Raw genomic sequence first — 57,671 nt, forward strand, 5'->3', positions numbered from 1 at the left:
CCCTTGACCAACGGACCTTGAGCTTTTCAACTCTTTCTATTATACCTACTTTTCCTACTTTGTCAAGATCTTTTTTCCTCTTTACCGAAATTCTGAAAAGATTAGGGAAAGAGCCAGTTAAACTGACTCCTTCTATTTATCTTTCCAATTTGTCGCACGTTCCTCTCCCCACCAGTAAGGAATCAACTCGGCAACCTTAATTGTTTTTCTTGTTTCGTAGTCCATCATGAACTCTGCTTCTTTGTTTTCAGCATTCAATTCTAAGAGAAATTCTCTGCAAGCGCCACAGGGCATACCTGATCCTTCGCCGTAGGGAGGTTTATCTCGAAAGGCGAGGATTTTCTTAACTTTGGTTTGTCCTGAAAATTGATACATATTGAAGAGAGCCGCTCGTTCTGCACAGAGATGAAAAACGCCACAAGTGCCCTCCATACAAAATCCTGTGAAGATCTGACCATCTTCTGCTTCTACTGCAGCAACAACATGGTTAGCATAAACAAAGTCAGAAACTTCATGAGGATTGTATAAGGCTCGTGCTTCTTCATACATTTTTTCCCATGTATCCATCGGAAGTCCTTTTTATTTAGAAATCTCTTTCAGTATGTTTTCAATATGCTGGATTGACTTTTCACGTCCGAGTAAGAAAATGGTGTCTGGTAATTCTGGTCCATGCATTTCACCTGAAACGGCAATACGAATCGGCATGAAGAGGTTTTTCCCTTTGATACCTGTTTCTTTTTGAACTGCTTTGATTTGTGGGAAGATGTTTTCTGTCACAAATTCCTCATCTGTCATGGCTTCTAGTTTCGCTTTGAAGGCTTCTAGAACAACAGGAACGGTTTCTCCTGCCATGACCTCGCGCTCAGCATCTGTCAGCTCTGGGAAGTCTGAGAAGAAAAGGTCTGTCAATGGAACGATTTCATCCACTGACTTCATTTGTGGTTTGTAGAGTTCCACCAATTTTTCGGCCTTGTCAGTCAAGCGTCCTGCTTCTTCTAGGAATGGTTTTGCCATTTCAAAGATGGTTGCTAAGTCAGCTCTCTTGATGTAATCATTGCTCATCCAGTCCAGTTTCTTCTGGTCGAAGGCTGCTGGAGACTTGCTAAGGCGGTTTTCATCAAAGAGTTTAATCAATTCCTCACGAGAGAAGATTTCGTCTTCCCCACCAGGGTTCCAGCCAAGAAGGGTAATAAAGTTAAAGACTGCTTCTGGAAGATAGCCTTTTTTACGGTAGTCTTCGATAAACTGAAGGGTGTTAGTGTCCCGTTTAGACAATTTTTTACCCGTTTCAGAGTTGATGATCAAAGTCATGTGACCGAACTCTGGCGCTTCCCAACCAAGAGCCTCATAAACCATGAGCTGTTTTGGGGTGTTGGCAATATGGTCATCACCGCGGATAACATGAGAAATCTGCATATCGTGGTCATCAATAACAACAGCAAAGTTGTAAGTTGGGTAGCCATCTTTCTTTTGAATCACCCAGTCACCACCGATGTTGCCACCTTCAAACTCGATATCACCTTTGACCATATCATGCCATTTGTAGATACCAGACTCATTAACAGCCAAACGGACAGTTGGGATAATACCAGCTGCTTCACGTTCTGCGATGTAGGCAGCTTTTTCTTCTTCGCTCATACCAAGATATTCATTGATGTAACGTGGTGTTTCGCCAGCTGCTTCTTGGCGTTCACGCTCAGCCGCCAACTCTTCTTCTGTGACGTAAGATTTGTAGGCTTTTCCTTCAGCTAGCAATTGGTCGATGTATTTTTGATAGAGTTCCAAACGCTCAGACTGGCGGTAGTTTGCATGAGTTTCTGGGCTCTCATCCCAATCCATACCCAACCAGCGAAGATTTTCAAGCTGTGAACGTTCTCCATCCTCAACATGGCGTTTACGGTCAGTATCTTCGATACGAATGATAAAAGTTCCACCATGATGGCGTGCGTAAAGGTAGTTAAACAATGCTGTACGGGCATTTCCGATGTGTAGTAGTCCTGTTGGACTTGGTGCGTAGCGTACGCGGATATCTTTTGACATAGTTTCTCCTATAAAGTCTCTAGGCGTCTGCCTTTTTGCTTTCTATATTATATCACAAGTCTCGCCTGAGTCCAATGTCTACGAATAAAGAGAGTAAAAAGAGTGGGCAAGCCACTCTTTTCTTCTATTATAGACGTGCGTTAAGCTCTTTGCTCAATTCTTCAAATCCTGGTTTTCCAAGAAGGGCAAACATGTTGCGTTTGTAGGCTTCAACACCTGGTTGGTCAAATGGGTTGATGGCATTCAAGTAACCTGAAAGGGCAATTGCCAATTCGAAGAAGTAGATAGTGTAACCAAGAGTGAAAGCGTCTTGCTCTGGAAGAGTCACGTACATGTTTGGCACATCACCGTCAGTGTGGGCAAGAAGAACACCGTCAGTTGCTTTTTTGTTTACAAAGTCAACGTCTTTTCCTTGAAGGTAACCAAGTCCGTCAAGGTCTTCTTCCAAAGTAGGAATGATCACGTTCTTACGTGGTTTGTCCACACGGACAACTGTTTCAAACATGATACGAGTTCCTTCTTGGATAAATTGACCCAATGAGTGCAAGTCAGTTGAGAAGTTTGCTGAAGTTGGGTAGATACCTTTTTGGTCTTTCCCTTCTGTTCAAGCACCCCTTGTGGATGCATTTGCTGGAAATTCCCTTGCACTGACTGGCTAGTTTGATTGACTTGCCAATCAACCACTGCGTCATCTATTTTTTCTAATTTAGACCCAGAAGCCTGGACTTTTTGTCCAGGCTCTGAATCAATTTTTTAGACTTTTATTTTTCTAAATTGCTTGATTTGAAATTTTATTATGGTTAAGCAGTTTCAAAAATCTGAATGGTAGAATCTTTATCAATTACTACTGCTTGGTCTGCTGCGACATGGAGTGTACCAGGAAGACTCCCCTCTTTTGAACCATCAAAAGAAATCGTGATATGGCCCAGTCCAGTTAAATTTTTTTCTACTACATTTCCCACAGAACTAATTGAATATTCCTGATTATCTACCACCAGCTTGCCGCCTTCTAGTATTGAACCTAGCAGATTTTTGTTATCAATCTTAAAACAATACTCTGCTAAATCTTCCGGCGCTTCTTCTCCAAATAAAATGAGCATATTGGCATCTTGAATCATATTCTGAGCTTCAGGTCCCACTTGAATTACTTTAGCTTCAAAAATTTTCTTCATCTAATTCCTATTTATCCTTTCTCTAATTTGTCTTAAACTTATGCTTATAGATAAGTTTAACATAATAGTTGCTTTGTTTACGTGCATCTATCAAAGGTCTATTGATAAAGACCAATACTAGCTATCCAAGCTACTAGCACCCGCGGAACACCATTGAGAAAGCGTGAATAAAGCACAGAAGGGACACCAACCTCAACTGTTTCAGACTTGGCTTCAGATAGACCGAGTGCTACAGGAATGAAATCACAACCGTTTTGAGTGTTGATAGCAAATATAGCTGGCAGAGCCATTTGGGGCGGAATATTCCCTTTTCCGATTTCGACTCCAATTAAGGTTCCGATAATCTGACTGATAACAGCTCCGGGGCCTAACAAAGGAGATAGGAATGGCAAGGAACAGATAAAGCCAATCAAAATGAGTCCCCAGATGTTCCCCGCTAGGGGAACCATTAATTTTGCCAGCCAATTTCCAACACCTGAACCTTGAATAACCCCAATCAGCAAGGAAACAAAGGCCATGAAAGGAATGATTGTGTTGAGCATTGTTTGGATGGCTTCACGAGCTGCCTGGTTGAAAGTCGCAACGACCTTCCCAGCGCCCATCCCAATTCGTGCTACAATACTTGTTTCAGCTTTTTGCTCTGTAATTTTTTTACTAGTATCGTAAGTTGGCTTTTCAGTTACCACAGTTGTCGCTTTTTCGTCTTCATTAGCAGCAGAAATTTGATTAAGGCCAACTGCTGACACATAGATTTCCTCGGTTATATATTGAGCTAGAGGCCCACTTTTCCCTGTAGCAACAATATTTATTGTAGGGATTCCCTTTTTAGGATAAATACCACAGCGAAGAGTACCGCCACAATCCACGATTGCTAAAGCAATTTCCTCATCTGGGATAGAAGTTTTAAACCCATTAACAGCTTCCATACCGGTCAAATCAGCAATTTTATCTACAATATCTGGCTTTTCTCCGCCGCCAGTAATATAGATGAATTTATGCTTAGCTTCACTAGGTGTAATGACCAAAGGTCCTCCGAAACCGCCATTTCCTTTAACAACTTTTATACTCTTATATGACATAATTTCACTCTTTCTATAAATCAAATGTTTTACTCAAGGTAACACCTTGCTGTTTTGCTACATAAGCAGTTGTAAAATCGGTTACCCAACCACCTACAAAGTTCATGACAAGCCCAACAAGCATGTAACGAATGGCTAAGTCCATTTGACTTAAACCTAAAGTTTGAATTCCTGTCGCAATTCCCATCCATACAAATAATTCCCCAGGATTGATATGTGGAAATACACCATTTGAAGTATGGCAAAACTGCATCTGAGCTGCTACAAAACTAGGTTTATAATATTCTGGTAAGAAACGTCCCATACTGATTGCCATCGGATTTCCCAGCATAAAAGCTGAAATGAAAGGTAAAATCATATACCGGCTAACAGGATTTTTGGCAGAAATCTTAGCCAAGGAATTGACCTTCTCTTCTCCCAAGAAAGCGATAAGGGTATTCATTGCAATCAATAGCATCAAGACAAGAGGTACAATATTTGTCATCCAGCTAATAAAGGTTTCTCCACCTAATTGGAAGAGTTTCATAAAACTCTCTGCAAATTCTGTAATGTGATTCATAAGGAACTCCTTTTCTTATTTTTTTTAAATAACTGTTTAATAGATAATTGTAAGTAATTCGTATAAAAGCCGAATCCCAGAAAAGAATCAGAAGAACTTGTCTCTTTCTCAATACCTGCCTCATGCCAAAGATAGACTTTTCTAGCATCTTCTATGACTGATTGCATCAACTTATTTTCTTTTCTCACAAGAGGATTATACTTGTCAAAATAATGGATGTCTTCTCCGACATAATCATCCATATTTTGAAAACGCGCTAAGATTGTTACTCCTTGCATTTTGCTAGCTTTAAGAACCCGACCGTTTTCATCAACCGCGAACATGACAATCGTACCGGATTTTATTCTTCCGGACTTCCTGCCAATCGCTACGCGCCCCAGTTTTCGGAGCATCGTATAGGTCTTATTGAAGTCTTTGAGTTGCTGCCAGCCGAGGAACATTTGAAATATATAAGCTGCCATGACAAACACAGCGAAAATTATTAGCGAATTCATTAAAATACTCCTTTGCTCTTAGAAAATGATAGAAACTCTGTCTCTGTTTCTACAGCCCTCAATGCTTCTTTTAGAGAAGGCTCTCCTGCAATTCGAAAAATACCGTCATACAATTCCAGCAATTCACTTTCCATTTTTCTTTCAATTTCTGAGGGTATGGCGACTAGAAAGATAAATTCAATCCATTCATCTCCTTTTTGATAAGGCTCTTCTAGTTTTCCGAACATTAAAATAGTCTTTGCATAACCCTGGTTAATTGTATGGGGGAAGGCAATTCCTCCACCAAAAATGGTTGATTGCTTTTTCTCCCTATCAATTATCCGATTTCTAAAACCTTCATCAATCATCTGAAGTTTCTCTAACTCTGCAACCATATTTAGCAAGTATTGCTGATAGGTTTTTTGGGGGCTCAACCGAAGAAAACGTAAGCTGACTGTTTCTAGATTTTTTTGATGAAAAGCATTGGCCCTCTGCCATTCTTCCTGCAGCCATTGATCATCAAAAAGATGATTAACTTGAATGACTGGAGATTTAGAATCTTTATATTTTAGAGGAACTGTCGTAAAAATCGCGAAATAGTCCTGATTCAAATCCACATTAAAATCCTCTTCAGAATACTGAGTAATGTCTACATCATTTCCAAGGACTCGTCTGAGTTGCTGAATAATCATCGTAGCAGTTCCTCTTCCTGTTGTGCAAACTACAGCTATCTGCTTGCGAGAACCCTTTACAGCAGAATTTTGCTTTCTTAAAATCATTTCAAAATACAAAGCCAGATATCCGATTTCAGATAATTCCAATTCAGAACCAAAAATTGCAGATAGTTCTTCTCCAGCTATTTTTGCCATTTCAAAAGCAAAAGGATATTGAGTTTGAACCTCGCCATGAAATATATCATTAGCTTGCACATGGAAAATCAGTCGATTGATTAAGGGGCCTAGATGAGATTTGATTTCTTCAAATAATTCTTCATCATCAAAGTGAACCAACATTGTTTCTTTGACTTTCTTGACAATCCCTTGAAAAATCTTTGCAAGCTGTTCAGATTGATAAGATGTCTTGCTTAAAGTGTCAATAAAACGGACATTAAACGGAAAACACAAAAAGTCTATCTCAAACTGACTGAGGGAAATCTTATAAGTCATTTCAATATGATAGATTAATTTCTCAGCTAAAGGTGTCTCTGTTAAATCATTCCTATAGTAAGGAATAGGACAATTCAACACTCTAGATGTATGAATACGCTCCACCATAATTGAAATGGTCTTTCGAAGGAGTTCCTGTGTTTCTTTAGGGATTTTATAGTCCTGGACTAGCGTCTCCAGAAAAGAAGATGTTGCCTCAGTGAGTGTCCTTCCTTCAAAGTAAGGAGCCACTTGGTGAATATAGAGCAAGCGCAAATTCAGCTCGCTCCCCAAGACCTCCAGCCCACGGTTGGGCTTTCCTGAAATAGTGATAGAGTAACTCTCTGCCAAAGATTTTACTTGTTTTAAATCCTTATTAAGGGTACTTCTACTAACACCTACTTCCTCAGCCAAGTCGTCAATAAGAAGAGGGGAGGTTGACTCAATTAAACGTTTTAGCAAATAGGCAATTCTTTTACTGGAAGAATTGAAGTCACTCTCCTGTTTTAAACTACCAGATAAAATCCTTTCCAACTCTGTATAGTCATACACTTCTAACATTAACTGATCATCTTGTGCGATAATCTGGATATTAGGAGCCAAAACATCATTTAATTGTTGGATACTCTTTTGCAAGGTTTGCAAGCTAATATCCAGTTCTGAGCGCATATCTACCAAGGAATAAGTTGGCTGTGAGACCATTTTTTCTAAAATGTTATACCATCGATTTACTAAGGTCAACTCTCTTCCTCACCTTCATTTTTTTAACCGCGAGTTTTCCCTCCAGCAATATTTGTAGTGACTCCAGTTATATAGCTAGAACGATCTGAAATATAGAATGCTACAAGATCAGCTACTTCCCGTAGTTTACCACTTCGTCCCAAAGGAGTTGTTGAAGTTGAAGCATAACCAGCTCGAATATCTTCTACCGTCTTTCCACGGGTATAAGCAAGAGCTTCCTCATAAGAAAGAGTTCGAAGCCCCGTAGCTTCCATAATTCCTGGAGCAATTCCAACCACACGTACACCATGCTTACCCAGCTCTTTCGCCCATGAACGAGTGTAACTATAGACTGCTGCTTTTGTTGCAGCATAGGCACTTTGTCCTTCAGAACCTTCCAAACCTGCTTCTGAAGCCATGTTCACAATTACACCTTTTCTATTTTTCACTAAAATACGTCCTACTGCCTGACTAACCAAATACAAACCTTTTTGATTAATCATTGTTACTTTTTCAAACGTTTCATCGTCTAACTCGTAAGGACCTTTAGGATTTTCTGCATCAATTAATAATCTGGGAACATTAATCCCTGCATTATTGACTACCGCATCAATATTGCCAAATCTTTCAACTATTTTGGCAACACCCTCTTCTACTTCAGAGCGAGAAGTTACATCAACTTTTACAAATAATAGATTCGGGTGACGCAAATCGTTGTCGCTAAGATCAAAATTCGCTACATTGACTCCTAATTCCAGCAATTCTTCAACGATTGCCTTACCGATCCCAGATGACGCGCCAGTCACAAGAACTGTTTTGCCTTTTATGTTTAACCAATCATTCATTTTGATACCTCTCAAATTTTATTTACAAGGCAATTATACAGCGCTTTCATAAAAGAATTAAGACACTCTTTTTTACACTTTTAAAAAAAATAATAAACTAATTAAGAGGCTTGTACTAAAAATCCACAAGAAATGAACTTGTGGATCTTTTTATATTCTAAATGAACTCAAAGCATATGAGAATCAAAGGCGTGCATTCAACTCAGCACCCAGCTCTTCAAAGCCTGGTTTCCCAAGAAGAGCAAACATGTTTTTCTTATAAGCTTCAACTCCAGGCTGGTCAAATGGATTGATACCATTCAGGTAGCCAGAAAGAGCAATAGCCAACTCAAAGAAGTAAATAGTGTAGCCCAAAGTGAACTCATCTTGCTCAGGCAGTGTCACAAACATATTTGGAACTCCACCATCAGTGTGTGCTAACAGCACTCCATCTGTAGCTTTTTTATTGACAAAGTCAACATCTTTTCCTTGCAAGTAGCCAAGACCGTCCAAGTCTTCTGCCAATTCAGGAATCAGCACATTTTTGCGAGGTTTATCTACACGGATAACTGTTTCAAAGAGGATACGGGTACCTTCCTGGATAAATTGTCCCAGAGAGTGCAAGTCTGTTGAGAAGTTAGCTGAAGTTGGATAAATCCCTTTTTGGTCTTTCCCTTCTGACTCACCAGCCAGTTGCTTCCACCACTCAGAGAAGTATTGCAGAGATGGTTCATAGTTAGCTAGAACTTCTGTCAGATAACCTTTACGGTACAAGATATTGCGTACAACTGCATATTGATATGCTTCATTTTCAGCCAACTTATCAGAAGCATAAGCCTTGCGAGCAGCATTTGCTCCTTCCATTAACTTGCTGATATCAGCTCCTGCAGCTGCGATTGGCAAGAGCCCCACTGCTGTCAATACTGTAAAACGACCACCTACACTATCAGGCACTACAAAAGTATCCCAGCCATTAGCATCTGCTTCAACCTTAACTGCACCTTTAGCGCGGTCTGTAGTTGCGTAGATACGTTGGTTAGCTTCTTCTTGACCGTACTTCTTAACCAAGAGTTCTTTGAAGACACGGAAAGCAATAGCCGGTTCAGTTGTTGTACCTGATTTAGAAATCACGTTTACTGAGAAATCTTTGTCTGATACATAGTCTACCAAATCAGCCAAATAGCTTGAAGAGATAGAGTTTCCAGCATAGAGGATCTGAGGTGCCTTGCGTTCTTCCTTTCTTTGCAAGTTTACAAATGAATTATTCAAGAAATCAATAGCTGCACGAGCTCCTAAATAGGAACCACCAATACCGATTACGATCAATACCTCACTATCAGATTGGATTTTAGCAGCAGCCTTTTGAATACGAGCAAATTCATCTTTGTCATATTCTTCAGGTAAGTTCAACCAGCCAGTCATTTCTGCCCCAGGACCTGTACCATTTCGCAGAGCAGAATCTGCTGCAGTCACTTGAGGCTGCATATAATCTAGTTCATGTGGTGCAACAAATTTATCTAATACTTTTGAATAATCAAATTTAATATGTGACATAATATTCCTCCAAAATTTCTTCTCTTCTATCATAACCCTTACCTTAGATTTTTTCAAGTTTTTATACTGAATTTTTCCAAATTTTATCATAATTTAAACATTTGCGTAAAAAATGTTACAATATTAAAATTTGAACGAAATAAGACAAAAAAACGACTAGGTTTCCAGTCGTTATAATTCATTCAATAAATACTCAAATAATTCTAAGTTGCCATCTTCTTCATTGACCAAAAATTCTGGATGCCACTGGAGACCAATAATACGGTGCTCATCAATAGATTCGATTGCTTCAACAGTTTGATCACGTGGATCCACAGCCGTCACGCGGAAATTGGGTGCCAAGTCTTTAATACTCTGACGATGTACTGAGTTAACCTGACTTTCTTTACCAAATAATTTAGACACTACACTGCCATCCACTGTCTCAATAGAATGTGAAGTCCCAAAAGGTAGACCTTGCCAATGACCTTCAATATCCTGATTGAGTGTCCCACCAAAAGCAACGTTGACAAGCTGAACGCCACGGCAAATGGCTAAGATTGGTTTGTTCTGACGCAAGGCTTCTTGTAGAAGAGCTAGCTCAAACTCGTCGCGAGCTAGGTTATAGTCGTCGCTATCAATTGTTTTTTCCTCACCATAAAACTGAGGATGAACATTTTGTCCCCCAGTCAAGATGAGCTTATCAATCATTTCCACATAATCGCGAACAACGGACTCATCACCAACAGGAATCACTAAAGGGAGACCGCCGACCTGACGAATGCTCTCTGCAAATTTACAGGATACAGATGAGTGGATGTTTTTCCCTTCTGCATCTACAGGACATAGATTCGCAGCAACTCCTACAACCGTTCTAGCCATGATGTGTCTCCTTTCGATTTTCTTGCGACAGTCTTATCTTATCACTCCAACCCTTTCCTGTCTAATATGTTTTTTTAAAGACCGTGATAAGTATTTTTTATGGATAAGAAAAAGCTGCCCAACGAGGACAACTTCTTTTTTATTCGAAGACAAATTGATTGTGATACAGTTCTGAGTAGAAGCCACCAAGCTTGAGCAACTCGTGATGATTTCCACGTTCAATGACCTCCCCATCTTTGAGGACAATAATCTGATCGGCATTGAGGATGGTCTTGAGACGATGGGCAATGACAAAACTGGTTCGACCTGCTACAACTGCCTCCATGGCATGTTGAATCTTGCTTTCTGTTACGGTATCCACATTGGAAGTCGCTTCATCTAAGATTAGGACTTGGGGATCTGTCATCAAGGTCCGGGCGATGGAAATCAATTGTTTCTGACCAGTTGAGAAGATGTTTTGCTCATCATCAATAAGGGTATCATACTTGTCAGGCAAGCTTTCAATGTAGTCATGAATATGAGTTGCCTTGGCAGCTGCTTCGACCATTTCCTGACTGGCATCTGGCACACCAAAGCGGATATTGTCCCGGATCGTTCCACTAAACAAGACCGAATCCTGCAAGACAATACCGACCTTACTCCGCAGGCTGTCCAAGTCGTAGTCACGAATGTCTTTGCCATCAAAGCAAATGCTGCCTGCATCCACATCGTAGAAACGATTGATGAGGTTCATGATGGTCGTTTTCCCTGAGCCAGTCGGACCGACAACTGCTATCATCTGCCCCTTAGGAGCTGAAATGCTAACATCTTTTAAAATCGGCTTGTCTGGCACATAAGAGAAATCAATGTGACTGATTTCAACGCCTTCTCGCAATTCCGTAAAGGCAGGGGCATTTTGCGGACGAATCTCTTCTTCTGCATCGAACATTTCTTGGATACGATCCGCCCCAGTAAAGGCCAACTGGAGGCTCCCCCAACTCGCAGCCACCTGGATAATCGGCTGGTAGTACTGCTGAGAAAATTGGGTAAACATGACAATCAAACCTAGGGCTGTTGTTGTTTCGATACTTGGATCGTTCAGCAGGACCGCAGAACCAGCAAAAATGACGATGGCCGTATTGACCAAGCTCATCCCATTCATAACTGGAAAGAGGATACCTGAGAACATTCTCCCTTTAAAAGTTGCCTTGCGCACGCGCTCATTTTGCTCCACAAAGCCTGCTACGATATCATCTTGAATTCCTTGTACGATAACAGCTTTCTGTCCAGAAATACTCTCGTCCATGTAGGCGTTTAGTTTCCCAACCTCTTTTTGCTGGAGATTAGTGTACTTGCGGGCCATTTTCACGATGAAGACCAACATGAGAAAGGCCACTGGAGTACTGGCTACTGTTATCAGGGCTAGCGTCACATTTCTTGAAAACATGACAAAAATCAAACCGATGTAAAGAGCAATATTGCTCATGACCTGAACTAGGCTTTCATTGAAGGCTTGAAGGATGTTATCCAAGTCACTCGTAAAGCGAGAGAGGATGTCACCATCCTGATGGCGGTCAAAGAAAGAAACCGTTAAACGAGAAAGTTTGCCAAAGAGGCCCTTACGCATCTCATTTGTTGACTCAGCAATCACACGGGTCATCAAGGTCATGTAAATCAAACTGGATACCACTAAGGCGAGGACAACCAGAGCTAGATTCAGCATCAGAGCTGATAAACTCTGCCAGGCTAGTTCGGAAGTTCCATTTTGATAAGCCAGAACTAGGTTAGCGAGTTCCGTCACTGCTTGACCTGAAAAAACTGGAAAGAGGGCTTGGGCAATCGTCGCAACTGCAACCATCAGAACCACAATGACAAAGGAGAACTTGTAAACTTTAAAATAATTCCAGAAAAATCGAACAGTTTTCATTTTATTCCTCCTTTCCCTTTTGTGTTTCGTAGATTTCGCGGTAGACGGCATTGTTAGCTACCAAGTCTGCATGCCTTCCTTCTCCAATCAAGCGTCCTTGGTCCAAGACCAAAATCTTGTCCGCATGGACGACTGAACTGATCTTTTGAGCGATGATAATGGTTGTTGTCCCTTTCAGGTCTTTGTTTAAAGCTTCCTGCACGAGTCTCTCTGACTTGGCATCCAAGGCCGAAGTCGAATCGTCAAAAATCAGGATACGGGGATTGCTGACAATCCCACGGGCAATGGACATCCGTTGTTTTTGTCCACCAGAAAAATTGGTGCCTCGTTCTTCGACCTGACTCTCAAATTTGTTTTCCATGCGTCCGATAAATTCGCTGGCTTGGGCAATCCGTGCTGCACGTTCCATTTCTGACACGCTGGCATTGCCTTTCCCTTGACGAAGATTATCTGCAATGGTCCCGCTAAAGAGAATAGCACGTTGCAAGACGATGGAAACTGTTTTACGCAAGGTTCCCTCGCTGACGTCTCGAATATCCTTGCCACCAATCTTGATAGATCCCTCCTGTGGATCAAAAAGTCGTGGAATTAACTGAGCTAGAGTGGACTTCCCTGCTCCAGTCGCCCCAACCACACCGACCATCTGACCAGGCGCAATTTCAAAGGTTACATTCTTCAGCATAGGCTCATCATCATTGGGATAGGTGAAGGTTACATTTTCAAAAGAGAGACTTCCTTCTAACTCTTCATCTGGGAGATCTTTAAAGGTCATCGCTGGCTCGGTATCTAGAATTTCGCGGATACGACGCAAGGAAATCATGGCACGACTGACAGAATTCCCTAAAAATCCAACCATGATGATGGTAAAGATAATCTGGCTGAGATAGTTGATAAAGGAAGCAATCGAGCCCACTACAGACGGATCTGACTGAGCCATTCCAGCCACCAACCAGATAGAGAGGAAGACCGCTCCATAGCCGACTAGCATCATAACGGGTTCTATAACTGAGAAGGCATAACCGATATAAAGATTTTGGCCGAGAAGTTCATCAGAAACATCGGTAAATTTGTCAAATTGTGCTTTTTCTTGTACAAAGGATTTGACCACGCGCACACCACGTAAATTTTCTTTGGCGATAGCATTAATCCGTTCAAGAAGGGTTTGAAACTTAGCAAATCGTGGCCCCATCATCCCCATCATGATAGCAGTTAGTGCAAAGATCAAGAGCACCATGAGAACAATCACCCACCAAAGTGATGGAAGAGTGTGAACCGCCAAAATAAAGGAACCGATAAAGAGAAGAGGGAGACGGAAAAGAATTTGAAAAGCCATCATCACCACGTTCTGAATTTGGTTGATATCATTGGTCATACGGACGACAAGGTTACCCGCATTGAATTGCTCGATATTAGCATAAGAAAAAGTCTGGATCTTGCGAAAAGCGTCTTCACGAAGGTCCGAAGACACTCCTTGGGCAATATAGGCTGCAAGTGTCACATTGACCCCTCCTGCCACCAGACCGACTAGGGCTACTCCTATCAGCCATGCACCAATACTATAAATAGCCTCATGTTGACCAGCCAACAATGCCTCTAACACCTCTTGCAAATAGCGCGGTTGCAAGAGCGAGCTCGCAACCATCAAGCCTGTCATCATCAGAGATGCCAAGGCCTGCCATTTATAGGTTTTTATTTTTTTAATGAGCATAATTCCTCCTAATAAAATAGATAAAGGGAGCGACATCCTGCGTCAGCTCCTTCTCATTCGTTCATATTGATGTTATTCTAGCAAAAAAGAGAACTCTTGTCAAAAAAGTCTACTTATTATAAAATAATACGCTTTCACCCACAGCAGATGCATGAAAAGGCTTTTTATGGTAAAATGAAAGGAAGAACTCTTACAAGGAGGAAAAGATGAAGAAACAAACCATCGCTGTCTTGGGTCCTGGTTCTTGGGGGACCGCCCTTTCGCAGGTCCTAAACGACAATGGACACGAGGTTCGAATTTGGGGAAATATTTCTGACCAGATCGATGAAATCAATAACCAACATACAAACAAACGCTATTTCAAAGATATCCTACTCGACGAAAAGATCAAAGCCTATCATGACTTGGAAGAAACACTAAAGAATGTGGATGCTGTTTTATTTGTGGTCCCAACAAAAGTAACGAGACTGGTTGCCCAACAAGTGGCAAAGGTACTTGATCACAAAGTTGTCATCATGCATGCCTCCAAAGGCTTGGAACCAGATAGCCACAAACGTCTATCAACCATTCTTGAAGAGGAAATCCCAGCTGACCTTCGTAGTGATATCGTCGTTGTTTCAGGACCTAGCCACGCTGAGGAAACTATTGTACGGGATATTACCTTGATCACTGCAGCCTCTAAAGACCTTGAAACTGCCCAGTACGTCCAAAATCTCTTTAGCAATCACTACTTCCGCCTCTATACCAATACGGATGTTATCGGGGTTGAAACCGCTGGTGCTCTCAAAAACATCATCGCAGTTGGCGCTGGGGCACTACATGGACTAGGGTTTGGTGACAATGCCAAGGCGGCCATCATCGCACGTGGCTTGGCTGAAATCACCCGTCTAGGTGTCGCTCTTGGAGCTAACCCTCTGACTTATAGCGGTCTTTCTGGAGTTGGGGATTTGATTGTAACGGGAACATCTGTCCACTCTCGTAACTGGAGGGCCGGTAATGCTCTCGGCCGCGGAGAATCCCTCGCAGACATCGAAGCAAACATGGGCATGGTCATCGAAGGCATCTCAACGACTCGAGCAGCTTACGAACTGGCTCAGGAATTGGGTGTCTACATGCCAATCACACAAGCTATTTACCGAGTCATCTACGAAGGTGTCAATATCAAAGAAGCAATCACTGACATCATGAGCAATGAATTTAAAGCAGAAAACGAATGGTCTTAGACCCTTATAGAAAGGAACATTATGAAACAAAAAGTCAGAAAAGCAGTCATCCCAGCCGCTGGATTGGGAACTCGCTTCCTCCCAGCAACTAAGGCCTTGGCCAAGGAAATGTTGCCAATCGTAGACAAGCCAACTATCCAGTTTATCGTTGAAGAGGCCCTCAAATCTGGCATCGAAGACATTTTGGTTGTTACGGGTAAGTCAAAACGTTCCATTGAGGACCACTTCGACTCAAACTTCGAATTGGAATACAACCTCAAAGAAAAAGGGAAAACAGATCTTTTGAAGCTAGTTGATGAAACAACTGGTATGCGTCTGCATTTTATCCGCCAAACGCATCCACGTGGTCTCGGAGATGCCGTTTTGCAAGCCAAGGCTTTCGTTGGAAATGAACCCTTTATCGTTATGCTTGGTGATGACTTGATGGATATCACCAACGAAAAAGCTGTTCCACTCACCAAACAACTCATGGATGACTACGAGCGTACCCACGCGTCTACTATCGCTGTTATGCCAGTCCCTCATGACGAAGTATCTGCTTACGGGGTTATTGCTCCGCAAGGCGAAGGAAAAGACGGCCTTTACAGCGTTGAAACCTTCGTTGAAAAACCAGCGCCAGAGGATGCTCCTAGCGACCTTGCTATTATCGGGCGCTACCTCCTCACGCCTGAAATTTTCCAAATCCTCGAAAACCAAGCTCCAGGTGCAGGAAATGAAATTCAGCTGACAGATGCAATCGATACCCTCAATAAAACACAACGTGTATTTGCTCGTGAGTTCAAAGGGGCTCGTTACGATGTCGGAGACAAGTTCGGCTTTATGAAAACCTCCATCGACTACGCTCTCAAACACCCACAAGTCAAAGACGACTTGAAAGACTACCTCATCCAACTCGGGAAAGAGTTAGCTGAGGGGGAATAGAAGAACAGTTCATATAAAAAAGAACTAGGATAGTTAATTATCCCAGTTCTTTTTATTTTGTATTGCTATCATCCCGAACATATAAACCAACAAAAGGAAATCATATTTCTCAGTTAACCCACTTACAAGCTCCATCGAATTGATCTCGAATTTTATGAAAGCGCTACGATATTATTTGTTTTTTTCTAAAAATAGGAGTACAATGAGTTAGTATAATAAAATAAAAAGCACCGAATCGGTGCGCACTTTTTCAAGTTGTGTACGGACAAAGCCTTATTTTAACTTTGCTGTGTTGTTTCGAATAGTTCCAACAACTTCATTGTACTATACTTGTCAAAGATTATCAAGTGAAATGTAAATTATTTTACAGATACGACAAAAAGCTAGTTTATCCTCATTTGAAACAATACAGTTCTAAAACTAAAATATAACTTATAATCGATTTTAGCACATTTTTACCGATATTTCATCATTATTCTATTGAAATCTTTAGTTAGAATGATTTAATTTAATAAAGTTATATTTTACGGAGAATATTTTGAGGAAATTCAAATTCACTAAAGATAATTTAGCTATTCTAACTGAGTTAGTAAAGTTTATAAATGGGTGCATTGACCTAATCAAAGCTCTCATTTCTTAATTTTTAAATTATATCTTAATACAAATACAACGGAGGTTTTTATACATGGAAAACAAAAATTACTCTATCGCACTTGATATCGGAACTAATAGCGTCGGATGGAGCGTTATCACTGACGATTATAAAGTCCCATCGAAAAAGATGAAAGTTCTGGGCAATACTGATAAACGATTTATCAAGAAAAATCTCATCGGGGCTCTATTGTTTGATGAGGGAACTACTGCTGAGGCTAGACGCCTTAAACGAACTGCACGTCGTCGCTATACTCGCCGGAAAAATCGTCTTCGCTATCTTCAAGAAATCTTTGCCGAGGAAATGAACAAGGTCGATAGTAGTTTCTTTCATCGATTGGATGACTCCTTTTTAATTCCTGAGGATAAAAGAGGGAGTAAATACCCTATTTTTGCTACCTTGGCAGAAGAAAAAGAATACCATAAGCAATTTCCAACTATCTATCATTTGAGAAAGCAACTGGCTGATTCGAAAGAAAAAGCTGACTTGCGCTTGATCTATCTAGCATCAGCTCATATGATTAAATACCGTGGGCATTTTTTATATGAAGAAGCTTTCGATATAAAAAATAATGATATTCAAAAAATCTTTAACGAGTTTATAAGCATTTACGGCAACACCTTTGAAGAAAGTTCACTTAGTGGGCAAAACGCACAAGTAGAAGCAATTTTTACCGATAAAATTAGTAAATCTGCAAAGAGAGAACGCGTTCTAAAACTCTTTCCTGACGAAAAGTCCACTGGTTTGTTTTCAGAATTTCTCAAGTTGATTGTAGGAAATCAAGCTGATTTTAAAAAACATTTTGACTTAGGAGAAAAAGCTCCGCTACAATTTTCTAAAGATACCTATGATGAGGATTTGGAAAACTTGCTCGGACAAATTGGAGATGACTTTGCAGACCTTTTCCTAGTTGCTAAAAAACTCTATGATGCTATTCTTCTATCAGACATTTTGACTGTCACAGATCCTTCAACCAAGGCTCCATTATCAGCATCTATGATTGAGCGCTATGAAAATCACCAAAAAGACTTGGTAGCTTTAAAACAATTCATCAAAAACAATCTTCCAGAAAAATATGATGAAGTTTTTTCTGACCAATCTAAAGATGGGTATGCTGGATATATCGATGGTAAGACCACACAAGAAGCATTTTACAAATATATCAAAAATCTTCTCTCTAAATTCGAAGGAACAGATTATTTCCTTGAGAAAATTGAACGTGAAGATTTCTTGAGAAAACAACGCACTTTTGATAATGGTTCTATTCCTCATCAAATTCATCTTCAAGAAATGAATGCCATTCTCCGTCGGCAAGGAGAACATTATCCATTTCTGAAGGACAATAAAGAAAAGATAGAGAAAATCTTAACCTTCCGTATTCCTTATTACGTTGGACCATTGGCTCGTGGCAATCGTGATTTTGCTTGGCTTACTCGAAATTCTGACCAAGCAATCCGACCTTGGAATTTTGAGGAAATTGTTGATAAGTCAAGCTCTGCAGAAGAATTCATCAATAAGATGACTAACTATGATTTGTATTTACCAGAGGAAAAAGTTTTGCCTAAGCACAGTCTCTTGTATGAAACATTTGCTGTCTATAATGAATTAACAAAAGTAAAATTTATTGCGGAAGGATTGAGAAACTATCAATTCCTTGATAGTGGGCAGAAGAAGCAAATTGTCAATCAATTATTCAAAGAGAAAAGAAAAGTAACTGAAAAAGACATCATTCATTATCTACACAATGTTGATGGTTACGATGGAATCGAACTAAAAGGAATTGAAAAACAATTTAACGCTAGTCTTTCTACTTACCATGATTTGCTCAAGATTATCAAGGATAAGGAGTTTATGGATGATTCCAAAAATGAAGAGATTCTTGAAAACATCGTCCACACGCTAACTATCTTTGAAGACCGCGAGATGATTAAGCAGCGTCTTGCACAATATGACTCTCTCTTTGATGAAAAAGTCATCAAGGCACTAACTCGTCGACATTATACTGGTTGGGGAAAACTCTCTGCCAAGCTGATTAACGGTATCTGTGATAAACAAACTGGCAAAACGATTCTTGATTATCTGATTGATGACGGTCAAATCAATCGCAACTTTATGCAGTTAATCAACGATGACGGACTTTCTTTCAAAGAAATTATCCAAAAAGCACAAGTGGTTGGTGAGATTGATGGTGTGAAGCAAGTTGTCCGAGAACTCCCAGGAAGCCCTGCCATTAAAAAGGGAATTTTACAAAGTATCAAGATTGTTGATGAACTTGTCAAGGTTATGGGCCATGCTCCTGAGTCCATTGTGATTGAGATGGCACGAGAAAATCAGACAACTGCCCGGGGGAAAAAGAATTCTCAACAAAGATATAAGCGCATTGAAGATGCACTGAAAAATTTAGCACCTGGGCTTGATTCGAATATATTAAAAGAGCATCCTACAGATAATATTCAACTTCAAAATGACCGTCTCTTCCTCTACTATCTCCAAAATGGGAGGGATATGTATACTGGGAAACCTCTTGACATCAACCAACTGAGCAGCTATGACATTGACCACATCATCCCACAGGCCTTTATCAAGGATGATTCTCTTGATAACCGTGTCTTGACTAGTTCAAAGGATAATCGTGGGAAATCCGATAATGTTCCACGTTTAGAAGTCGTTCAAAAAAGAAAAGCCTTTTGGCAACAATTGTTGGATTCCAAATTGATTTCAGAACGTAAATTTAATAATTTAACCAAAGCTGAACGTGGCGGGCTAGATGAGCGAGATAAAGTTGGCTTCATCAAACGCCAACTAGTTGAAACACGTCAAATCACAAAACACGTTGCTCAGATCTTAGATGCTCGCTATAATACAGAAGTGAATGAGAAGGATAAGAAGAACCGTACCGTCAAAATCATCACTTTGAAATCCAACCTGGTTTCCAACTTCCGTAAAGAATTTAGGTTATACAAGATACGGGAAATCAACGACTACCACCATGCACATGATGCCTACTTAAATGCCGTAGTGGCTAAGGCTATCCTCAAGAAATATCCTAAACTAGAGCCTGAATTCGTCTATGGTGACTATCAAAAGTACGATCTTAAGAGATACATCTCAAGATCCAAAGATCCTAAAGAAGTCGAAAAAGCAACTGAAAAGTATTTCTTCTACTCAAACTTGTTGAACTTCTTTAAAGAAGAGGTGCATTACGCAGACGGAACCATCGTAAAAAGAGAAAATATCGAATACTCCAAAGACACTGGAGAAATCGCTTGGAATAAGGAAAAAGATTTCGCAACAATCAAAAAAGTACTTTCACTTCCGCAGGTAAATATTGTGAAGAAGAGAGAAGAGCAAACAGGTGGCTTCTCTAAAGAGTCCATTCTTCCTAAAGGAAATTCTGACAAGCTAATCCCTCGAAAAACAAAGGATATTCTTTGGGATACTACTAAATACGGGGGATTTGATAGCCCTGTTATCGCCTATTCGATCTTGCTCATTGCCGATATCGAAAAAGGAAAAGCGAAAAAACTGAAGACTATCAAAACTCTAGTTGGTATCACGATTATGGAAAAGGCCGCTTTTGAGGAGAATCCAATAACTTTCCTTGAAAATAAAGGCTATCATAATGTCCGTAAAGAAAACATCCTCTGCCTACCTAAGTATAGTTTATTTGAACTGGAAAATGGTCGCAGACGACTACTTGCAAGTGCGAAAGAACTTCAAAAAGGCAATGAAATAGTGCTTCCAGTATATTTAACAACCTTGCTCTACCATTCTAAAAATGTCCATAAACTAGACGAATCAGGACATTTGGAATACATTCAGAAACACCGAAATGAATTTAAGGATTTGTTAAATCTTGTATCTGAGTTCTCTCAAAAATATGTCCTCGCAGATGCAAATCTAGAGAAAATCAAGAACTTATATGCAGACAATGAGCAAGCAGATATAGAAATTCTAGCAAATTCGTTTATCAATTTGTTGACCTTTACTGCTTTGGGTGCTCCTGCTGCCTTTAAATTTTTTGGCAAAGATGTTGATCGAAAACGATACACAACTGTATCTGAAATCCTCAACGCCACCCTCATTCACCAATCCATCACTGGTCTCTACGAGACTCGGATTGATTTAAGCAAACTAGGAGAAGACTAATGGGATGGAGAACCGTTGTTGTCAATACGCACTCTAAACTCTCCTACAAAAACAATCACTTGATTTTTAAAGATGCCTCTCGGACAGAGTTGATTCACCTGTCCGAGGTGGACATCCTTCTTTTGGAGACGACGGATATCGTTCTCTCCACTATGCTGATAAAACGCTTGGTGGATGAAAATATTCTGGTTATCTTTTGTGATGATAAACGTTTACCAACGGCATACTTAATGCCCTACTACGGTCGACACGATTCCAGTCTGCAACTCTCTCGGCAAATTACTTGGAGCGAGGAGGCTAAAGCACAAGTTTGGACCACTATTATTGCACAAAAAATTCTCAATCAGGCTTTTTATCTAGGGAGTTGTGGTTTTCTGGAAAAGAGTCAGTCCGTCATCGATCTCTATCATGGGTTGGATTTGTTTGATCCTAGTAATCGTGAGGGGCACGCAGCTCGAATTTATTTTAACACCTTGTTTGGAAATGATTTTAGCCGTGAACAAGATAATGATGTCAATGCTGCCTTAGACTACGGTTACACCTTAATTTTGAGTATGTTTGCGCGTGAGATTGTGTTGTCTGGTTGTATGACCCAGTTTGGCTTGAAACATGCCAACCAGTTTAATCAATTCAACCTCGCTAGCGATATTATGGAGCCTTTCCGTCCGATTATTGACAGAATCGTCTATGAAAATCGAAACAGTTCTTTTGTCAAAATCAAACGAGAACTGTTCACTATTTTCTCAGATACCTTCCACTACAATGGCAAAGATATGTACCTATCCAATATCGTCAGCGACTATACTAAAAAAGTCATCCAAACCCTTAATCAACCGGAGAAAGGAGTTCCTGAGTTTAGGATATGAGTTATCGATATATGCGTATGATTTTAATGTTTGATATGCCCGTTGATACCGTAGAGGAACGCAAGGCCTATCGGAAATTTCGCAAGTTCCTCATAGATGAGGGATTTATCATGCACCAATTCTCCATCTATAGCAAGCTCTTACTCAACAACTCTGCTAATAACGCCATGATTGAACGACTCAAGACTCATAACCCTAAAAAAGGAAACATTACTCTCTTAACCGTTACCGAAAAGCAGTTTTCTCGTATGATCTACTTAAATGGCGAGCGAAATACCAGCGTAGCAAACTCCGACGCACGTTTAGTTTTTCTAGGAGAGGAGCCTGGAGATGAAGATTAATTTCCCATTATTGGATGAACCATTGGCTATTGAAAATGCAACCTTTTTAGTCCTGGAAGACCAGTTTACCTTTTCGACTATCGTCAAGCAGTTCTACCAGTACACTGATGATGGAGAATTAAAGTTATTTGATAGAAATCTAAAACCTCTGAAAGAGGCTGAGTTACTAGTGATAACGGATGTCTTAGGATACAATCTCAACTCACCTGCTATGCTCAAGTTGATACATGCAGATCTTGAAAATCAGCTCAATGACAAGCCCGAAGTCAAATCTATGATTGAAAAGCTGGTAGCTACGATAACAGAATTGCTGGCATTTGAGTGTTTAGAAAACGAATTAGACCTAGAGTACGACGAAATCACCATTCTAGAGTTGATTGATGCGCTAGGGGTCAAAGTTGAAACTCTGAGTGATACACCTTTCGAAAAGATGCTAGAAATTGTTCAAGTTTTTAAATATCTTTCCAAAAAGAAACTCCTTGTCTTCATCAATGCGATCGCCTATCTATCAAAGGATGAGTTGGTAAATCTGATAGAGTATATCCAACTCAATCAACTAAAGGTTTTATTTGTCGAACCTCGAAAAGTCTATGATTTTCCGCAGTATGTGCTGGATCAAGACTATTTCTTGAACCCTGAAAATATGGTATAATAAGAGTAACAATTGGAACCTGACGAGCTGAAGTCCGGCTGGGACGAATGGCGCGATTACGAAATTTCGTGAGAAAAATTTTTCTACGAGGTTTTAGAGCTGTGTTGTTTCGAATGGTTCCAAAACTTGGCATATAACCTCCTTCTACTCAATCCGGTTTTAGAGCTGTGTTGTTTCGAATGGTTCCAAAACTAGAAAGCGTCAGTAAAGGTTATGTGACCTGTTTTAGAGCTGTGTTGTTTCGAATGGTTCCAAAACTTAGGCTCATTACCATCTGTTACTCCTTTTGTTTTAGAGCTGTGTTGTTTCGAATGGTTCCAAAACCCTAAAAGTTGAAAATATTATTAGTTTCGGGTTTTAGAGCTGTGTTGTTTCGAATGGTTCCAAAACCCGAGAAGTTCCGGAACTTCATTGATAACTGTTTTAGAGCTGTGTTGTTTCGAATGGTTCCAAAACTTCATTATTTAAGGTTTCTTCAAGTGCAATCGTTTTAGAGCTGTGTTGTTTCGAATGGTTCCAAAACCGCTAACTTGTTCCTTAAGCTGTATCATACGTTTTAGAGCTGTGTTGTTTCGAATGGTTCCAAAACCAACCGTTACAGAGGAAGGAGAGTAAACATGTTTTAGAGCTGTGTTGTTTCGAATGGTTCCAAAACGGCGGAATTGTACTTCCTTCGCGCTGTGCTGTTTTAGAGCTGTGTTGTTTCGAATGGTTCCAAAACAGCTGAAACGTTTGAAAGAGCAAGAAGCCTGTTTTAGAGCTGTGTTGTTTCGAATGGTTCCAAAACGGTGAATTGGGGCAGTGATTGGAATGCTCCGTTTTAGAGCTGTGTTGTTTCGAATGGTTCCAAAACTGAGAAGCTAATCAGCAAGAGTAAATTGAAGTTTTAGAGCTGTGTTGTTTCGAATGGTTCCAAAACTGTCAGAGGTCTTCCGGGGCTTGGATGGGTGTTTTAGAGCTGTGTTGTTTCGAATGGTTCCAAAACCTACGTTGATTTGGTCTTCATGCACGTACCGTTTTAGAGCTGTGTTGTTTCGAATGGTTCCAAAACATCCACAGAAGCGTTCAAGCGTTTTGCGAAGTTTTAGAGCTGTGTTGTTTCGAATGGTTCCAAAACTACAGAATTAACCACAATCACTCACACGGTGTTTTAGAGCTGTGTTGTTTCGAATGGTTCCAAAACAATGAAAGCAAGAAAGACCCGTCAAATTTTGTTTTAGAGCTGTGTTGTTTCGAATGGTTCCAAAACACATCATCACTGGCATTCTCACAAGTGATAGTTTTAGAGCTGTGTTGTTTCGAATGGTTCCAAAACTACACAACGTGGTATGTCTGCATCGAATATGTTTTAGAGCTGTGTTGTTTCGAATGGTTCCAAAACACGTGTCCACAGATTATTTACTTGGTCGCAGTTTTAGAGCTGTGTTGTTTCGAATGGTTCCAAAACTGTACTTATTTCATCAATGATATGGGGGTAGTTTTAGAGCTGTGTTGCTTCGAATGGTTCCAAAACCCATTATCCCAATGTGTCAGCTCGTTGACAGTTTTAGAGCTGTGTTGTTTCGAATGGTTCCAAAACGGCGGAGATTATGACTGGTCTAGTGTAGGTGTTTTAGAGCTGTGTTGTTTCGAATGGTTCCAAAACAAGAACGCGCAAACGGGATGATCCCAGCAGGTTTTAGAGCTGTGTTGTTTCGAATGGTTCCAAAACTAAAAAACATAATGATACGTGGGTAATTGCGTTTTAGAGCTGTGTTGTTTCGAATGGTTCCAAAACCCAAGTACACAATTTTCAGTGGTTCCTTGTGTTTTAGAGCTGTGTTGTTTCGAATGGTTCCAAAACCGCATTAGGGAAAAGAGTAGAGCCGAGGTAGTTTTAGAGCTGTGTTGTTTCGAATGGTTCCAAAACAAAGTTAATGAAGAAGGTGACTGGGGAACTGTTTTAGAGCTGTGTTGTTTCGAATGGTTCCAAAACTTTCGACCTTATAAGTATGTCCATGCAAGTGTTTTAGAGCTGTGTTGTTTCGAATGGTTCCAAAACAATAAGCATTTCCAAGCCCTTTTCTTCAATGTTTTAGAGCTGTGTTGTTTCGAATGGTTCCAAAACAGCAAGCGCCTTGGAGACTTGTCTAAATTGGTTTTAGAGCTGTGTTGTTTCGAATGGTTCCAAAACTAGTTTGTTATCTCAAATCTCTTTCAACATGTTTTAGAGCTGTGTTGTTTCGAATGGTTCCAAAACAAGTTACTAGCATTAGATAAAAGGTACGCAGTTTTAGAGCTGTGTTGTTTCGAATGGTTCCAAAACAGAAGTTGCACACTCGTTTGCTTGAGGCCTGTTTTAGAGCTGTGTTGTTTCGAATGGTTCCAAAACTCTCGGAAGGCAAGAAGTTGCTGAAATGCTGTTTTAGAGCTGTGTTGTTTCGAATGGTTCCAAAACCCAGCCTTTACCAACAATGGCTAAATCAGTGTTTTAGAGCTGTGTTGTTTCGAATGGTTCCAAAACTCTTCATCAGTCTTCTTGATGTCAAAACGTGTTTTAGAGCTGTGTTGTTTCGAATGGTTCCAAAACCCAAGTATGATATAGTTTTGTTAAAAATGAAGTTTTAGAGCTGTGTTGTTTCGAATGGTTCCAAAACAATAAATGCATAATCAATTGCTTCAGGTATGTTTTAGAGCTGTGTTGTTTCGAATGGTTCCAAAACTCACGAGTAGGAATATATTCCCATGAGAATGTTTTAGAGCTGTGTTGTTTCGAATGGTTCCAAAACAAAGCACGTAAGAACCTTGATTGGCTGATTGGTTTTAGAGCTGTGTTGTTTCGAATGGTTCCAAAACCAGATTCTTGCGAAATTCCCAAACAGCTTTGTTTTAGAGCTGTGTTGTTTCGAATGGTTCCAATCTACACAAAAAGCTACTCATTCTTTGAGTAGCTTTTTAACTATCCCCCTACACATAGCTCATTCCCTTATAGCAAAGGAAAACGGCTAGTGCGATAAAAAGTACAGTTGCTCCGATTCGCTGGCTGGTACTATACATCCTTCTCTCCCATTTGACTGGAAAGATGACTGCTAGAAAAGCACCGCCTACTGCACCTCCGATATGCCCAGCTAGGCTGATTCCTGGAATCAGAACACTTCCGATAATATTAATCACAAAAAGTGTCAGATAGGATTGCCCCAACTGCTGGATATAGGGGCTGCGAGTTGCGTAACGCAAAACGATAATCGCAGCAAATAGTCCGTAAAGAGAAGTGGATGCTCCTGCTGCTACAACTTTCGGTGTGAAAGCAAAAACAAAGAGATTGCCCATCATTCCCGATAAGAGATAGAGAAAGAAGAACTGCTTAGAGCCGAAAATCTCCTCCACCTGTCGTCCAAGAAAGTAGAGTGAAATCATATTGACAATGAAATGCTCCCATCCAATATGCACAAATATAGCCGAAAATAGGCGCCAAATCTGCTCTGGGAACAGGCGAATGATCGGTCCATACATAGCTCCAAACTGAAACAGAGTTTTGGCCTGATCAAAGTTGATACCCGTAGTAATCAGCATCAGTAAAAATACAAGGCCAGTCACTAGGAGGAAAAAACTGGTCACAGGATAACGTTTATCAAAGATTTCCTTCATAGATTAGCACCTCCTGGACGGGAATATCATGGTTTTCCAAGTTAAACTCCTGAACTTGACAAGGATAGATTGTACTCATGGTATGCCCAGCAAAATGTTCCAGATAGCGGTCGTAGTATCCTCCACCATATCCGATTCGATAGCCTTCTGTCGTAAAAGCTAGCCCTGGAACATGAATCAAATCAATCTGAGACGGTTCCACCACTTCCAAGTCTCCTTGCGGTTCCAGTAAACCAAAGGAAGTTTTTACCAACTGCTGCGGATGATAGACCACAAAGTCCATGCGCCCCTTGGGATAGGTTTTGGGTATCAGAACCTTTTTGTCGTCCTTCAGCGCCTGCTCAATCAGTTCCTTCGTTTGAAATTCATGCGGAAAGGAGAGATAAGTTGCGATGGTCTTAGCTTTTTGGTAAAAAGGGTGTTGTAAGAAACGCTCAGTTAAAGCTCGATCCATAGCCTGTTTTTGCTCCTGAGATAGAGTCTTCATTTCTTGCAAAATTTTCTTGCGTAGTTCTGCTTTCATAGACAATTCCTCTACTCTGCTGCCTTCTTTTTCAAGAAACTAGAGAATGCATCTACCCCAATGGCTATGGCTTCTTCCTTAGGACTCATCTGAGGGTGATGAAGGGCGTAGGGACTATCGATACCTAGCCAGAACATAACGCCATCTACCTTCGAAAGGAGATAGCCAAAGTCCTCACCGGTCATAGCAGGCTCGATATCAATCAACTCGATTCCGTCTTTCTCTTCAAAAAAGTCCATCAGTTCACGCGCCAAGGCTGGATTGTTCTCCACAGGTAGGTAGCCTCCTTGCTTGAGTTCTACTTCGACTTCCATATCAAAGGCTGCTGCAACACCTTCTGCGACTGTCTTGACTCTTTTTTGTACCAAGAGGCTCATGTCCTGAGTCAAGGCCCGAATGGTTCCGTGTAAAAAGGCTGTGTCTGTAATGACATTGTTGGTTGTTCCAGCTTGGAAAAGACCAAAGGTCACCACCGCTCCCTCGATGGGATTGACATTGCGGCTGACAACTGACTGTACTTGGGTCACAAAGTAACTAGCAGCCACCAAGGCGTCATTGGCTTCATGGGGAAAAGCTGCATGTCCTCCTTTTCCTTTGAAACGAACCTTCACCTCACAAGTCCCTGCAAAGAGCGTATGGGTGTTGGTCGCAATCTGTCCAACCTTCAGATCCGGACGAACATGGAGACCATAAAATTGGTCTGGCAACCAGTCCCCAAAAGCACCATCCTCATACATGAGCATCCCACCGGCTTCATTCTCCTCAGCAGGCTGAAATAGGAAGAGCAGATTATTTTTGGGTTGCTCCTCAAGAGCGCGCTCAAGACAGCCCAAGGCAATGGTCATATGAAAATCATGTCCACAAGCGTGCATACGACCTTGGTGTTGAGAGGCGAAAGGTAGACCTGTTTGTTCGATGATAGGCAGGCCATCAATATCTGTCCGCCAACCAATGGTTCGCTCCGGCTGATTTCCCTGCAAATAGACCAAAATACCTGTCCGCCAAGTACGAACCTGAACAAAATCCTTGCCCGTAGTCAATTTTTCAATCACATCCAGCAAATAAGCCTGAGTCTTAAACTCCTCCAAGCCAATCTCTGGAATCTGGTGTAAATCTCGTCTAATCTGAATCAAATCTAACATCTATCGATCCTCCTTTTGATAGAAGAAAGAGGCTGGAAAAAGGGTTCCGCCTCTTTTTTACTTTTACAATTACAAGGTACGAAGCGCATCCTCAAGCGCTGTTTTTTGTTGGGTTTGGGCATCAATTTCTTTGATAATACGAGCCGGAACACCTGCCACTACCACGTTTTCTGGAACATCTTGGGTAACGATAGCTCCTGCTGCAACAACTGAACCACTGCCGATTTGAACTCCTTCGATCAACACTGCATTAGCACCGATAAGAACATTATCTCCGACACGGACTGGATCTGCGCTAGCTGGCTCAATTACACCTGCCAAAACTGCACCTGCACCAACGTGGCTGTTTTTCCCAACGATAGCACGGCCACCAAGGATGGCACCCATGTCAATCATGGTTCCAGCACCAATTTCAGCACCGATATTGATAACAGCTCCCATCATGATAACAGCATTGTCACCAATTTCAACCTGGTCACGGATAATAGCACCTGGCTCGATACGAGCGTTGATCGCACGTTTATCTAGCAAAGGAACTGCAGAATTACGAGCATCTTGCTCGACAACGTAATCTTGATTTTCTACCAAACCTTCAAGAAGCGGAGCGACATCCTTCCAGTCTCCGAATAAAACATTTCCTAGTTTGACAACAGAGCTAGGCACAGCAGATGCGAGTTGCCCCTCAAAGGTTACTTTGACACTGGTTTTCTTTTCAGCATTGGCGATAAATTGGATAATTTCTTGAGCGTTCATTTTTGTAGCAGTCATAGGCGCCTCCTGGTTCGTTATAATGATACCTATTCTACCAAAAAAGGCCTCAAATTTGAAGCCTCAACTATCAAATAAGCATCTTTACTTGGCTTGTTTTGCTTCTTCTACAGATAAGAAAATCATCGGAACGATAATCAACACCATAGCTAAAGCCAAAAAACCATCCATGACCAATCCCAGAAAAAGAACACTTAATAAAGCTGAAGAAAGCGGTTCGCTAGCACTCACCACCGATACGACCAGCGGGGAAACGAGGGACACAGCCTTCATAGATAGGAAGAAGGCAAAAGCAGTCCCAAACACGGCAATCATCAGACAAATCAGCACACTTACCAGATCCACTTGAAAACTTATCTGATAAATAGGGTAAAGGAAATTACTAAAGAGTCCTGCCAGAATCATCCCCCAACCAACAGTCGGAACAAATCCGTAGCGCCGTGCAAAACGCTGAGGCAGGATAACATTAAACATGACCCCTACTGCACTGAGCAAACCTGTTACTAGAGCCAAAGGTGTCATGGATAACTGGGACAAGTCCCCTTTTGTAGCCATCAAAAAAACACCTAGCATGGCAATCAAAACATAGAAAACTGCTGTAGTCGAAGCCTTCTTCTGATAGATGATTCGATTGTAAAACAGGATAAAAACTGGGCTGATAAATTGCAAAATGGTCGCCGTCGTCGCATTCGAATACTCAACGCAGAGATAAAAGAAAAACTGCACAGAAAAAATACCTAGAATAGCATAGGCTAAAAAAGGTAGATAATTTTTCTTATCACGCCAGATGTCCAACAAGCGGCTACGCAACTGAAAGGCAGATAGACCTAAAACCAAACTCCCCGCCACTAGTAAACGCATAGAAGTAATCCATCCAGAAGACACTGGATAATGAGTGAAAAAATACTCTCCTAAAATCCCACAGATCCCCCAGATTAGGCCTGAGAGTAGCGAGTATAGTGTTCCCTTAACAATCTTTTTCTGATAATGATTCATACTCCTATTGTAACACGAAACCAACAAAGAAAAAAGTAGCAACAAGGAGAAATTACTAACCTTGCTGCTACTCTATCTTAGCGATTAAACAGACGTGAACGTCCTGAAGAGCCACTCTGAGTATTTCCACTCGAACTTGTTGTTCCCGAACTGCTACTTGAGCTTGGAGGAGTTACTGCAGGGATGCTTCCTAGAATATTCTTCCAAGCATTCTGATAATCTGCATCGCTTCCTCCAATAGCAAAGCGGTAGGTGGTTACTGGTGCCCCTTCTTTAGTAGCCCAGTAACTTGTTACGGTAGAACCGGAAACGTTGACTTCTTTGCCATTAATTGAAACCTTGCCCGGTTTCTCCCCTGTAGACTTGAGAACTTGTGACTTGGTCACACTTGAGTCAAGATTAAAGCGCTCATTCCCCCAAATTCCAGGTTTTGCTTGTTGAATGGCATTAACCAAGTGGGCCATATAGTTGGCATTGCGGTAGTGGCCCGCCCCTTTGGCTAGTGGGCGGTTGTCATCGTGACCTAGCCAGCCACCCAAGGTCAAGCGAGGCGTAGAAAGCATAAGCCACATATTTTCATCTTCATTGGTTGTACCAGTTTTTCCAATCCAGTCGGCACTAGCGAGGCTTGGATTGATGGTAGCCAAGTCTGTTTGGAAACTTGAGGTAATCCGAGATGAGATAACATCGCGAAGCAAGCTTTGCATGATGGTCGCTGTCGCTTTTGAGTAAACTTGGACAGGTTTATCTTTATGTTCATAAACCACTCGACCATCTGTTGATTCGATCTTCGCAATCATATGTTTCTTATGGTAAACTCCGTTGTTGGCCAAAGTCTGATATCCGTTAGTATGCTGAGCAACTGTAACGTCAATTCCTCCGCCCATCGGTAAACTCTCAATACCATATTCTGGGATTTCGTAACCCATTTTTTCCATATAGCCTTTAACATCAACACCCTTCTCTCGAAGTGTACGATAAGTCCAGTAGGCTGGGATATTCCATGAGTAGTTAAGGGCCTCCCCTAACGTCATCATCCCTGTACCAGGACTATTGACATACATGATAGGATTGCCGTTTGAAAAGTTGGTCGGATAGTTTGATAAGATACTTGCACTTCCCATCAGACCTTGGTCGATGGCAATACTGTAAGCCAATATCGGCTTAGTAGTCGAAGCAGGAGAACGTTTTGTGTCGATAGCGTGGTTATTCTGATTTTTTTGATAATTGCGACCACCGACAAACCCAAGAATAGCTCCTGTTTGGTTATCCATGAGGACATTCCCCACCTCAGGCTGGCCTGTCGAATCATCTAGCAGATAGCCGTAGGTCGCCACTGCATTTTGCATCGCAGCATGAACATTTTTATTGATAGTCGTCGTAATCTTATATCCACCATTTTCAATTTCCTTAGTCGCTAAATCACGATAAGCTTTCTGGATGGATTCATTCTTTTGCTCTTGTACAGAAACATTATCTCTCTGAATCAGATAGTCATACATCCGATCAGTAGCTTCTGCCAAGGTTGCGAAGTAGAGATAGTCACGCGAAGTACCACTGACACTACCAGATGGTAAGAAGTCTTTCTTAAAATCATAATCCTTGTACTTGTCGTAATCTTCCTGACTTAGAGCCCCTGTCCGGTACATATTATAGAGAACATCTCTAGCCCGTTTGACCCCCAGAGCCAAATCCTCCTCGCTCTTCATACTACCGTCAGATTCATAAGGAGAGTAACTAATTGGGCTCTGTGGCAATCCTGCGATAAAGGCTGCTTGAGGGACCGTTAAATCCGAAGCCTTAACCCCAAAGATCCCTTCTGCAGCCTGTTGGGCACCTGCAATATTTTGTCCTTTATGATTGCGACCAAAAGGAGCAATGTTAAGGTAGGTTGTTAAAATCTCATCCTTACCCATAGCTCGCTCTAAAGCTAGAGCATCAATGATTTCTTTAGCCTTACGAGCTAGAGTGGGAGCATCTCCCACCACTTGCTGCTTGATAACCTGCTGAGTCAAGGTCGAACCACCACTGGATGACCCCAGACCGACAAAAGTTCCCAAGGTCGCACGAATAACGGCCTTAGGCACGACTCCCTTGTGCTCGTTGAAATTCTCGTCTTCTGTCGCAATGATAGCCTTTTTAAGATTATCCGAAATAGCACCTGAAGCGACTGAAGTGCGCAACAAATCGCCCTCGATCGAGGCAATGGCACTGCCGTCAGAATAAGTGATTTCTGAGATAGAGGCAATATCCTTCACTTGCTTGACCAACTCTTCTGCTTGAGGGACCTGGGCCTTGTCAAATAGGGCAACTCCATAACCCATAGCCACCCCAGCACCAAACAGTCCACCGATAAAACCTAAGATAAAGAGAGTGTTGAAGGCCACTTTAAAAGCACTCAAAATCTTAGCGAAAATAGGCCCTGCCTTTCTAACTTTATCAGAAGAGGTCCCCTTTTTACCGGTTTTCTTATCAGCTAGTTTTTCTGCTAGTCTTTTCTTCCATTTTGCAATTCGTTGCATTAGTTGCTGGAAAAAATGCAGCATTTTTGTTTTTAATTCATCAATTCTTTCTTTCATGAATGTCCTCGCTTTCTCTATTATACCATAAAAGGAAAACTTTCAATAAAATAGCCACTTTCTTCCCTATTCCACTAGGCTATTAATCAAGTTTGTGATACAATAGGTAGAAACAATATTTTATAAAGGAGAAAAGACACATGCACATTTTTGATGAGCTAAAAGAGCGTGGTTTGATTTTTCAAACGACTGATGAAGAAGCTTTGCGTAAAGCCCTAGAAGAAGGTCAAGTTTCTTATTATACTGGCTACGATCCAACTGCTGACAGCCTTCACCTCGGTCACCTTGTCGCAATCTTGACAAGTCGTCGTTTGCAACTAGCAGGTCACAAACCTTATGCGCTCGTTGGCGGTGCTACAGGTCTCATCGGAGATCCGTCCTTCAAAGATGCTGAGCGTAGTCTCCAAACAAAAGACACAGTAGAGGGCTGGGTCAAGTCTATCCAAGGACAACTTTCTCGTTTTCTTGACTTTAAAAATGGGGAAAATAAAGCTGTCATGGTCAACAACTACGACTGGTTTGGCAGCATCAGCTTCATTGACTTCCTCCGTGATGTCGGAAAATACTTCACTGTCAACTCCATGATGAGTAAGGAGTCTGTGAAAAAACGGATCGAGACAGGGATTTCTTACACTGAGTTCGCTTACCAAATCATGCAAGGATATGACTTCTACGTCCTTAACCAAGAGCACAACGTAACCCTACAAATCGGTGGTTCTGACCAGTGGGGAAATATGACTGCTGGTACCGAATTGCTTCGTCGCAAGGCTGACAAGACTGGTCACGTTATCACAGTGCCACTCATTACAGATGCAACTGGTAAGAAATTTGGTAAATCAGAAGGAAACGCTGTTTGGCTCAACCCTGAAAAGACTTCTCCATACGAAATGTACCAATTCTGGATGAACGTCATGGACGCTGACGCTGTTCGCTTCTTGAAGATCTTTACCTTCTTGTCACTGGACGAGATTGAAGACATCCGCAAACAATTTGAAGCAGCACCACACGAACGCTTGGCTCAAAAAGTCTTGGCTCGTGAGGTCGTAACACTTGTCCACGGTGAAGAAGCCTACAAGGAAGCCCTTAACATCACTGAGCAACTCTTTGCTGGAAACATCAAAAACCTTTCTGTCAAAGAACTCAAACAAGGACTCCGCGGGGTACCAAATTACCAAGTCCAAGCTGACGAAAACCACAATATCGTGGAACTCCTCGTATCATCTGGCGTGGTTAACTCAAAACGCCAAGCCCGCGAGGATGTTCAAAATGGAGCTATCTACGTCAACGGTGATCGTATCCAAGACCTTGACTATGTCTTGAATGACGCAGATAAGTTAGAGAACGAACTCACTGTTATCCGTCGTGGTAAGAAAAAATACTTTGTATTGACTTACTAAACTGTTCAACATTTATCTATAAACAAAGGAGTTAACCTCGAGAAAGGTAACTCCTTTTTGCTGTTAATAACTCTCATCTATCTATTTTTAATAGACAGACTACGCAAGACAATGCGCAAGGTTGTTAGATTATGTAAGATAGAGAGATTTGAAGGACTGAGCCAATTAAACAAGCCAAAGCCAATCAAACTACTATTTACGACAACGGTATCTTGAATATTCTTCTTGATGAGTATTTGCAAAGATGATGATAGCGAATCCAACTCTTGGAAGAAATCCAAGCGATTATCTAACAATAAGATATCACTCATCTGCTTAGAAATATCTGCGCTTTCATTCATCACCACACCGATATCTGATAGGGTTAGAGCCGCTGAGTCATTCAATCCATCTCCAACCATCAAAATAGTGTGACCTGCTTTCTGCAGTTCCTCTACTAACTCAAATTTCCCATCAGGTTTCAAGTCTGTATAGACCTGATCAAAGGGCAAATCTTTGACTAATTCCTCTGTTCTAACCAAGGTGTCCCCTGTTGCCAGAATCAATTTTTTCCCTTGTGCCTTAAGTTTCTCCAAGGCTGCTTTTGCTTCTTTTCTCAAAGGAGTATGAATGCAGAACATTCCAATCAATTCATTCTGGTAGGCTAAGAATAAGAGATTGTAGTGATTCTTGTACTCTTCAATCAAAGCATGTTGTTCCAAACTAATATGAATCTGCTCATCCTGCATCAAGACATAATTTCCAATAACAACTGGTTGGCCATCTATATGGGATTTGATTCCCTTACTTGCGATATATTGGAGTTTCCCATGCATTTCCTCATGTTCAATCCCCTCTATCTCGGCTTGTTTGACAATGGCATTAGCAATAGGATGATAAATGTGTTCCTCAAGACAGGCACTGATTCTGAGAATATCTTCCTCGCTATAGTCCCCAAAAGGTAACACCTTTTCAACTATAGGATAGCTAGTTGTGATTGTTCCTGTCTTATCAAACAAGAAAGTATCAACTTCCAGATATTTCTCTAGAACATCCCCATCCTTAATCACCATTTCACGGTTCAACCCCTCTTTGATAGCTGTCAAATAAGCTACAGGAGTAGAGATTTTCAAAGCGCAGGAGAAATCAACCAATAGGAATGAAATAGCCTTAGAAAAAGAACCTGTTAATAAGTAAGTCAGACCAGCCCCCAAGAAATTATATTTGACGACCTTGTCCGCCATCTTGATGAAATAGCGTTGTTTAGTTTTCTTGTTTTCTTCAGATTTCTTCATCAACTCAATCAGCTGTAAAATACGGCTGTTCATCTGATTATCGGTTACACGAATGCGTAGCTCCCCAGTTTCCAAGACTGTGTTTGCACAAACCGAATCAGACTCTCTTTTTTCAACTGGAAAACTCTCTCCCGTCAAGGAACTTTCGTTGACCATACCTAAACCTGAAACTACTTGTCCATCAAACAGAATTTCATTTCCTTGAGATAGGACCAAGACATCTCCTATTTGAACATCGGAACTCTTGATACTAACGACCGTATCGCCCTGTACTAAGAATACATCGCTCTCTTTTGCAAGAAGACTCTGTTCTAAATCTGTTGCAGTTTTTTTCAAGGACCACTGATCTAAATGATTCCCCAAATCAAGCATAAACATGATGTTGCTGGCAGTCTTGGATTGGTTCATAAACAAAGACAATAAAATAGCCGAACAGTCCAAGACTTCCATCGTTAGTTCCTTACGCGCTAGTGTTTGATAGGCTTCTTTAACATATCCAAAAGCCTGATAACAAGTCCATATATAGCGAATAGGAGACGGCACAAGACTACGAAAAAGCACACGCTTAATCGCTGCACCTGAAACGATAGAATAGGCACTCTCTTCTCTACGAACAGGAAGAGTCATCAACTCAGAAACTTTCCCTTTATCAATCCTTTTTAAAAAGGCTTCTGCATTGTCTAATACAGAGAAGCCTTCTTTTATACGTAGGGTAAAGTGCTGTTGATCCATGTAAAACTGGATAGACTCAATTCCCTTCTCATCTCTCGCCAAGGAACGAAGATAGTCTTGAATATCCAAGGTAAGTGAAAAAGAAGATGATAGTCGGATATGTTGATATCCTCTATATAGCACTTTAAAAGACATATTATTCTCCTATAAGGCTATCTAATTGCTCTTCTTTTTTCTCTTGCTCATACAAATATTTAGCATCTTGCAAAACATCGTCTCCATGTTGTTTCACAACAGAAACAGATGCATCTAGCTCGTCTTTCAACTTGTAAGCCTTAGCCAAAGCTTTAGAATAACCTTTTTTAGCTTCCTTACTTGCTAAGATTTTCAAACCAAGGGTACCAAATGCGACACCACCCAAAAATAATGAAGATTTTTTCGCAACTTTTGCAACGGTTAATACTTCTTTTAACATACTTATTTCCTCCTTATCATTATTATATAGCAATTTAGATATAAAAGCAATTTCATTTTATAAATTGGAGAATTAGTTTTATTTCTACTGAATCTCCCATCTACTTGCTCCTAAAGTTGCTTTCACTTGCCTCTTTTGATACACTTAAACTATGAATACAAATCTCAAACCCAAACTTCAGCGCTTCGCTGCTGCGACTGCCTTTGCCTGTCCTATCTGCCAAGAAAATCTAACCTTAGTAGAGAGCAGTCTCAAGTGTAGCAATCGTCATTCTTTTGACTTGGCAAAATTTGGCTATGTCAACTTGGCTCCTCAAATCAAGCAATCTGCCAACTACGACAAGAAAAACTTTCAAAACCGCCAAGAAATCCTAGAGGCTGGCTTTTATCAGGCTATCTTAGAAGGTATCTCCGACTTACTAGCCACTAAACCATCCGCAAAAACAGTCTTGGATATCGGTTGTGGCGAAGGCTTCTACTCTCGCAAGCTCCAAGAAAGTCACTCTGACAAAACCTTTTACGCCTTTGATATTTCAAAAGATTCCGTTCAAATCGCTGCCAAGAGCGAACCAAACTGGGCGGTCAACTGGTTTGTCGGCGACCTGGCTCGTCTTCCTATAAAAGACGCCAGCATGGATATCCTGCTTGATATCTTCTCGCCTGCCAACTATGGGGAATTCCGTCGCGTTTTATCCAAAGACGGTATTTTGATCAAGGTCATCCCAACCGAAAATCACCTCAAAGAAATCCGTCAAATGGTGCAGGACCAGCTGACAAAGAAGGATTATTCCAACCAAGATATCAAAGAACATTTCCAGGAACATTTCAGAATCCAATCTAGTCAGATTGCTTCCTTAACAAAACCTATCTCGGCTGAGCAACGCCAAGCCCTGCTTGCCATGACGCCCTTACTCTTTCACGTTGACCATACCAAGATTGACTGGAGCCAACTGACAGAGATTACCATTGAAGCAGAGATTTTGGTTGGGAAAGCACTGTAATTAAAACTTTCAGATAAGACAAAAACCCGCACCTCTTCTTGAGGCGTGGGTTTAAATCACGATTTTTCAACTGTCTATCCGAAAAGTGGAAAAAATTTTAACCTCTCCATTTATTTTCGATTCGAAATGACAAATTTATCAATGAATAATAAGTGAAATGAGGCAAGTGTAATCCCCAAATAGCACCCATGATAAGAGATTTCTTGATGGGTAAGTGGAAAAAGAGTACGATTCCCCATCGAGAGTGATGACAAAACCACAAATAGTATCCAAAATAAATCAGTCCATTTATATTTTGAAAAATATTTTTTCCACATAAAAACACCTTCTTTCTTCACCACAATGCTATTATAATACAAATTATAAGCGGATACAAGAAATACGAGGCCATCAACTACGAAGAATCATGAGACTGAAATACAGTAAAAAGCAGTATTTCTAAAACTTCAACGTATCTATGATTTATCTCTTTTTAGACCTGATTGGCTAAAATCCACATCATTCAAAAAAGCGAATTTCAATTGAAATTCGCTTTTTTTACAAAGTGATTAGTATAAATTTTGTATCTTAGTTCAAGTGCCAGATATCTTCGTTGTACTGAGCGATTGTACGGTCAGATGAGAAGAATCCTGCTTTGGCAATGTTAACGATGACTTTATCCAACCATGCGTCGCGGTCTTCGTAGTCAGCAAGCATTTGCTCTTTGACTTTAATGTAGTCTTCCAAGTCAAGGAGAGTCATGAACCAGTCTTTGTTGATCAATTCGTTGTAAAGACGTTCCAAGCGTTCTTTCTTGCCTACTGCAAGAACAGCGTCACTCACGATGAAGTCAACTAATGGTTTGATAGCTTTACGAGCGTAGAATTCGCTTGATTTGTAAGCTGCTTTTGCGTAAAGGTCGATAACAGTTTCTGAATCTTCACCGAAGATGTAGATATTTTCGTCGCCAACCAACTCAGCAATTTCCACGTTAGCTCCGTCCATAGTACCAAGAGTCAAAGCTCCGTTCAACATGAATTTCATGTTACCAGTACCTGAAGCTTCTTTAGAAGCAAGTGAGATTTGTTCTGAGATATCACATGCTGGGATGAGGAAGCTTGCTGCAGTAACGTTGTAGTTTTCAACCATAACCACTTGCAAGTGTGGAGCTACTTCTGGATCATTTGCAATCACTTCTGACAAGCAAAGGATCAAGTGAATGATGTCTTGGGCGATTGTGTAGGCAGGAGCTGCTTTACCACCAAAGAAGACTGTGATTGGACGAGCAGGGATGTTACCAGCCTTGATATCAAGGTATTTGTGGATGACATACAAAGCGTTCATTTGTTGGCGTTTGTACTCGTGAAGACGTTTGATTTGGATATCAAAGATAGAGTTTGTATTGATTTCCACACCTTGGTGATCTTTCAAGTGACGAGCCAATTTACGTTTGTTGTGAGCCTTGATGCTTTCCAATTTTTCTTTGACAGCTGCTTTGTCTTCGTAAGACAAGAGTTTTTCAAGCTCATCTGCTTCATGGTGCCATCCCTCTCCAATAATCTCATCCAAGTAGTGAGATAGTCTTGGGTTGGCATGCATGAGCCAACGACGGAATGTGATACCGTTTGTTTTGTTGTTGAATTTTTCTGGGTAGATGTCGTAGAAAGCTTTCAACTCTGAGTTCTTCAAGATTTCAGTGTGGAGTGCTGCCACCCCGTTTACGCTGTATCCATAGTGGATATCCATGTGAGCCATGTGTACACGGTCGTTTTCATCAATGATTTGAACAGCTGGATCTTTGTATTCTGCTTTCACACGACGGTCCAATTCTTTGATGATTGGTACCAAGTGAGGAACCACTTCTTCCAAGAATTCAAGAGGCCATTTTTCAAGGGCTTCAGCAAGGATTGTGTGGTTAGTGTAGGCAGTCATGCTACGTACGATTGAGATTGCTTCATCAAGTTCGATACCACGCGCAGTCAAAAGACGGATCAATTCAGGAATCACCATTGAGGGGTGAGTATCATTGATTTGTACAACTGCGTAGTCCGCAAGGTCATGCAAGTTGCTTCCTTTTTCGATCGCTTCGTCGATGATCAATTGTGCACCGTTTGAAACCATGAAGTATTGTTGGAAGATACGGAGCAATTCACCTTGCTTGTCGCTATCGTCTGGGTAAAGGAAGAGAGTCAAGTTGCGAGCGATATCTGTCTTGTCAAAGTTGATACCATCTTCGATGATAGAAGAATCAACTGAATCCAAGTCAAACAAACGCAAGCGGTTTTTAGTAGCTGTCTTGTAACCAGGTACATCGATATCGTAAAGAGTAGATGTCAATGTGAAGTGTGCAAATGGCACTTGGTAGCTACGGCTTGAGCGTACCAACCAGTTTTGCTCAGTCAACCAAGCGTTAGGAATCGTTTCTTGTTGGTTGTTTTTAAGAACTTGTTGGAAAAGACCGAAGTGGTAGTTCAATCCAACACCGTCACCATTCAAACCAAGTGTAGCGATTGAGTCGATAAAGCAGGCTGCCAAACGTCCCAAACCACCGTTACCAAGTGATGGTTCCAATTCTACTTCTTCGATTTCGATCAACTCTTTACCTGCAGCTGCAAGTTCTTTTTTCACATCGTCGTAAAGACCAAGGTTAATCAAGTTATTTGACAAGAGTTTACCGATCAAGAACTCAGCTGAGATGTAGTAAACTTTTTTCTTACCAGTGTTGACTGGTTTTTGACTGCTAGCAAGCTTGCTGTAGTTGAGAAGAGCAAGGTAAAGCTCTTCATTGCTACATTCTGCAATAGTTTTATTGTAACGTTTTTGTACAAATTCGTTTAATGGTAACATGTTTATGTGTCTCCTGATAATGTCTTATTTCTTTAATTCTACCAAATTTTCATTAATTCGGCGATAAATTGTAGTCAAGTCAAGCAAAGTTTCTTCAACAGCTGGTGTGAGTTGGTCTGCTGTCATACGCCATGACCAGTTTCCGCCAAGAGTAGATGGGAAGTTCATACGAGCTGACTCATCTAGTTCTAGCAAGTCTTGCATAGTGGCAATAGCCATGAAGCTAACGGATGAAAAGATTGTGCGAAGCATTGCGTGTGGCACTGTTTCATACTCTTTACGGTTCGTGTAGCGCGCCATGTATTCACGAGTTGGATCGTCGATTTCATTACGGTACCAACCAAGAACCGTATTGTTATCGTGTGTTCCTGTATACATAACAGAGTTGGCAGGTGCCAAGTGTGGGCTATCAATACTTTCGTCTTCTGGATTGAAGGCGAATTGAAGAATCTTCATTCCTGGGAAGCCAGTGCGTTCACGCAACTCGATGACTTCATCTGTCATGAAACCAAGGTCTTCTGCGATGATGTTTAGCTCACCAAGCTCTTCTTTAACAGCTGCGAAGAGTTTGTAGCCAGGACCTTTCACCCATTTACCAGGTGCTGCTGTATCGGAACCAGCAGGAATTTCCCAGTAAGATTCGAAACCGCGGAAATGGTCGATACGAACGATATCGTAAATCTTGAAGCTTTCACGCAAGCGTTCAATCCACCATTTGTAACCGTCTTTGTCCATTGCTTCCCAGTCATAGATTGGGTTTCCCCAAAGCTGACCAGTGGCAGAAAACTCATCTGGTGGGCATCCTGCGATGCAAGTTGCTTTACCAGTGGCATCTGTCTTGAAGAGATGTGGATTTGCCCACATGTCGCTTGAATCTTCCGCAACATAGATTGGCATATCTCCAACGATTTCGATGTGGTTGTCGTTAGCGTAGGCTTTCAATTTCAACCATTGTTGGAAGAAGAAGTATTGAGTCACACGGTGGTAAACCAACTTGTCTGCCAATTTCTCACGGTAGCTTTCAAGTGCTGAAGCTTTACGCGCACGAGCGTCTGCATCTGGCCATTCTGTCCAAGCAAGATTGTCAAAATGCTCTTTAATCGCCATATATTCTGCGAAGAGTTCGAGCCATGATTGGTTGTCTTGAGCAAACTTCTCAAAATCTTTGACATCACCCACTTCCAAGAAGCGTTTCACAGCTTTTTCTAAAAGTGGACGACGTGCGTAATAAATCTTCGCATAGTCAACTTCAGATGCATCGCTACCAAAGTCAACACCTTCAAGGTCACTAGCTTCCAACAAGCCTTGCTCTACCAAAATATCAAGGTCGATAAAATGCGTATTTCCAGCAAAGGCTGAGAATGATTGGTATGGAGAATCTCCATAGCTTGTTGTCCCAAGAGGGAGGATTTGCCAGTAACGTTGCTTCGTACGAACCAAGAAATCGACGAAATCATAGGCAGTCTGACCAAATGATCCAATCCCGTATGCTCCTGGTAGAGAAGAGATGTGCATCAACACACCACTTTGACGTTTTTTCATAATAGCACCTCATATGTTTGTTATAAAACGTTGCGCAATCAAGGCGCAAACGTTTGCGTTAAATTAAGTATAGCGTATTTCAAACACAAATGCAAGCGTTTTTAAAAATTTTTTTGAATTATTTTTATCTAACTAAAACTTATTCCCACTGATATTTTACGAAATAAGCGAAAAAATTTTTAAAGATTTTCTGATTTAAGATAATTCATTCCGAACGTCTGCTATATTTTCTGAAAATTGGGCTAAATTAACGCAATCGTTTCCCTTGGTTTTCACAAAATAAGAAAATCAGCGTTTAGGATATTTTCTTCCTATTAAAGGTAATCATATCCACTTCCAAACCTTAAAAATTTTTTAAAATTTTTTCAAAAAAACCTTGCAACCGTTTTCTATTTGTGCTATACTAAGCTCATAAAGGAAAACGTTTGCGTTTCCCGAATAAATTATAACTGTTATTCTTTAGGAGGAATACACTATGTCATCTAAATTCATGAAGAGCGCTGCTGTGCTCGGAACTGCTACTCTAGCTAGCTTACTTTTGGTAGCTTGCGGAAGCAAAACTGCTGATAAAGCAGCTGATACTAGCTCATCTGAAGCAAAAGAACTTACTTTCTACGTTGAAGACCAATACAAAGCCTACGCTGAAAAAGTTGCTGCAGCTTATGAAAAAGAATCAGGTACAAAAGTTAACATCAAATCAGGTGACCAACTTGGTGGACTTGACAAACTTTCTCTTGACAACCAATCAGGTCAAGCTGCTGACGTTATGATGGCACCATACGACCGCGTAGGTAGCCTTGGTACTGACGGACAACTTTCAGAAGTTAAATTGAGCGACGGCGCTAAAACAGATGATAAGACTAAATCTCTTGTAACAGCTGCTGACGGTAAAGTTTACGGTGCTCCTGCCGTTATCGAGTCACTTGTTATGTACTATAACAAAGATTTGCTTAAAGAAGCTCCTAAAACATTTGCTGATTTGGAAAACCTTGCTAAAGACAGCAAATACGCTTTCGCTGGTGAAGATGGCAAAACTACTGCATTCCTAGCCGACTGGACAAACTTCTACTACGCATACGGACTCCTTGCTGGTAACGGTGGTTACGTATTCGGACAAAACGGTAAAGACGCTAAAGACATCGGTCTTGCAAACGACGGTTCTATCACAGGTATCAACTACGCTAAATCTTGGTACGAAAAATGGCCTAAAGGGATGCAAGATACTGAAGGTGCTGCAAACTTGATCCAAACTCAATTCCAAGAAGGTAAAACAGCTGCTATCATCGACGGTCCTTGGAAAGCTCAAGCATTCAAAGATGCTAAAGTAAACTACGGTGTTGCTACTATTCCAACTCTTCCAAATGGTAAAGACTACACACCATTCGGTGGTGGTAAAGCTTGGATCATCCCATCAAGCACTAAGAACCTTGAAGCTGCACAAAAATTTGTAGACTTCCTTGTTTCAACTGAACAACAAAAAGCATTCTACGATGCAACTAACGAAATCCCAGCTAACACTGAAGCTCGTTCATACGCTGAAGGCAAAAAAGATGAGTTGACAACAGCCGTGATTGAACAGTTCAAGAACGCTCAACCAATGCCAAACATTTCTCAAATGTCAGCTGTTTGGGATCCAGCTAAAACAATGCTCTTTGACGCTGTAAGTGGTAAAAAAGATGCTAAGACAGCTGCTAACGATGCTGTTACATTGATCAAAGAAACAATCAAACAAAAATTTGGTGAATAATTGAATTCGTTACAAGGGGGGAGAATACAAATCCCCCTTTGATTTTATAAATTTACGAATGATTGCAGTTGCCTATCTAGTGATTGGAGACAAACTTCAATCTCGTATCCTATGAAAGGAGTATTCATGGAAAACCAACAACCTAGCAAAGCAGCCTTGCTTTCAGTGATTCCTGGGTTAGGACAGATTTACAATAAACAAAAGGCCAAAGGTTTTATCTTCCTTGGTGTCACTATCGTGTTTGTTCTTTATTTCCTAGCACTTGCAGCCCCTGAATTGCACAATTTGATCACTCTTGGTGACAAGCCAGGTCGTGATAATTCCCTCTTTATGCTGATTCGTGGTGCCTTCCATTTAATCTTTGTAGTCGTTTATGTGCTCTTTTATTTCTCAAATATTAAAGATGCACATACAATCGCAAAACGTATTAACAATGGAATTCCTGTCCCACGTACTTTTAAAGATATGATCAAAGGTATTTATGAGAATGGTTTCCCTTACCTCTTGATCATCCCATCTTACGTCGCTATGACATTTGCGATTATCTTCCCAGTTATCGTAACCTTGATGATTGCCTTTACCAACTATGACTTCCAACACTTGCCACCAAACAAATTGTTGGACTGGGTTGGTTTGACTAACTTTACAAACATCTGGAGCTTAAGTACCTTCCGTTCAGCCTTCGGTGCGGTTCTTTCTTGGACCATCATCTGGGCCTTGGCTGCTTCTACCTTGCAGATTGTCATTGGTATATTTACAGCAATCGTTGCCAACCAACCATTTATCAAAGGAAAACGTATCTTTGGTGTTATTTTCCTTCTTCCTTGGGCTGTTCCAGCCTTCATCACTATCTTGACATTCTCAAACATGTTTAACGATAGTGTCGGAGCGATCAACACTCAAGTATTGCCTATCTTGGCTAAGGTTCTTCCTTTCCTTGACGGTGCTCTTATCCCTTGGAAAACAGACCCAACTTGGACGAAGATTGCCTTGATTATGATGCAAGGTTGGCTAGGATTCCCATACATCTACGTTTTGACTTTGGGTATCTTGCAGTCGATTCCTAACGACCTCTACGAAGCGGCTTACATCGATGGTGCCAATGCTTGGCAAAAATTCCGCAACATCACTTTCCCTATGATTTTGGCTGTTGCAGCACCAACATTGATCAGCCAATACACCTTCAACTTTAACAACTTCTCTATCATATACCTCTTCAACGGCGGAGGTCCTGGTAGCGTTGGTGGTGGAGCCGGTTCAACTGATATCTTGATCTCATGGATTTATCGTTTGACAACAGGTACATCTCCTCAATACTCTATGGCGGCAGCTGTTACCTTGATCATCTCTATCATTGTCATCTCTATCTCTATGATCGCATTCAAGAAACTACACGCATTTGATATGGAGGATGTCTAAGATGAATAACTCAATCAAACTCAAACGTAGACTGACTCAAACCCTCACTTACCTCTACTTGATTGGTCTTTCAATCGTGATTATCTATCCACTTTTGATTACTATTATGTCAGCCTTTAAAGCAGGTAACGTCGCAGCCTTTAAACTAGATACTAACATCGACTTCAATTTTGATAACTTTAAAGGACTCTTTACTGAAACCTTATACGGTACTTGGTATCTCAATACCTTGATTATCGCCTTGATTACCATGGTTGTTCAAACAAGTATCATCGTACTTGCTGGTTATGCCTACAGCCGTTACAACTTCTTGGCTCGTAAACAAAGTTTGGTCTTCTTCTTGATCATCCAAATGGTACCAACAATGGCCGCTTTGACAGCCTTCTTCGTTATGGCCCTTATGTTGAATGCCCTTAACCATAGCTGGTTCCTCATCTTCCTCTACGTTGGTGGCGGTATCCCGATGAATGCTTGGTTGATGAAAGGCTACTTCGACACAGTACCAATGTCTCTTGATGAATCAGCAAAACTAGATGGTGCAGGACACTTCCGCCGCTTCTGGCAAATCGTTCTCCCTCTTGTTCGCCCAATGGTTGCGGTACAAGCCCTCTGGGCCTTCATGGGACCTTTCGGAGACTATATCCTCTCTAGTTTCTTACTTCGTGAGAAAGAATACTTTACTGTTGCCGTTGGTCTACAGACCTTTGTCAGCAATGTGAAAAACTTGAAGATCGCCTACTTCTCAGCAGGTGCTATCCTCATCGCGCTTCCAATCTGTATTCTCTTCTTCTTCCTACAAAAGAACTTTGTTTCAGGACTTACAAGTGGTGGCGACAAGGGATAATCTATCCCCGCCACCCTTTTTTCATTTTATACTCTTCGAAAATCTCTTCAAACCACGTCAGCTTTATCTCCAACCTCAAAGCTGTGCTTTGAGCAACCTGTGGCTAGCTTCCTAGTTTGCTCTTTGATTTTCATTGAGTATTAGCGATTGTTACTGTAAATAATATCCTTGCGACAAGCAATTTGTCTCCTAGACTTGAAATAAAGCACATTTCTCTATATAATAATACTCATATAGAAAACACTTTTAGAAAGATGCCTATGCTTCCATATCCATTCTCGTATTTCTCTAGTATCTGGGGATTTCGTAAGCCCCTATCAAAACGTTCCGGCCTCAACTGGTTTCAGCTTCTCTTTACAAGCATTTTCCTCATCAGTTTGTCTATGGTTCCGATTGCCATTCAAAACAGCTCACAGGAAACGTATCCACTGGATACCTTTATCGATAATGTCTACACTCCACTGACAGATGAAGCGATCATGGACTTGTCAGAGAATGCACAAATCGTTGATGGAAAGCTGAACTACTCAGGTGCGAAGAATCAGCAGCCTTCTCTTTTGATTGGCCCAAGCCAAAACAAGGAATTGCCAAAGGATCTGCAACTTCATTTTGATACGGAAGAACTCGTCATCAGTAAGGAAAGTAAGGAACTAACTCGCATTCGCTACCACGCTATTCAAACGGAGAGTTTCCAGAGTAAGGAAGATCTAACCCAGGCCATTTCTAAAGATTGGTACCAACAAAATCGGGTCTATATCAGTCTCTTTCTCGTTCTTGGTGCAAGCTTCCTCTTTGGATTGAATTTCTTCATTGTCTCTCTTGGAGCTAGTCTCCTCCTTTATATCACCAAAAAATCACGCCTCTTTTCATTTAGGACTTTTAAAGAGTGCTACCATTTTATCTTGAACTGTTTAGGATTACCCACTCTGATTACGCTTATTTTGGGACTTTTTGGCCAGAATATGTCAACCCTTATCACTGTACAAAACATTCTTTTTGTTCTTTATCTGGTCACTATTTTTTACAAGACACATTTCCGTGATCCAGATTATCATAAATAGGAGATTTTTATGCCCGTGACGATTAAAGATGTGGCTAAAGCAGCAGGTGTCTCACCTTCAACTGTTACCCGCGTCATCCAAAATAAATCAACGATTAGTGATGAAACCAAAAAACGAGTTCGCAAGGCGATGAAGGAGCTCAACTACCATCCCAACCTCAATGCTCGTAGCTTGGTAAGTAGCTATACTCAGGTTATCGGTCTGGTGCTTCCTGATGACTCGGATGCCTTTTACCAAAATCCTTTCTTCCCATCTGTTCTACGAGGGATCGCCCAAGTGGCATCTGAGAACCACTATGCTATTCAGATTGCAACTGGGAAAGATGCAAAAGAGCGACTCAAAGCTATTTCCCAGATGGTCTATGGTAAGCGTGTAGATGGTTTGATTTTCCTCTATGCCCAAGAAGAGGATCCTTTGGTTAAACTAGTAGCCGATGAGCAATTTCCTTTCCTTATCTTAGGTAAATCTCTATCTCCCTTCATTCCGCTTGTCGATAATGACAATGTCCAGGCAGGTTTTGATGCGACAGAATATTTCATCAAAAAAGGATGCAAGCGAATTGCCTTCATCGGAGGAACCAAAAAACTTTTCGTAACACAAGATCGTCTAATGGGTTATGAGTTAGCTCTTAAACAATACCAACTTCCTATTGATCCCAATCTGACCTACTTTGCGACCGAATTTCTTGAAGATAATGGTTATCGCTTTAGTAAACTTCTCTTCGAACATGATCCAAATATTGATGCTATTATTACTATTGATAGCCTTCTTGCTGCAGGGGTCTGTGATTACATCGCAAAACACCAACTGGATGTCCCTGTCCTCAGCTTTGACTCGGTCAACCCTAAACTGAACTTGGCAGCCTATGTGGATATCAATAGTTTAGAACTCGGGCGCGTTTCCTTTGAAACCATTCTCCAGATCATCAACGATGCTAAAAACAATAAACAGATTTGTTACCGCCAGTTGATTGGACACAAAATTATCGAAAAATAAAGACCAGCCCCAAGGCTGGTCTTTTGAGTATTATTAATTGTCTGTTTCTACGAATCGTCCTAGGATGTGGACATTTTCGGATACAGAGACAAAGGCTGTCGGATCGACCTGTTTCATGATGTGTTTAAAATCATTAAACTCTGCTCGTGTGATAACTGTAATCAAGACTGCTTTTCTCTCATGATTATAGGTTCCTTCTGCATCGTGGATCATGGTTGCTCCGCGGTGCAATTTTTTATGGATTTTTGCAATTACCTTGTCAGGATTATTGGTCACAATCATGGCCTGCATGCGTTTTTGCTTGGTAAAGACCGCGTCTGTCACACGACTGGAGACAAAGATAGTAATCATGGAGTAGAGGGCGTATTTCCAACCAAAGGTCAATCCTGCTATCAGCATGATGGTTCCATTTACTAGGAAAGAAATACTACCGACATTCTTACCCGTTTTCTTTCGAATGGTCAGACTGACGATATCTGTACCTCCGCTAGAAATATTGTTACGGAGCGCAAAACCAATCCCCAAGCCCATGACAACACCCCCAAAAAGAGCATTGATAATGGGATCCTCTGTCAAGGTCACAACTGGTACAAGCTGGATAAAGAGGGAACTCATGGATACTGTGATAAAGGTAAAGATTGTAAACTTATGCCCAATCTGATACCAAGCCAAAATCATCAACGGAAAATTGATAGCATAAAAGGTTAGCGATATCGGAATGTAAAAACCAAACCAGTGATTACTCAAGGCAGAGATAATCTGTGCCAGACCCGTCGCACCACTGGAGTAAACGTGTCCTGGTTGAAAAAAGAAATTGACTGCTACTGCTGACAGAAAGCCATAAACCAGAGAAGCCGAGATTTTCTCATCATATTTTTCCCGAGAGATACTTTGTAAAACTCGTAAGATCTTTATCTGATAAGCAAAGCGGCGCAGATAATAGCGCCACCGCTTAATTCGTTTTGCTTGTTTCATCTTCTTCTACTTGTAAGCTGAGTTCCTCTAGTTGTTTGAGAGCGACTGTTGATGGAGCTTGAGTCATTGGGTCGGTTGCCTTATTGTTCTTAGGAAAGGCAATGACTTCACGAATGTTTTCTTCTCCTGCTAAGAGCATGACAAAACGGTCAAGACCGATCGCCAAACCACCGTGTGGTGGGAAACCATAGTCCATGGCTTCAAGAAGGAAGCCAAACTGGTCATTTGCTTCTTCAGCTGAGAAACCAAGAGCCTTAAACATGCGTTCTTGAAGGTCTTTGTGGTTGATACGAAGACTACCACCACCAAGCTCATAACCATTCAAGACGATATCGTAAGCAATGGCACGAACCTTAGCCAAATCACCTTCTAATTCGTGAGCTGTTTCTTCCTGTGGAAGGGTAAATGGATGGTGGGCGCTCATGTAGCGGCCTTCTTCTTCAGACCATTCAAACATTGGCCAATCAACCACCCAAAGGAAGTTGAATTGATCGTTATCAATCAAGCCAAGCTCTTTGGCGATACGGCCACGAAGGGCACCTAATGTTGCATTAGCTACCTCAAGCGTATCTGCTACAAAGAGAACCAAATCCTTATCTTCAAGACCAAGTGCTGCAGTCAATTCTGCTTGGATACCAGTCAAGAACTTGGCAACTGGTCCATTTAATTCTCCATCAACTACCTTGACCCAAGCAAGACCTTTGGCTCCGTACTGCTTAGCTACTTCGGTCATCTTGTCGATGTCTTTACGTGAATAGTTATCTGCAGCTCCTTTGACTACAATAGCTTTTACAGCAGGTGCTTCTGAGAAGACTTTAAAATCAACACCCTTGACAACTTCTGTCAAGTCCTGAAGCAACATATCAAAACGAGTATCTGGCTTATCAGAACCATAGAGAGACATCGCGTCATCATACTTCATACGAGGGAATGGAAGCGTCACGTCAATGCCTTTGGTTTCTTTCATCACGCGCGCAATCAATCCTTCTGTAATATCTTGGATTTCTTGCTCCGTAAGGAAGGATGTTTCCAAGTCGACCTGGGTAAACTCAGGCTGACGGTCACCACGCAAGTCCTCATCACGGAAGCATTTGACGATTTGGTAATAGCGGTCGAAACCAGCATTCATCAAAAGTTGCTTGGTAATCTGTGGACTTTGAGGAAGAGCGTAGAAATGCCCTTTATTAACACGAGACGGCACCAAATAGTCACGCGCCCCTTCTGGCGTTGACTTCGAAAGGAATGGCGTCTCCACATCGATAAATTCCAACTCATCCAAGTAGTTACGGATAGAGTGGGTCACTTTAGCACGAAGTTTGAGATTTTCTAACATCTCTGGACGACGAAGGTCAAGGTAACGGTAACGCAAACGCGTATCGTCATTGGCCTCAATACCATCTTTAATCTCAAAAGGTGTTGTTTTGGCTGTATTCAACACTGTCAAAGCTGTCACGTTCAATTCAACCGCACCAGTCGGCAATTTATCATTGGCTTGCTCACGCGCAGCGACTTGCCCAGTCACCTCAATGACAAATTCGCTACGAAGGCTTTCAGCTGTTGCCATGACCTCTGCAGAGACTTTTTCAGGGTTGATAACCAACTGCATGATCCCTTCACGGTCACGAAGGTCGATAAAGATCAAACCACCCAAGTCACGACGACGGCCAACCCATCCTTTCAAAGTAATTTCTTGTCCGATGTGTTCCTCACGAACACGACCAGCATACATACTACGTTTCATGTTTTCTCTCCTCTTTTATTCTGTTACTATTTTACCATAAAAGCGCAGGCTCTTCATGAAAATCAGCAGAAAAGTTTGATTGTCTTTAGAAATCAAAACGAACAGACAAAAAATCCGATGAAAACGTCATCGGATTCTCTGATTATGATTCTTAACCTTTTTTACGCTTTTCAGCAATCTCAGCTGCCTTTTTAGGTAGAACAATCTCCGTCGCATAAGCCGAAGCAAAACGCAAGACACCTGCAATAGGCGCAAAGACCACTGCTAGATAGTTGTAAAAGAAATCGCCTTTAAAGGCATAGGCAAGTGCCCCGATGATAAAGAAGAGAACGACCGCCTGTATCACTGCTAATAAAATTACTCGTTTCATGTGACCTCCTGACTCTATTATAGCATGAGTATCATCAAAAAGCCGATTAAATTATTCAAAGCGTGGAGAGAAATGCTATAAAGAAGACCTTTTCGGCTCACATAAGCCAGACCCAAACTCAATCCCAGACTGGCATAAACTAAAAATTGTTGCAAAGTTCCTGGAAAATGAATCAAGGCAAAAAGCACACTTGATACGAGGAGAAACAGAGCTGTCTGTTTGCTGTTGTTTTGCTTAGGAAAGAGATAGCGCGCTAACATCCCTCTAAAGATGAGTTCTTCCGTTAGAGGAGCAAAGACCACTACCATAAAGAAACCAAAGACAGGCTGAGCAACCGTCAATTGTGATACGATTTGTTGATTGACTGACGGATCTTCTGGCAAAAAGAACTGAGCTATAATCGCCACTAGCAAAACCAGGGTTGGCAACCAAATATAACGATTAAAAGCTGTTGTCTGGATGCTAACCTTTTCTGTCTGATACCATCTGTAAACTCCATAAACATAGGCCCCTGACAGGGCGACATAAAGTGGCAAGACTCCAAAGATTGAAGCCCCTAGGTCAAGCGCTGATAAAGCCATACTCTGAACCAGACCATAGCCAAAGAAAAAGGATAGAACAGCTAGCAAAAACCAGCCAAGATTTTTAAGTAATTTCATAAAAGACTCCTATTTGAAATAACGTTTTACCATAGGTAATTTCATCACATTGATATAAATATGGATCGCTCCTACAAGCAAGAAGGCTAGTAACTGAATCTCTCCTGTCAGTAAGGAAAAGAGAACGATTAGAAAATAGAGAGCTGGCAAGACATACTGGTTTAATTGGAATAAAATTCGAAAACTCTGTTCTAAATTAGCCTTGCGCTCCCCTTCATCGTAGGAGTTTATATAGTCCAAGACATCTTTTGGTGTAGAGAAGAATTCCAAATCAAACTGACGAACGATCGCAATGGTCTTATAGAGATATTTTTGAGCACTGAAAATCATCACTAATGCTAAAAAAGAAAGAGATAAGGTTATATAGCTGATATTTAGTACAATTACTTCACTACCTGAGATGAAAAGAGCCAAAAAAATCGCTACGCCTGCACTATTAAAAGCAATAGTTCCAAACTCGAGATTACGATACATTTGTACATAATAGGTTTCATTCAGATCATCATCCATTTCCTCTTGATACAAGGAGTGAAATTTTCTGCTTTTCTTTAAGAAATCGAAAGTCAAAAACATACTAATGAAACCTAACAGTAAACAAATAGATGATATCCATGGAGTCACGGTTTTGACATCTAAAATGGTTCCGTAGTTTTCGGTATAGGCCTTAAACATCCCTGCAAACATGCCCAAGAAGCCTCCCAAGATAACAGCCATTAAAAATAACAATCCACGTTTCTTTTTCATATTCATACTCTTTCTAAACTAAACCAATCCAACTAACCACTGACCAAACACTTTACCTGATTCATAAATAGCTGTCAAGCCCTCTGTTCCAAGTGACACCAAAATCAAACAAACAGCAAACAAGAGAATAGCTTGGTTTCTAGCTTTTTTTGCTCCATCTCCCAAGGGTTCATTGCCAAGCCAACCTGCTAGATAGGCATAGAGAGTTACTGTTATAATCCCAATCTCTGTCGAAGAGAGAAACAGCAAGACTGTCACCAAACGAACGATATTGGCTTGAATGTTAAAATAATTTCCTAAACCTGCACAAACACCGGCAAGTTCTTTGTGTTCAGTATCGACTTGAAAACCCGCTAAAAACTCTTTCATATTCATTCTCCTTTTTCACTTGCTAGATTTTTGAATTTCTTTTCAATCCAGTCAACTACTGGGATGAGAGCAAAGTAGGCCCAAACAAATTGGTCGCTTTGATATGGATTAAACCAGCCTAAGTCCATCCCAATCAGTAAAAACACACTGACTAATAGAACTATGGCAACTACATAATAGATTACTTTATACTTGTTCATCATTTTTCTCCTTTTTCTTCAACCGATTGAAAATGGACAAGAGGACTAAATTAATCCAAAACAAATACTTACTTTCAACAAAATAGAACCAACCCAGTAATGTTCCAATCATAGCAAAAGCATTCACAATAAAGGCAAAAACACTCATATAATAAATCACTTTATACTTGTTCATCACTCATCCTCCTCTATCCGAAATACCGACTCGACTGGTTCATTGAATATCTGTGAAATCTTCAGGGCGATCACAACTGACGGGGTGTATTCGTCCCGTTCTAGTAGGCTAATGGTCTGTCTGGAAACTCCTGCTAGCTTGGCCAGTTCGGTCTGATTGAGACCATCACGAGCCCGAAGCTCTTTTAAACGATTTTTTAGCATTCCCTTCTCCTTTATTCTTAACTTGCTTACATTGTAACACATCTTTTTCTTTTTGACAAGTATAATTGTCAAAAAGTTTATGATTTTTGTCATTTTGTAAAAGAAACTGGTCGGGAGTAAGATCCCGACCAGTTTATCTGTCATTAAAATCCTAGTTTTTCAAATACTTCTGAAAAGTTTTGGCTGATAACATCAAGCGTAACTTCCACTTCTTCTCGAGTTTGGTTGTTCTTAACTGTCACTTGTCCGCTTTCGACTTCACTCTCGCCTAGCGTGATGAGGGTCTTAGCCGCAAAGACATCGGCTGACTTGAACTGAGCTTTGAGCTTCCGATTAAGGTAATCACGCTCTGCTTTGAAGCCTTGTTGGCGAAGGGCTTGTACCAATTCCAAGGCCTTAACATTTGCTTCTTCGCCCAAGACTGCGATATAGACATCTAAAGCATTTTCAATAGGGAGGGCCACACCTTGCTTTTCAAGGATGAGGAGCAGACGCTCTACACCAAGTCCAAAACCAAATCCAGCAGTTTCAGGACCACCAAAGTAAGCAACCAAACCATCGTAACGACCACCTGCACAGACAGTCAAGTCATTGCCCTCGATTTCAGTGATAAACTCGAAAATCGTGTGGTTGTAGTAGTCCAGACCACGCACCATATTGGTATCGATGATATAGTCTACACCCAGATTTTCCAACATCTGACGCACAGCATCAAAGTGAGCCTGGCTTTCTGCATCAAGGAAGTCCAAGATAGACGGCGCATTCTCCACAGCCACCTTGTCTTCTTTTTCCTTAGAGTCCAAGACACGGAGAGGATTTTCCTCCAAACGACGTTGGCTATCCTTAGACAAGGTCTCCTTGAGTGGTGTCAAATAGTCGATCAAAGCCTGACGGTAGGCAGCACGACTCTCAGGATTTCCAAGAGTGTTGAGGTGCAATTTGACACCTTGAATGCCGATTTCTTTCAAGAAATGGGCTGCCATAGCGATGGTTTCCACATCGGTAGCTGGATTGCTAGAGCCAAAGCACTCGACACCAATCTGGTGGAACTGGCGCAAACGACCTGCCTGTGGACGCTCATAACGGAACATAGGGCCCATGTAATAGAACTTACTTGGCTTTTGCACTTCTGGAGCGAAGAGTTTATTTTCCACATAGGAACGAACAACGGGCGCAGTTCCTTCTGGACGAAGGGTGATATGGCGGTCACCCTTGTCATAAAAATCGTACATTTCCTTGGTTACGATATCCGTCGTATCTCCGACAGAGCGACTGACGACCTCGTAATGCTCAAAAATAGGCGTGCGCACTTCCGCATAGTTATAGCGCTTGAAAATTTCACGGGCAAAGCCCTCAACGTACTGCCACTTGGCAGACTCAGCAGGTAAAATATCCTGCGTTCCTTTTGGTTTTTGTAATTTCATAGGGAATCCTCTTTAAACTTAATAGTCTTATTTTACCATAAATAAAGGGATTAAAACAGTATGAATAAAATTAGGATTTAGATATCATTTTTGAGATTAATAACTGTCAAAAGAATAGCTAGCAAGGAAAGACCAACAAATAGCATCCAAGTCAACTGTATATTCCATACAGCTAGAAGTGAAAAACAAGCTGTTCCCACAGGTATGGATAAGGTAAACAATAAACCTAAAAAATTACTGGTACGAGCTAGAACATCTGGAGCTAGATTTTTCATGAGCATGGCACTAATCTTTGGTTGAACTTTACCAGACACATACAGAGTTGAAAAGAGAAATAGTAAACCAAGTACGACTTGATTGAATACATTAGCTAGACCAATTAGACTGAGTCCTACGGTCGCCCACATCATCAATCTAGGCAAGGACTGCTTCCCAAAATAATCATTGCCCGTAAGGCTACTGATGATGATTGCTACTAAAACACAGAATTGATTGATAAATAGTGCCTCTGTGTAAGAAAAATTCAAGAGAGAATGGCTCAAAAAGAAGATGTTATAGATGCTTCCTAAAGCCCCACCCAAGGCATTAATAAGCAAGACAGCAAAGATCATGAAACCAAAGTTTTTCTGTCCACCTTTAAGAAAAACGAGACGTAAATTTCGGTAAATTGTTAGGAACTGGTCTTTGATAGAAAGCTTCTCATTTTTTAGGTTTTCACCATCAGCAGATGACATTGACAGACTCAATTTGCTTTTTCCTAAAAAGAGAATAAAGGCTGATATTAGGAAAAAGCAGGCATTGATTCTCGCAACAAGGGAAAAATTGTTGACCGATAGACCTAAGAGCCAAACTCCAAAAGCTTGACCACCAATAGCTGAAATATAGGTGATAAACTGGGAAAAAGAATAAGCTTCCATCAGATCTTGTTCAGCTACTTTTTTCTTAATGAGAGGCATGCGCAAACCACCAGCAAAATCACTGATTACATCGCTAATGACATTGATCAAACACAGACTAGAAAAAGCAAAGAGACTAGCTTGCTGAACAACTAAAGCTGCTAGAAAAAATAAAACTGCCTGAAACAAACCGCTATAGACCATCCATTTGACCTTGTCCCTTGTGTAATCTGCCCGAATCCCTACAAAAACTGTAAAGAGAGTCGGAAGAATCATGACAATATTCGCCATAGCAACCGCAAAAGATGCTTGTGGCAAGGTCGACGCATAGACGATAAATACCAGGTTAAAAATCGAAGCACCAAAAGCATTGAAGAAGCGCGATAAAGTCAAGAGTCGATAAGCTTGATTTCTAAACAATAGTTTCATAGGTAATCTCCCTTCTTGTTATAATCCCTATATGAAGTATGACTATAGTATAGCACTTAGAAATTGAAAGGGAAAACTTTTGAATATATGCAACACACAAAATGAGCAAAGAAACGATAGAACTTTTGTAACGACCTGAGAGTAGTCAAAAGTTCTATCGCTTAAATTTTCAAATTATTTTCTTAGTTTGCAGATATTCAACAATCGGTTGTATTTCTGTAGTATTCAGCAGATTTGTTACAACCAAGCATCTCAAAAATATGGACAGCATCTTCCATCTTTTTCTGACCTTCCTTGACTCTACCCTGCTTGCTATCAAGAAGACCTTCAGCCCACAAATAGACAATTCGGAAATAGGTCTCATTTTCCTTGTAGAAATGCTCTTTGATGACACGTTTAAAATAAGAGGCATTGGTAAATTCTTCACACTCAATGCTGGCTAAAAAACCATTCAATAACATAGTATGAAAAAGGTTTCGATTACTAGACATTTCCATTAGAAAATCGGATTTGCGGACCATTTCTCGTACATATCTAGTAAAAAGAGAAACAGACAAGAACGGAGAACTGACTGAGAACAAATTGAGTTCATAGATTCCCCAAATCTCAGTAGAAAACAAGTAGTCATGAAGGACTTTCCCTTCCTCTGCCGTTAACTCAACCGTTTCATCCATACTCTTCATATAAGACTTGATAATGATGGCATTTAGAATATGTTTCTGTTTGTTTTGAGAATGGGTATGCTTTTGATACTCCTTGCGATATAAGTCCTCAAGAGGTGCTATATTCTTTAAATCCAAAACATCTGTGATTTCTTTTCTCAACTCCGAATCTGTATCATACTGAAAACCTCTCGCCAGAAAGAGGATTTCCTCTACACTAGCAGATATATTTTCTAGGGCAAATAGAAACTTTTCCACCGAAAGCTCACTCTGACCTGTTTCAAATCGGGACAACATAGACGGAGAAAATTGTCCCCCAGTTGCTTGTCTCAGCGAGATATTTCTTGACTCTCGTAATTGTCTAAAGACTTTTCCAATCTGCTCCATAGACTTCTCCTTAATTCGGTGTTTTATTTATGTTGTCATATTTTTTCAGAAAATTCATCAAAAACTTGCCAAATTGTCAGAATTATGAGAAAATAGAGGATATTTATCAGGTGGAGGGACTGTTATGAGAGACGATATCAAAATCAATGACCGAGCTTTGGCCTTACAAGACCAAATTATCGAAAAACTAGAGAAGGTTTTTGATACAGATGTGGAATTGGATGTTTACAATCTAGGGTTGATTTATGAAATCAATCTAGATGAAACGGGTCTCTGCAAGATTGTCATGACTTTCACTGATACTGCCTGCGATTGTGCCGAAAGCTTGCCTATCGAAATCGTCGCAGGTCTGAAACAAATCGAGGGTATCGAAGATGTCAAGGTTGAAGTTACCTGGTCGCCTGCCTGGAAGATCACACGAATCAGTCGCTACGGCCGTATTGCCCTTGGACTGCCACCTCGTTAATGAGGCAAATCACTCTTGAAGATAAAAAGAAGCAAGCCGAAGATGGCTTGCTTTTTGATACTCAATGAAAATCAAAGAGCAAACTAGGAAACTAGCCGCAGGCTGTACTTGAGTACGGCAAGGCGACGTTGACGTGGTTTGAATTTGATTTTCGAAGAGTATGAGTTTATTTTTTACCTGACTTGTCCATATTCCAGAAGTCTGTCACGGCTCCGCGAGAAGCGGATGATACGATGTG

The 57,671-nt window shown here is 41.0% G+C and carries 49 protein-coding genes, 2 pseudogenes and 1 CRISPR repeat array (1 of these 52 running past the window's edge); of the genes and pseudogenes, 14 read left to right on the forward strand and 37 right to left on the reverse strand.

Translation table 11 applies throughout. From position 1 onward, the window contains the following. Window positions 1-132 precede the first annotated feature (132 nt). The 13 genes and pseudogenes from EKB01_RS08055 to EKB01_RS08115 all read right to left on the reverse strand — a co-directional run bounded on the left by EKB01_RS08055 (window position 133) and on the right by EKB01_RS08115 (window position 14,041). Window positions 133-567: a cytidine deaminase gene (locus EKB01_RS08055; RefSeq protein ID WP_000382000.1), complete on the reverse strand. Its 435-nt coding sequence runs from the start codon at window positions 565-567 to the stop codon at window positions 133-135. A gap of 12 nt (window positions 568-579) precedes the next feature. Continuing rightward, window positions 580-2,040: a glutamate--tRNA ligase gene (gltX, locus tag EKB01_RS08060; RefSeq protein WP_049484833.1), complete on the reverse strand. Its 1,461-nt coding sequence runs from the start codon at window positions 2,038-2,040 to the stop codon at window positions 580-582. Between the two features lie 127 nt (window positions 2,041-2,167). After that, a pseudogene (gene pgi / locus EKB01_RS08065) lies at window positions 2,168-2,644 on the reverse strand (glucose-6-phosphate isomerase); the annotation flags it as partial. Between the two features lie 196 nt (window positions 2,645-2,840). Beyond that, window positions 2,841-3,212 carry a PTS glucitol/sorbitol transporter subunit IIA gene (locus EKB01_RS08070; RefSeq protein WP_049484834.1) on the reverse strand — a complete coding sequence of 124 codons (372 nt, stop codon included), beginning with the start codon at window positions 3,210-3,212 and terminating at the stop codon, window positions 2,841-2,843. 98 nt (window positions 3,213-3,310) lie between these two features. Further along, window positions 3,311-4,291 carry a PTS glucitol/sorbitol transporter subunit IIB gene (locus EKB01_RS08075; RefSeq protein ID WP_009660130.1) on the reverse strand — a complete coding sequence of 327 codons (981 nt, stop codon included), beginning with the start codon at window positions 4,289-4,291 and terminating at the stop codon, window positions 3,311-3,313. Window positions 4,292-4,304: 13 nt separating this feature from the next. Then, window positions 4,305-4,850 carry a PTS glucitol/sorbitol transporter subunit IIC gene (locus EKB01_RS08080; protein WP_049484835.1) on the reverse strand — a complete coding sequence of 182 codons (546 nt, stop codon included), beginning with the start codon at window positions 4,848-4,850 and terminating at the stop codon, window positions 4,305-4,307. Continuing rightward, window positions 4,847-5,344, reverse strand: a complete 498-nt coding sequence (locus EKB01_RS08085; protein ID WP_002902102.1) for a transcriptional regulator GutM — start codon at window positions 5,342-5,344, stop codon at window positions 4,847-4,849. The genes EKB01_RS08080 and EKB01_RS08085 overlap by 4 nt, the downstream gene beginning before the upstream one ends. Next, window positions 5,344-7,170 (reverse strand): PRD domain-containing protein, encoded by a 1,827-nt coding sequence (locus EKB01_RS08090; RefSeq protein ID WP_208288079.1) that lies wholly within the window; start codon window positions 7,168-7,170, stop codon window positions 5,344-5,346. Before EKB01_RS08090 ends, EKB01_RS08085 begins: the two co-directional genes overlap by 1 nt. Before the next feature lie 62 nt (window positions 7,171-7,232). Then, window positions 7,233-8,033: an SDR family oxidoreductase gene (locus tag EKB01_RS08095; protein ID WP_001000838.1), complete on the reverse strand. Its 801-nt coding sequence runs from the start codon at window positions 8,031-8,033 to the stop codon at window positions 7,233-7,235. Window positions 8,034-8,216: 183 nt separating this feature from the next. Next, on the reverse strand, window positions 8,217-9,566 hold the full coding sequence (locus EKB01_RS08100; RefSeq protein WP_000018239.1) for a glucose-6-phosphate isomerase: 1,350 nt from the start codon (window positions 9,564-9,566) through the stop codon (window positions 8,217-8,219). Between the two features lie 171 nt (window positions 9,567-9,737). Next, window positions 9,738-10,427 (reverse strand): gamma-glutamyl-gamma-aminobutyrate hydrolase family protein, encoded by a 690-nt coding sequence (locus EKB01_RS08105; RefSeq protein ID WP_167266507.1) that lies wholly within the window; start codon window positions 10,425-10,427, stop codon window positions 9,738-9,740. A 139-nt stretch (window positions 10,428-10,566) separates the two neighbouring features. Further along, window positions 10,567-12,333, reverse strand: a complete 1,767-nt coding sequence (locus tag EKB01_RS08110) for an ABC transporter ATP-binding protein (RefSeq protein ID WP_049484837.1) — start codon at window positions 12,331-12,333, stop codon at window positions 10,567-10,569. A 1-nt stretch (window position 12,334) separates the two neighbouring features. Next, window positions 12,335-14,041 carry an ABC transporter ATP-binding protein gene (locus EKB01_RS08115; protein WP_070657016.1) on the reverse strand — a complete coding sequence of 569 codons (1,707 nt, stop codon included), beginning with the start codon at window positions 14,039-14,041 and terminating at the stop codon, window positions 12,335-12,337. A gap of 206 nt (window positions 14,042-14,247) precedes the next feature. Between EKB01_RS08115 and EKB01_RS08120 the strand changes: the two genes are divergently transcribed. The 6 genes from EKB01_RS08120 (at window position 14,248) to csn2 (ending at window position 22,845) form a co-directional block, all read left to right on the forward strand. After that, window positions 14,248-15,264: an NAD(P)H-dependent glycerol-3-phosphate dehydrogenase gene (locus EKB01_RS08120; RefSeq protein WP_000745030.1), complete on the forward strand. Its 1,017-nt coding sequence runs from the start codon at window positions 14,248-14,250 to the stop codon at window positions 15,262-15,264. 21 nt (window positions 15,265-15,285) lie between these two features. Then, on the forward strand, window positions 15,286-16,185 hold the full coding sequence (gene galU, locus EKB01_RS08125; protein ID WP_000811020.1) for a UTP--glucose-1-phosphate uridylyltransferase GalU: 900 nt from the start codon (window positions 15,286-15,288) through the stop codon (window positions 16,183-16,185). 685 nt (window positions 16,186-16,870) lie between these two features. Further along, complete coding sequence (gene cas9 / locus EKB01_RS08130) at window positions 16,871-20,986, forward strand: type II CRISPR RNA-guided endonuclease Cas9 (protein ID WP_167266509.1); 4,116 nt, start codon at window positions 16,871-16,873, stop codon at window positions 20,984-20,986. After that, entirely contained in the window at window positions 20,986-21,852 is an 867-nt protein-coding gene (gene cas1, locus EKB01_RS08135; RefSeq protein WP_084919948.1) for a type II CRISPR-associated endonuclease Cas1, read from the forward strand. The genes cas9 and cas1 overlap by 1 nt, the downstream gene beginning before the upstream one ends. Beyond that, window positions 21,849-22,193, forward strand: a complete 345-nt coding sequence (gene cas2 / locus EKB01_RS08140) for a CRISPR-associated endonuclease Cas2 (protein ID WP_061587800.1) — start codon at window positions 21,849-21,851, stop codon at window positions 22,191-22,193. The genes cas1 and cas2 overlap by 4 nt, the downstream gene beginning before the upstream one ends. Then, a complete protein-coding gene (csn2, locus tag EKB01_RS08145) occupies window positions 22,183-22,845 on the forward strand; it encodes a type II-A CRISPR-associated protein Csn2 (RefSeq protein ID WP_084919949.1) in 663 nt (220 codons plus the stop codon). The genes cas2 and csn2 overlap by 11 nt, the downstream gene beginning before the upstream one ends. 90 nt (window positions 22,846-22,935) lie before the next feature. Next, window positions 22,936-25,746: direct repeats of the CRISPR family, unit length 36 nt; unit sequence GTTTTAGAGCTGTGTTGTTTCGAATGGTTCCAAAAC. Between the two features lie 45 nt (window positions 25,747-25,791). Here the strand turns inward: csn2 and EKB01_RS08150 are convergent. From EKB01_RS08150 to pbp1b, 6 genes are all read right to left on the reverse strand, one after another. Beyond that, window positions 25,792-26,472 (reverse strand): rhomboid family intramembrane serine protease, encoded by a 681-nt coding sequence (locus EKB01_RS08150; protein ID WP_084852993.1) that lies wholly within the window; start codon window positions 26,470-26,472, stop codon window positions 25,792-25,794. Continuing rightward, on the reverse strand, window positions 26,456-26,995 hold the full coding sequence (locus EKB01_RS08155) for a 5-formyltetrahydrofolate cyclo-ligase (protein WP_084852992.1): 540 nt from the start codon (window positions 26,993-26,995) through the stop codon (window positions 26,456-26,458). The genes EKB01_RS08150 and EKB01_RS08155 overlap by 17 nt, the downstream gene beginning before the upstream one ends. An 11-nt stretch (window positions 26,996-27,006) precedes the next feature. Then, window positions 27,007-28,137 carry an N-acetyldiaminopimelate deacetylase gene (locus tag EKB01_RS08160; RefSeq protein WP_167266512.1) on the reverse strand — a complete coding sequence of 377 codons (1,131 nt, stop codon included), beginning with the start codon at window positions 28,135-28,137 and terminating at the stop codon, window positions 27,007-27,009. A gap of 69 nt (window positions 28,138-28,206) precedes the next feature. Beyond that, the gene (gene dapD / locus EKB01_RS08165) at window positions 28,207-28,905 is read right to left on the reverse strand and encodes a 2,3,4,5-tetrahydropyridine-2,6-dicarboxylate N-acetyltransferase (protein WP_084852990.1); all 699 of its coding nucleotides are present in this window, start codon (window positions 28,903-28,905) and stop codon (window positions 28,207-28,209) included. 84 nt (window positions 28,906-28,989) lie between these two features. Next, window positions 28,990-29,901 carry a DMT family transporter gene (locus EKB01_RS08170; RefSeq protein ID WP_109290266.1) on the reverse strand — a complete coding sequence of 304 codons (912 nt, stop codon included), beginning with the start codon at window positions 29,899-29,901 and terminating at the stop codon, window positions 28,990-28,992. A gap of 77 nt (window positions 29,902-29,978) precedes the next feature. Next, window positions 29,979-32,480, reverse strand: a complete 2,502-nt coding sequence (gene pbp1b, locus EKB01_RS08175; RefSeq protein ID WP_167266514.1) for a penicillin-binding protein PBP1B — start codon at window positions 32,478-32,480, stop codon at window positions 29,979-29,981. A gap of 140 nt (window positions 32,481-32,620) precedes the next feature. Between pbp1b and tyrS the strand changes: the two genes are divergently transcribed. Next, entirely contained in the window at window positions 32,621-33,877 is a 1,257-nt protein-coding gene (gene tyrS / locus EKB01_RS08180) for a tyrosine--tRNA ligase (protein ID WP_167266518.1), read from the forward strand. 77 nt (window positions 33,878-33,954) lie between these two features. On the opposite strand, the gene EKB01_RS08185 is transcribed toward tyrS, so the two are convergent. Continuing rightward, a complete protein-coding gene (locus EKB01_RS08185; RefSeq protein WP_045618039.1) occupies window positions 33,955-36,018 on the reverse strand; it encodes a heavy metal translocating P-type ATPase in 2,064 nt (687 codons plus the stop codon). A 1-nt stretch (window position 36,019) separates the two neighbouring features. After that, complete coding sequence (locus EKB01_RS08190) at window positions 36,020-36,298, reverse strand: DUF6110 family protein (protein WP_000910909.1); 279 nt, start codon at window positions 36,296-36,298, stop codon at window positions 36,020-36,022. Between the two features lie 151 nt (window positions 36,299-36,449). On the opposite strand from EKB01_RS08190, the gene EKB01_RS08195 reads away from it, so the two are divergent. Further along, window positions 36,450-37,298, forward strand: a complete 849-nt coding sequence (locus tag EKB01_RS08195; protein WP_167266521.1) for a putative RNA methyltransferase — start codon at window positions 36,450-36,452, stop codon at window positions 37,296-37,298. Window positions 37,299-37,408: 110 nt separating this feature from the next. On the opposite strand, the gene EKB01_RS09325 is transcribed toward EKB01_RS08195, so the two are convergent. The 3 genes from EKB01_RS09325 to malQ form a co-directional block, all read right to left on the reverse strand. After that, window positions 37,409-37,615 (reverse strand): hypothetical protein, encoded by a 207-nt coding sequence (locus tag EKB01_RS09325; protein ID WP_009013759.1) that lies wholly within the window; start codon window positions 37,613-37,615, stop codon window positions 37,409-37,411. Between the two features lie 250 nt (window positions 37,616-37,865). Continuing rightward, complete coding sequence (gene glgP / locus EKB01_RS08200; protein ID WP_167266524.1) at window positions 37,866-40,124, reverse strand: glycogen/starch/alpha-glucan family phosphorylase; 2,259 nt, start codon at window positions 40,122-40,124, stop codon at window positions 37,866-37,868. 24 nt (window positions 40,125-40,148) lie between these two features. Then, the gene (gene malQ, locus EKB01_RS08205) at window positions 40,149-41,666 is read right to left on the reverse strand and encodes a 4-alpha-glucanotransferase (protein ID WP_000747313.1); all 1,518 of its coding nucleotides are present in this window, start codon (window positions 41,664-41,666) and stop codon (window positions 40,149-40,151) included. Window positions 41,667-42,141: 475 nt separating this feature from the next. Between malQ and EKB01_RS08210 the strand changes: the two genes are divergently transcribed. The 5 genes from EKB01_RS08210 (at window position 42,142) to EKB01_RS08230 (ending at window position 47,733) form a co-directional block, all read left to right on the forward strand. Next, window positions 42,142-43,413 (forward strand): extracellular solute-binding protein, encoded by a 1,272-nt coding sequence (locus EKB01_RS08210; protein ID WP_167266527.1) that lies wholly within the window; start codon window positions 42,142-42,144, stop codon window positions 43,411-43,413. Window positions 43,414-43,539: 126 nt separating this feature from the next. Then, window positions 43,540-44,832, forward strand: a complete 1,293-nt coding sequence (locus EKB01_RS08215) for a sugar ABC transporter permease (protein WP_162279193.1) — start codon at window positions 43,540-43,542, stop codon at window positions 44,830-44,832. A 1-nt stretch (window position 44,833) separates the two neighbouring features. Further along, complete coding sequence (locus EKB01_RS08220; RefSeq protein WP_167266530.1) at window positions 44,834-45,676, forward strand: sugar ABC transporter permease; 843 nt, start codon at window positions 44,834-44,836, stop codon at window positions 45,674-45,676. 260 nt (window positions 45,677-45,936) lie between these two features. After that, window positions 45,937-46,737, forward strand: a complete 801-nt coding sequence (locus EKB01_RS08225; RefSeq protein ID WP_167266533.1) for a DUF1189 family protein — start codon at window positions 45,937-45,939, stop codon at window positions 46,735-46,737. Between the two features lie 9 nt (window positions 46,738-46,746). Beyond that, the gene (locus EKB01_RS08230; protein WP_001145418.1) at window positions 46,747-47,733 is read left to right on the forward strand and encodes a LacI family DNA-binding transcriptional regulator; all 987 of its coding nucleotides are present in this window, start codon (window positions 46,747-46,749) and stop codon (window positions 47,731-47,733) included. Window positions 47,734-47,766: 33 nt separating this feature from the next. On the opposite strand, the gene EKB01_RS08235 is transcribed toward EKB01_RS08230, so the two are convergent. From EKB01_RS08235 to EKB01_RS08290, 12 genes are all read right to left on the reverse strand, one after another. Next, window positions 47,767-48,708 (reverse strand): YitT family protein, encoded by a 942-nt coding sequence (locus EKB01_RS08235; RefSeq protein WP_167266536.1) that lies wholly within the window; start codon window positions 48,706-48,708, stop codon window positions 47,767-47,769. Next, window positions 48,686-50,449 (reverse strand): aspartate--tRNA ligase, encoded by a 1,764-nt coding sequence (gene aspS, locus EKB01_RS08240; RefSeq protein ID WP_167266541.1) that lies wholly within the window; start codon window positions 50,447-50,449, stop codon window positions 48,686-48,688. Before aspS ends, EKB01_RS08235 begins: the two co-directional genes overlap by 23 nt. A 151-nt stretch (window positions 50,450-50,600) precedes the next feature. Beyond that, window positions 50,601-50,819, reverse strand: a complete 219-nt coding sequence (locus tag EKB01_RS08245) for a hypothetical protein (RefSeq protein WP_000832176.1) — start codon at window positions 50,817-50,819, stop codon at window positions 50,601-50,603. A 17-nt stretch (window positions 50,820-50,836) separates the two neighbouring features. Continuing rightward, window positions 50,837-51,478, reverse strand: coding sequence for a type II CAAX endopeptidase family protein (locus EKB01_RS08250; protein WP_167266543.1), 642 nt, complete (start codon window positions 51,476-51,478; stop codon window positions 50,837-50,839). Between the two features lie 9 nt (window positions 51,479-51,487). Further along, window positions 51,488-52,222: a DUF3169 family protein gene (locus EKB01_RS08255; RefSeq protein ID WP_208288078.1), complete on the reverse strand. Its 735-nt coding sequence runs from the start codon at window positions 52,220-52,222 to the stop codon at window positions 51,488-51,490. An 18-nt stretch (window positions 52,223-52,240) separates the two neighbouring features. Beyond that, window positions 52,241-52,591, reverse strand: a complete 351-nt coding sequence (locus EKB01_RS08260) for a PspC domain-containing protein (RefSeq protein ID WP_167266548.1) — start codon at window positions 52,589-52,591, stop codon at window positions 52,241-52,243. 2 nt (window positions 52,592-52,593) lie between these two features. Then, entirely contained in the window at window positions 52,594-52,791 is a 198-nt protein-coding gene (locus tag EKB01_RS08265; protein ID WP_167266551.1) for a hypothetical protein, read from the reverse strand. Further along, on the reverse strand, window positions 52,778-52,966 hold the full coding sequence (locus EKB01_RS08270; protein WP_001046120.1) for a hypothetical protein: 189 nt from the start codon (window positions 52,964-52,966) through the stop codon (window positions 52,778-52,780). The genes EKB01_RS08265 and EKB01_RS08270 overlap by 14 nt, the downstream gene beginning before the upstream one ends. Beyond that, entirely contained in the window at window positions 52,966-53,169 is a 204-nt protein-coding gene (locus EKB01_RS08275) for a helix-turn-helix transcriptional regulator (RefSeq protein WP_061421790.1), read from the reverse strand. Before EKB01_RS08275 ends, EKB01_RS08270 begins: the two co-directional genes overlap by 1 nt. 143 nt (window positions 53,170-53,312) lie before the next feature. Next, window positions 53,313-54,593, reverse strand: a complete 1,281-nt coding sequence (hisS, locus tag EKB01_RS08280; RefSeq protein ID WP_000775896.1) for a histidine--tRNA ligase — start codon at window positions 54,591-54,593, stop codon at window positions 53,313-53,315. Between the two features lie 77 nt (window positions 54,594-54,670). Next, window positions 54,671-55,918: an MFS transporter gene (locus tag EKB01_RS08285; protein ID WP_167266554.1), complete on the reverse strand. Its 1,248-nt coding sequence runs from the start codon at window positions 55,916-55,918 to the stop codon at window positions 54,671-54,673. Between the two features lie 197 nt (window positions 55,919-56,115). Then, a complete protein-coding gene (locus EKB01_RS08290; protein WP_167266556.1) occupies window positions 56,116-56,967 on the reverse strand; it encodes an Rgg/GadR/MutR family transcriptional regulator in 852 nt (283 codons plus the stop codon). A 124-nt stretch (window positions 56,968-57,091) separates the two neighbouring features. Here EKB01_RS08290 and EKB01_RS08295 point away from each other — a divergent pair, with 124 nt between their 5' ends. After that, window positions 57,092-57,433, forward strand: a complete 342-nt coding sequence (locus EKB01_RS08295) for a metal-sulfur cluster assembly factor (RefSeq protein WP_001204052.1) — start codon at window positions 57,092-57,094, stop codon at window positions 57,431-57,433. A gap of 83 nt (window positions 57,434-57,516) precedes the next feature. On the opposite strand, the pseudogene ilvD reads toward EKB01_RS08295, so the two are convergent. After that, window positions 57,517-57,671: pseudogene (gene ilvD, locus EKB01_RS08300) on the reverse strand (dihydroxy-acid dehydratase); it runs 1,632 nt beyond the window's last position.

The sequence above is a fragment of the Streptococcus sp. CCUG 71758 genome (assembly GCF_011714815.1).
Classification (GTDB): domain Bacteria; phylum Bacillota; class Bacilli; order Lactobacillales; family Streptococcaceae; genus Streptococcus; species Streptococcus halitosis.

Bases quoted from the DNA above. Each gene is read 5' to 3' on its own strand.
- EKB01_RS08055 (WP_000382000.1), bottom strand. From the start codon at position 567: ATGGATACATGGGAAAAAATGTATGAAGAAGCACGAGCCTTATACAAT.
- gltX (WP_049484833.1), bottom strand. From the start codon at position 2,040: ATGTCAAAAGATATCCGCGTACGCTACGCACCAAGTCCAACAGGACTA.
- EKB01_RS08070 (WP_049484834.1), bottom strand. From the start codon at position 3,212: ATGAAGAAAATTTTTGAAGCTAAAGTAATTCAAGTGGGACCTGAAGCT.
- EKB01_RS08075 (WP_009660130.1), bottom strand. From the start codon at position 4,291: ATGTCATATAAGAGTATAAAAGTTGTTAAAGGAAATGGCGGTTTCGGA.
- EKB01_RS08080 (WP_049484835.1), bottom strand. From the start codon at position 4,850: ATGAATCACATTACAGAATTTGCAGAGAGTTTTATGAAACTCTTCCAA.
- EKB01_RS08085 (WP_002902102.1), bottom strand. From the start codon at position 5,344: ATGAATTCGCTAATAATTTTCGCTGTGTTTGTCATGGCAGCTTATATA.
- EKB01_RS08090 (WP_208288079.1), bottom strand. From the start codon at position 7,170: ATGGTCTCACAGCCAACTTATTCCTTGGTAGATATGCGCTCAGAACTG.
- EKB01_RS08095 (WP_001000838.1), bottom strand. From the start codon at position 8,033: ATGAATGATTGGTTAAACATAAAAGGCAAAACAGTTCTTGTGACTGGC.
- EKB01_RS08100 (WP_000018239.1), bottom strand. From the start codon at position 9,566: ATGTCACATATTAAATTTGATTATTCAAAAGTATTAGATAAATTTGTT.
- EKB01_RS08105 (WP_167266507.1), bottom strand. From the start codon at position 10,427: ATGGCTAGAACGGTTGTAGGAGTTGCTGCGAATCTATGTCCTGTAGAT.
- EKB01_RS08110 (WP_049484837.1), bottom strand. From the start codon at position 12,333: ATGAAAACTGTTCGATTTTTCTGGAATTATTTTAAAGTTTACAAGTTC.
- EKB01_RS08115 (WP_070657016.1), bottom strand. From the start codon at position 14,041: ATGCTCATTAAAAAAATAAAAACCTATAAATGGCAGGCCTTGGCATCT.
- EKB01_RS08120 (WP_000745030.1), top strand. From the start codon at position 14,248: ATGAAGAAACAAACCATCGCTGTCTTGGGTCCTGGTTCTTGGGGGACC.
- galU (WP_000811020.1), top strand. From the start codon at position 15,286: ATGAAACAAAAAGTCAGAAAAGCAGTCATCCCAGCCGCTGGATTGGGA.
- cas9 (WP_167266509.1), top strand. From the start codon at position 16,871: ATGGAAAACAAAAATTACTCTATCGCACTTGATATCGGAACTAATAGC.
- cas1 (WP_084919948.1), top strand. From the start codon at position 20,986: ATGGGATGGAGAACCGTTGTTGTCAATACGCACTCTAAACTCTCCTAC.
- cas2 (WP_061587800.1), top strand. From the start codon at position 21,849: ATGAGTTATCGATATATGCGTATGATTTTAATGTTTGATATGCCCGTT.
- csn2 (WP_084919949.1), top strand. From the start codon at position 22,183: ATGAAGATTAATTTCCCATTATTGGATGAACCATTGGCTATTGAAAAT.
- EKB01_RS08150 (WP_084852993.1), bottom strand. From the start codon at position 26,472: ATGAAGGAAATCTTTGATAAACGTTATCCTGTGACCAGTTTTTTCCTC.
- EKB01_RS08155 (WP_084852992.1), bottom strand. From the start codon at position 26,995: ATGAAAGCAGAACTACGCAAGAAAATTTTGCAAGAAATGAAGACTCTA.
- EKB01_RS08160 (WP_167266512.1), bottom strand. From the start codon at position 28,137: ATGTTAGATTTGATTCAGATTAGACGAGATTTACACCAGATTCCAGAG.
- dapD (WP_084852990.1), bottom strand. From the start codon at position 28,905: ATGACTGCTACAAAAATGAACGCTCAAGAAATTATCCAATTTATCGCC.
- EKB01_RS08170 (WP_109290266.1), bottom strand. From the start codon at position 29,901: ATGAATCATTATCAGAAAAAGATTGTTAAGGGAACACTATACTCGCTA.
- pbp1b (WP_167266514.1), bottom strand. From the start codon at position 32,480: ATGAAAGAAAGAATTGATGAATTAAAAACAAAAATGCTGCATTTTTTC.
- tyrS (WP_167266518.1), top strand. From the start codon at position 32,621: ATGCACATTTTTGATGAGCTAAAAGAGCGTGGTTTGATTTTTCAAACG.
- EKB01_RS08185 (WP_045618039.1), bottom strand. From the start codon at position 36,018: ATGTCTTTTAAAGTGCTATATAGAGGATATCAACATATCCGACTATCA.
- EKB01_RS08190 (WP_000910909.1), bottom strand. From the start codon at position 36,298: ATGTTAAAAGAAGTATTAACCGTTGCAAAAGTTGCGAAAAAATCTTCA.
- EKB01_RS08195 (WP_167266521.1), top strand. From the start codon at position 36,450: ATGAATACAAATCTCAAACCCAAACTTCAGCGCTTCGCTGCTGCGACT.
- EKB01_RS09325 (WP_009013759.1), bottom strand. From the start codon at position 37,615: ATGTGGAAAAAATATTTTTCAAAATATAAATGGACTGATTTATTTTGG.
- glgP (WP_167266524.1), bottom strand. From the start codon at position 40,124: ATGTTACCATTAAACGAATTTGTACAAAAACGTTACAATAAAACTATT.
- malQ (WP_000747313.1), bottom strand. From the start codon at position 41,666: ATGAAAAAACGTCAAAGTGGTGTGTTGATGCACATCTCTTCTCTACCA.
- EKB01_RS08210 (WP_167266527.1), top strand. From the start codon at position 42,142: ATGTCATCTAAATTCATGAAGAGCGCTGCTGTGCTCGGAACTGCTACT.
- EKB01_RS08215 (WP_162279193.1), top strand. From the start codon at position 43,540: ATGGAAAACCAACAACCTAGCAAAGCAGCCTTGCTTTCAGTGATTCCT.
- EKB01_RS08220 (WP_167266530.1), top strand. From the start codon at position 44,834: ATGAATAACTCAATCAAACTCAAACGTAGACTGACTCAAACCCTCACT.
- EKB01_RS08225 (WP_167266533.1), top strand. From the start codon at position 45,937: ATGCTTCCATATCCATTCTCGTATTTCTCTAGTATCTGGGGATTTCGT.
- EKB01_RS08230 (WP_001145418.1), top strand. From the start codon at position 46,747: ATGCCCGTGACGATTAAAGATGTGGCTAAAGCAGCAGGTGTCTCACCT.
- EKB01_RS08235 (WP_167266536.1), bottom strand. From the start codon at position 48,708: ATGAAACAAGCAAAACGAATTAAGCGGTGGCGCTATTATCTGCGCCGC.
- aspS (WP_167266541.1), bottom strand. From the start codon at position 50,449: ATGAAACGTAGTATGTATGCTGGTCGTGTTCGTGAGGAACACATCGGA.
- EKB01_RS08245 (WP_000832176.1), bottom strand. From the start codon at position 50,819: ATGAAACGAGTAATTTTATTAGCAGTGATACAGGCGGTCGTTCTCTTC.
- EKB01_RS08250 (WP_167266543.1), bottom strand. From the start codon at position 51,478: ATGAAATTACTTAAAAATCTTGGCTGGTTTTTGCTAGCTGTTCTATCC.
- EKB01_RS08255 (WP_208288078.1), bottom strand. From the start codon at position 52,222: ATGAAAAAGAAACGTGGATTGTTATTTTTAATGGCTGTTATCTTGGGA.
- EKB01_RS08260 (WP_167266548.1), bottom strand. From the start codon at position 52,591: ATGAAAGAGTTTTTAGCGGGTTTTCAAGTCGATACTGAACACAAAGAA.
- EKB01_RS08265 (WP_167266551.1), bottom strand. From the start codon at position 52,791: ATGAACAAGTATAAAGTAATCTATTATGTAGTTGCCATAGTTCTATTA.
- EKB01_RS08270 (WP_001046120.1), bottom strand. From the start codon at position 52,966: ATGAACAAGTATAAAGTGATTTATTATATGAGTGTTTTTGCCTTTATT.
- EKB01_RS08275 (WP_061421790.1), bottom strand. From the start codon at position 53,169: ATGCTAAAAAATCGTTTAAAAGAGCTTCGGGCTCGTGATGGTCTCAAT.
- hisS (WP_000775896.1), bottom strand. From the start codon at position 54,593: ATGAAATTACAAAAACCAAAAGGAACGCAGGATATTTTACCTGCTGAG.
- EKB01_RS08285 (WP_167266554.1), bottom strand. From the start codon at position 55,918: ATGAAACTATTGTTTAGAAATCAAGCTTATCGACTCTTGACTTTATCG.
- EKB01_RS08290 (WP_167266556.1), bottom strand. From the start codon at position 56,967: ATGGAGCAGATTGGAAAAGTCTTTAGACAATTACGAGAGTCAAGAAAT.
- EKB01_RS08295 (WP_001204052.1), top strand. From the start codon at position 57,092: ATGAGAGACGATATCAAAATCAATGACCGAGCTTTGGCCTTACAAGAC.